This window comes from Hymenobacter aerophilus DSM 13606, assembly GCF_000382225.1.
GTDB classification, from domain to species: Bacteria; Bacteroidota; Bacteroidia; order Cytophagales; family Hymenobacteraceae; genus Hymenobacter; species Hymenobacter aerophilus.
Genome location: NZ_KB907802.1, coordinates 56020 through 113690 on the forward strand (window position 1 = coordinate 56020; position 57671 = coordinate 113690).

Genomic DNA, 57671 nt, shown 5'->3' on the forward strand with positions numbered 1-57671 from the left:
CGTAGCCGTGCCGGTTTTTCGTTTTTGGGGGTTTGCCAGCCTGTGGGGCGCTGCCCTGCTGAGCGGCTGCTCCGAGCCCGCCCCGGCCCGGCCCGATACCATGATCGACCTGCGCACCGTGGCCAGCGGCCCGCGCGTGCAGGCCGACGAACTCGATGGCGCCATTGCCCGCCAGCCGCGCAATGCCTCACTCTACGCCCGTCGGGCTGCGTTCCGCCTCGATGCCGGCCAGACCGACGCGGCCCTGCGCGACATCAACCAGGCCCTCTCGCTCGATGATGCGCCGGGCCAGTTCTACTTCACCAAGGCCCGCGCTTTGCGCGCCCAGGGGTTCATCAAAGCCGCCCTCGAAGCCACCGACCAGGCCGCCCGCCGTGGCTTCGCCTCGCCCGAGCTCAACCTGCTGGTAGGGGAGATGCACCTGGCCTCGCGCCGCTACCAGGACGCCCTCGACCAGCTCGACCGGGCCCTGCAGCAGGAACCCGACCTGGCGGCGGCCCTCTTCTACAAGGGTCTGGCCTTCGTGGGGCTGAATGATACGGTGCAGGCCCTCGACTACCTGCGCGCCAGCGTGGCCCGCGCCCCCCGCGAGCCCGAAATCCTGCATCAGCTGGCCTTTTTGTCGAATGCTTACCGCCGGCCCGACCAGGCGGCCGTGTACGCTGCCCGGGGCCTGAAGCTGGATTCGACTTACGCCCCGCTCTGGTACGATTACGGCCGCCAGTTCGAGCTGCAGAACCAGCCCGGGCCGGCGCTCAGCAGCTACGCCCGCGTCGTGCAGCTCGATTCTACCTTCTACCGGGCCGATTACCGGCTGGGGCTGGCCGCCTACAAGGCCCGCCGCTACGCGCAGGCCGTGCCGCACCTGCAGCGGGCTCTGCGCCGCGCGCCGCGCCTGCCCGATGCCCGCTCCATGCTGGCCGAAAGCTTCGAAAGCCAGGGCCGCTGGGCCGAAGCCGCCGACCAGTACCGCCTGCTGGTAGCCGAGAACCCGGGCAACCGCCGCTGGACCTATAAAGTCTGGAAAGTAGGCAACCGTGCCCGCGGCATCATTGTCGATGAAACTCCCCGCCCCGCACCCGTGGAAGCCATCGAACCGCTCGATTTATTCAAGCCGGGGCTGTGATTTGGCGATGTGGTGGGAAGCCTGTCATCCTGAGCGCAGCGAAGGACCTATACGGAAGGTATTACCGGCTGTTAGCTTCTGTATAGGTCCTTCGCTGCGCTCAGGATGACGACTAAAACCCCATCCACCCACCAAATCACCACGTCACCAAATCGCCAAATCACCTTAACTTGCGGCTTCACGGCTGTTTGTATAGCCATTACGCTCCCTTTTTTATGTTGAATATCACCCTCCCTGACGGCTCGGTGCGCCAGTTTGTAGATGGCGCCACGGGCTACGACGTGGCCGCCGCTATCAGCGAAGGCCTGGCCCGCAACGCTGTGGGCGTGCGCGTCGATGGCGAAGTGCGCGACCTGCACCGCCCCATTGAGCACGACGCCCAGGTGGCCATCCTGACCTGGAACGACGCTGATGGCAAGATGGCCTTCTGGCACTCCTCGGCCCACGTGCTGGCCGAAGCCCTCGAAGCGCTGTACCCCGGCGTGAAGCTGGGCATCGGGCCGGCCATTGAAAACGGCTTCTACTACGACATCGACCTGGGCGAAGGCCGGACAATTTCCAGCGAGGACTTCCCCGAAATCGAGAAGAAAATGCTGGAGCTGGCCCGCCAGAAAAGCAAGTTCGAGCGCCGCGCCGTGAGCAAAGCCGACGCCGTGGCCTACTTCACCGAGAAGGCCGACCCCTACAAGCTGGATTTGCTGGAGCGCCTCGACGACGGCTCCATCACGTTCTACCAGCAGGGCAACTTCGTGGACCTCTGCCGCGGCCCGCACCTGCCCGATACGGCCAACATCAAGGCCGTGAAGCTGCTGAACGTGGCCGGCGCCTACTGGCGCGGCGACGAGAAGAACAAGCAGCTCACGCGCATCTACGGCATCACCTTCCCCAAAGCCAAGGAGCTGACCGAATACCTCGAAAAGCTGGAGGAAGCCAAGCGCCGCGACCACCGCAAGCTGGGCAAGGAGCTGGAGTTGTTTGCCTTTTCGGAGAAAGTAGGCGCGGGGCTGCCGCTGTGGCTGCCCAAGGGCACTATGCTGCGCGAAAAGCTCGAGCAGTTTCTGCGCCGCGCCCAAATTAAGGCCGGCTACCAGCCCGTGGTGACGCCCCACATCGGTGCCAAGGAGCTGTACGTAACCAGCGGCCACTACGAGAAGTACGGGGCCGATTCGTTTCAGCCCATCAAGACGCCGAACCCGGGCGAGGAGTTCTTCCTCAAGCCCATGAACTGCCCCCACCACTGCGAAATCTACAAGACCAAGCCCCGCAGCTACCGCGACCTGCCGGTGCGCCTGGCCGAGTTCGGCACGGTGTACCGCTACGAGCAGAGCGGCGAGCTGCACGGCCTGACGCGGGTGCGCGGCTTCACCCAGGACGACGCCCACATCTTCTGCCGGCCCGATCAAGTAAAGGAAGAGTTCACTAAGGTTATCGACTTAGTACTCTACGTGTTCCGGGTACTGGGATTCGAGGACTTCACGGCTCAGATTTCGCTGCGCGACCCCGAGAACAAAGCCAAGTACATCGGCTCGGATGAGAACTGGGACAAGGCCGAGCAGGCCATCATCGAGTCGGCCGCCGAGAAGGGCCTGACGACGGTGACGGAGCTGGGCGAGGCCGCCTTCTACGGCCCCAAGCTCGACTTCATGGTGCGCGACGCGCTGGGCCGTAAGTGGCAGCTGGGCACGGTGCAGGTCGACTACAATTTGCCCGAGCGCTTCGACCTGGAGTACGTGGCCCCCGACAATTCCCGCCAGCGCCCCGTCATGATTCACCGCGCCCCGTTTGGCTCGCTGGAACGTTTCGTGGCCGTGCTCATTGAGCATTGCGCCGGCAACTTCCCGCTGTGGCTCTCGCCCGAGCAGTTTGCCGTGCTGCCCATCTCGGAGAAATACCACGACTACGCCCAGCAGGTATACGACCAGCTAAACGCGGCCGACCTGCGTGGCACCGTTGACCACCGCGACGAGAAAATCGGCCGCAAAATCCGCGACGCGGAAGTGTCGAAGGTGCCCTATATGCTGATTGTGGGCGAGAAGGAGCAGGAAAACGGCATCGTATCGGTGCGCAAGCACGGCGAGGGCGACGTGGGCTCGATGCCCATTGCCGCGTTCATCAAAAGCTTCGAAACGCAGGTAGCCGCCATGATGGACGGCGCGGCCGTATAGACTGTATAACCCGGGCCGGCCATTGGTCGGCCCCCGGTTGTATGCCCGGATTCCCCGCCTTCTGAGGCCTTTTTTTATATAGGTTTTAGTGAGGATTTGGAAAAAATGCCGGATATTTGCCCGCTAGCTGAACGCATCGGCCTTGGTTGATGTGGTATAAGCTCTAGTCAAAATCGACTTTCACCTTAAGGAGAAACCGCCATAGCTACCCCTAACCGCCGCTATATCCCTCGCGCCCAGGTCGAGGAGCCGTTTAAAATCAACCGCAAGATTACGGCCCGTGAAGTGCGCCTCGTTGGCGACAACGTGGAGCAAGGCATCTATTCCACCGACCAGGCCCTGCGCATGGCGCAGGACCAAAACCTGGACCTGGTAGAGATTTCGCCCACCGCCACGCCGCCCGTGTGCAGGGTTATCGACTACTCGAAATTCAAGTACGAGCAGAAGAAAAAGACCCGTGAGCTGAAGGCCAAGCAGACCAAGGTTGTCATCAAGGAAATCCGTTTCGGACCCAACACCGACGACCACGACTTCGCTTTCAAGCTCAAGCACGCCCAGGAATTCCTGAAGGAAGGCGCCAAAATCAAGGCATACGTCCACTTTGTGGGTCGGAGCATCGTTTTCAAAGAGCGGGGTGAAATCCTGCTGCTCAAGTTTGCCCAGGCCCTCGAGGATCTGGCCAAGGTAGAGCAGCTGCCCAAGCTCGAAGGCAAGCGCATGTTCCTGTACCTGGCTCCGAAAGTGGTAGCGCCGCCCAAAAAGGCCGCTGCTCCCAAGGAAGCCGGCAAAGAGGGCAAGCCCGCCGCCGACAAGGCCAAAGCTGCTAAACCCGCGGCCGAAGCTGCGGCAGAAACTGCTGAGAAGGCGCCGACCGAAACTCAGATTGCCGATCAGGGCGCCGAATAATGCTTTTACTCCGGGCTCGGCCCGTTTTCGCTGGCGCACCGGCCCTAGGCAGCCGACCGCCGCATCTTTCACCTTTTTCTACCACCACAATGCCGAAAATGAAGACCAAGTCCGGCGCCAAAAAGCGTTTTACGCTGACCGGCACGGGCAAAATCAAGCGTAAGCACGCCTTCAAAAGCCACATCTTGACCAAGAAAACCACCAAGCAGAAGCGTAACCTTACGCACGTAACGCTGGTTTCTTCGGCCGACATGAACCGCGTAAAGGACATGCTGAATATGTAATTAGTAATTAAGAATTAGTAATGGTCAGTTCTCAACTCAATTGAGCCCAACGATAATTCTTAATTACTAATTGTTAATTCTTAATTAAACCAAAACCAGGCGTCCGGTAGGAACCTAAGCTGCGGCAGTCAGTCCGCCGCCGGCCGCCAAAAACAACCCAGGTTATGCCAAGAAGTGTCAACCACGCGGCCTCGCGCCACCGTCGGAAAAAAGTAATGCGTTTGGCGAAAGGCTACTACGGCCGTCGCAAAAACGTGTGGACCGTTGCCAAAAACGCCGTCGAGAAAGGCCTGCTGTACGCCTACCGCGACCGGAAAGTGAAGAAGCGCGAGTTCCGCGCCCTCTGGATTCAGCGTATCAACGCCGGTGCCCGCGAGCACGGCCTGTCGTATTCGCAGTTCATGGGCGGCCTGAAGAAGGCCGGCATCGAGCTCAACCGCAAAGTGCTGGCTGACCTCGCCCTGAACCATCCCGAGGCCTTCAAAGGCATCGTAGAAAAAATGAAGTAGCCGTTCGCGGTTATTTCTCACAAAAAGCGGCTGCCCCGAAAGGAGCAGCCGCTTTTTTGTGGCCTTTGGTGAAAGCCGTTGCGGGCTGGTACCGCGCCGAGTCAATCGTTAGACTTTAGCGTTCTGGGCCTGCATCTCGCGCAGCCAGGCCACGGCATCGTCCAGCGTATCGAACAGCTGCAGCTGCAGGTGCGAGCCTACGCGCAGGTGCATATCCTCGACGGAGGCCTGCCCGAACACGCCGGGGGCCAGAATGTGGGCGTAGTAGACCATGCCGGCGGCCAGGGCCTGCGGAATCCAGACTTGCTCCAGCCAGTCGTTGGCGTGCTTCCAGGAGCCGAGCAGGTGGCGGTTGTCGGTGAGCAGGTAGGGGCAGTGGCTCTGCCTGATGATGTCGAGGATGCCGTAGGAACCCTGCTGGATGTAATCCATCGTCAGCAGCCCCTGCCAGTCATTGTAAATCCAGTTGTTTTGCTGGTCGAACTCAGTAGTCAGGAAGGGGGAACCCGTGGAGTTCAGGAATTGCTGCCGCATGGAGTCAAAAGAGGAAATTTCTCGCTCAAGCTCCTATTTATTTAGACTAACGGATTCAATCAGTCGACAAGTGGCGCTTTTGGCAAAGCCGGGGCTCGACTGTACCGACGAAGCGGGGTGAGGGCAAAGCGAAGTCAGCGGAAAGCAAAAAAACCGCGCCGGATAGTATCCGACGCGGTTTTTAGGTGTAGCGGGAACGAGAGTTGAACTCGTGACCTCAGGGTTATGAATCCTGTGCTCTAACCAACTGAGCTATCCCGCCCTGTTTTGGTGGTGCAAAGGTAGGCACAAGTTTTGAAGCGGCGCAAGAGGGGAAGGAAAAAAAACCCGCGTATATTGGCTGCCGTCGGCGAAGCCGCAGGGCGCTCCGGCCCTAATTTCTTTACACTGTTCTGCTTATGTCCCTTTCCGCTACTCGTCAGAAACACCGTTTTTCGGTGGAATTTCCCATTAATGCCTCGCCCAAGATTCTGTACCCGTATCTGGCCACGGCTTCGGGGCTCGAACAATGGTTTTGCCAGCGGGTGCAGGTCGAAGGCTCCCAGCACTTCAACTTTGTGTGGGACAACCAGCCCCACTACGCCGAAATGAGCTCGCACCGCACCAACCGCTCGGTGCGCTTCTGCTTCCTCGACGAACGCCGCCAGTCGGTGCCCGATGCCAACTACCTCGATTTTCAGGTGGAGGAGTCGCAGCTTACTCAAGAGGTGTACCTGCGGGTGGTGGACTACTCGGAGGAAACCGACGAGGAGGAGCTGGAGGAAATGTGGGCCGGCCTGATTCAGAAACTGCGCGAGCAGGTGGGCGGCTAAGCCCGCTTCCGGGCCCGGCAGGAGGGGAGCAGACGCGAAACGAGCCGTATCTTCGTTTCCCGTTTGCTCCCTTCGTTTTTGGTCTGCCGGGCCGAGAGCAGCCGGCTGTTTTCTATGAAAAAACTCGATAAGCTGATTTTACAGGCCTTTGCCGGGCCGTTTCTGCTCACGTTTGCCGTGGTGCAGTTCATCTTCCTGATGCAGTTCATGATGAAATACATGGACGATCTGGTGGGCAAAGACCTGGGCCTGGGCGTGATTCTGCAGCTGCTGTTCTTCTTCAGCGTGCTGATTGTGCCCATTTCGCTGCCGCTGGCCGTGCTGCTTTCCTCGCTGATGACCTTTGGCACGCTGGGCGAGCACCACGAGCTGACGGCCATCAAAACGGCCGGTATTTCGCTTACGCGCATTCTGCGGCCGGTGCTGCTGGTGAGCGTGCTGCTGGCCGGCGGCGCGTTCTGGTTCAACAACACCATTGTGCCCATGGCCAACCTGGAGGCGTTTAGTCTGCTTTGGGATGTGCGCCAGCAGAAACTGGCCCTCGACATCCGCGAAGGCGTGTTCTACAACGGCATTCCGGGCTTCACCATCAAGGTGGATGAAAAGCAGGGCGAAAACGGCGACATTCTGCGGGGCGTGATGATTTACGACCACACCGGCGGGCGCGGCGGCAGCACCGTGATTCTGGCCGACTCGGGCCGCATGTTTACGCGCTTCGGGGGGCAGTACCTGGGCCTGGAGCTGTTCCGGGGGCGCTCCTACACCGAGCAGCCCAACACCCAGAGCACGGCCGGCGCCAGCTTTATCCGCCAGAACTTCGACCAGAACCTGATTACGTTCTCGCTGAAGTCGTTCGGCCTCGACCGCACTCAGAAGGAGCTGTTCAACACCAACAAGATGATGCTCAACCTGGGCCAGCTCGGGCACTACACCGACTCGCTCCAGAACCGCCTTAACAAGGAGCGCCACCAGCTCGTGCGCCAGTTGACGCCCTACTACACTTACCTGCGCCTCGATACGCTGGGCCAGGCCGCCGACCGCCGGGTAGCGGGCTGGGAAGTGCCGGCCACCCGCCTCGCGCCTGTCACGCTGGCCACCGCCCAGCAGGCCACCAACCGCGCCCGCAACGTGCAGTCGTTTCTGATGACCACCGATGAGCGCCTGGCTAACCTGACCAAGGAAACGGCCAACTACCGCATCGAGGTTTTCCGCAAATACACGCAGTCGGCCGCCATTCTGCTCATGTTTCTGATTGGGGCGCCGCTGGGGGCCATCATCAAAAAGGGCGGGCTGGGAGTGCCGATTCTGGTGTCCATCGTGTTTTTCATCATCTACTACGTCTTCTCGATTATGGGCGAGAAATACGGCCGCGAGCAGGTGATGCCGGTGGCCGTGGGCATGTGGATGTCGGGCGCCATTTTGCTGCCCATCGGCCTGTTCTTTCTCTACCAGGCCCGCCACGACTCGGGTTTGCTCGATGTGAACTGGGGCCGGCTGGTGCCCCGCTGGCTGCGCTGGCCGTTGCGGGGCTATAAGAAAGCGGTGTAGGTTCCCCGCATTAAATGCTTACCTTTGCGCTCACTCCGAAGTGCGGGGTGAATTTTTTTCTTTTTTTTAATCCAAGACGGGGCAACCTATCTGCCGATGCAACTGACTACCGAAGCAAAACAGGCCATTTTCGAGAAGAATAGCCTGCAGAAATCCTCCAACGACACTGGCTCGGCCGAGTCGCAAATTGGGCTGTTCACGCACCGCATTGCGCACCTGACCGAGCACCTGAAGGTGAACAAGAAGGATTTCTCGACCCGTTTGGGTCTTCTCAAACTCGTAGGTAAGCGTCGTCGCATGTTGGACTACCTCATGCAGCGCGACATCAACCGCTACCGCGCGATTATCAAGGAACTGGGCCTGCGTAAGTAAGCCCGCTTTCCCGGAGCAGGGAGCCTTTCAATTCTGGAAGGTTCCCTGCTCTTTTTTTGTACTAAGCCGGCCGCATCATTCCGCCGGTTTTGTTGTTTACCCTCCGATTCTTCTTTTTCCAGAGCAAAGCCGGGCCATTGCCGGTCTGGTTTTTTTGGCTGCTCGCCCGCTGCACGCTTTCCCTTAAAGCACCCCGATGCCCAACTACCACGCCATTACCAAGCACATCACCCTGCCCGACGGTCGGCAGATTTCCCTCGAAACCGGCAAGCTGGCCAAATTCGCCGACGGCGCCGTAGTGGTGCGCCTCGGCGACGCCATGCTGCTGGCTACGGTCGTGTCGCAGCCCAGCTCGCGCGGCGAGGTGGACTTTTTGCCCCTTTCGGTTGATTACCAGGAGAAGTTCGGTGGCGCCGGCAACATCCCTGGCTCGTTCCAGCGCCGCGAAGGCCGCCTGTCCGACGCCGAAATCCTGGTTTGCCGCATCGTCGACCGGATTCTGCGCCCCATGTTCCCCAAGGATTATCACTACGAGGTGCAGGTGATGATTACGCTGATTTCGGCCGACAAAACCGTGCAGCCTGATGCGCTGGCCGCTTTGGCCGCCTCGGCCGCCCTCTCGATTTCCGATATCCCGTTCGCCGGCCCTATCTCGGAAGTTCGCGTGGCCCGCATCGATGGCAAGCTGCAAATCAACCCCCTCACCGCCGATATTGCCCGCGCCGACATCGACCTGATTGTGGGTGCCACGGCCGATTCGGTGGCCATGGTGGAAGGCGAGATGAACGAGGTGAGCGAGGAGGAAATGGTGGAAGCCATTGCCTACGCCCACGAGGCCATCAAGGAGCAGGTGCGCGTGCAGCAGGAGCTGGCTGCCGAAGTGGAGAAGTCGAAAGTAAAGCGCGACTACCCCAAGTACGTTGAGAACGAGGAGCTGAAAAAGCACATCAACGACGCCGTATACCAGGGCGCCTACGACGTGGCCAAGTCGGGCAACACCAGCAAGGCCGGCCGCAAAGACGCCTTTGCCGCCATCCGCAAGCCGCTGCTGGAGAAGATGCTCGAAGAAAACCCCGACCTCGACCAGAAGATGTTCGGCCGCTACTACAGCTCGGCCGAGAAAAAGGGCATCCGCGACATGATGATCAAGGAGCGCACCCGCCTCGATGGCCGCAAGCTCACCGAAATCCGTCCCATCTGGAGCGAAATCAACTACCTGCCCGGTGCGCACGGCTCGGCCTTGTTCACCCGCGGCGAAACCCAGTCGCTGACCACCGTGGCTCTCGGTACCAAGCTCGACGAGCAGATTATCGACACGGCCATGAGCTCGGGCTACAGCAAGTTTATGCTACACTACAACTTCCCGGCCTTCTCGACCGGCGAGGTGAAGCCCAACCGCGGCCCCGGCCGCCGCGAAATCGGCCACGGCAACCTGGCGCTGCGCTCGTTGAAGAAGGTGATGCCGTCGGATGACGAGAATCCCTACACCGTGCGCATTGTGTCGGACATTCTGGAGTCGAACGGCTCGTCGTCGATGGCCACGGTGTGCGCCGGTTCGATGGCACTGATGGACGCCGGTATTCCGGTTCGGGCGGCCGTTTCGGGCATTGCCATGGGCCTCGTACAAGACAAGGAAACCGGCGAGTACGCCGTGCTGAGCGACATTCTGGGCGATGAGGACCACCTCGGCGACATGGACTTCAAGGTAACCGGCACCGAGAAAGGCATCGTGGCCTGCCAGATGGACATCAAAATCCAGGGGCTGAGCGCCGAGATTATGACCGCCGCGCTGCACCAGGCCCGCGAAGGCCGCCTGCATATTCTGCGCGAAATGGCCAAGACCATCAGCCAGCCGGCCGCCGAACTGAAGCCGCATACGCCCCGCTCGCACAAGATGCTGATTGACAAGGAGTACATTGGCGCCGTAATCGGACCCGGTGGCAAGGTTATCCAGCAGATTCAGAAGGACACCAACGCCACGGTAATTATCGAGGAGAAGGACGAGAAGGGCCATGTGAGCATCTACGCTTCCAACCAGGAAGACATGCAGGCTGCCATCGACCGCATCAACGCCATTGCCGCCACGCCCGAGGTGGGCGAGACCTACAAGGGCAAGGTGCGCAGCATTCAGCCCTACGGCGCCTTCGTGGAAATCATGCCGGGCAAAGACGGGCTGTTGCACATTTCGGAGGTGTCGCACGAGCGGCTCGCTTCGCTGGAAGGTGTGCTGGAAGTGGGGCAGGAGATTGACGTGAAACTGCTTGACATCGACAAGAAAACCGGCAAATACCGCCTCTCGCGGAAGGTGCTCATGGCCAAGCCCGAGCGTGCGGCCGACTCGAACGGCGCGGCCTAATCCGGCCTTCGGCGAACTTTAGCGGGTACCGGGCCGTTGCATTAAACTGAGCCCGGTGCCCGTTGAACGGGCGGATTCGCCCGACGAATCAAAATCGACGTTAACAAGCACAAGCATTCATCATTTCATTCTCTCGCGCCCGCAATGAGACAGTTAAAAATCAGCAAGCAGATTACCAACCGCGAAAGCCAGTCGCTGGACAAATACCTCCAGGAGATTGGCAAAGTGGACCTGCTGACCCCCGACGAGGAGGTAACGCTGGCGCAACGCATCCGGGAAGGCGACCAGCTGGCGCTGGAAAAACTGACCAAAGCCAACCTGCGCTTCGTGGTGTCGGTGGCCAAGCAGTACCAGAACCAGGGCCTGAGCCTAGGCGACCTCATCAACGAGGGCAACCTCGGCCTGATTAAAGCCGCCAAGCGCTTCGACGAAACCCGGGGCTTCAAATTCATTTCCTACGCCGTTTGGTGGATTCGCCAGTCGATTCTGCAGGCTTTGGCCGAGCAGTCGCGCATCGTGCGCCTGCCCCTGAACCGGGTTGGCTCGCTGAACAAAATCAGCAAGTCGTTCTCGGAGCTGGAGCAGAAATTTGAGCGCGAGCCCTCACCCGAGGAAATTGCCGAAGTGCTCGAGCTGACCACCTCGGAAGTGGTGGACACGCTCAAGATTTCGGGCCGCCACGTGTCGGTAGATGCGCCGTTTGTGCAGGGCGAGGAAAACCGCCTGCTCGACGTACTCGAAAACGAGGACGAGGAGAGCCCCGACATGGGCCTGATGAACGACTCGCTCCGCAAGGAAGTGCAGCGCGCCCTGAGCACGCTCACCAAGCGCGAAGCCGACGTTATCACGCTCTACTTTGGCCTGAACGGGGAACACTCGCTCACGCTGGAGGAAATCGGCGAGAAGTTCAACCTGACCCGCGAGCGGGTGCGGCAAATCAAGGAGAAGGCCATCCGCCGTCTCCGCCACACCTCGCGTAGCAAAGCGCTGAAACCTTATCTGGGGTAGTTTTTCTACTCCTGCAGCAACGAACCCTGACCCGCTGGTTGGGGTTTTTTGTTGGTGAGCCCGCCTGTCATCCTGAGCTTGCGAAGGACCTTATCCCGCCAGAGCAAATGGTTACCAAGGCCGGCCTAGTGTTATAAGGTCCTTCGTCGCCGCTCAATTCGCGGAATGCTCAGGATGACAGGCGGGTTCAGGCCGCTTACTTTTCCAAACAACCCAACCGGCCGGGCTTGTTACCTTTGTAGTCCCAACTTCAACCCATTCCGGCGCGGGCCCGCCCTGCCGCCGCTACGCATTATATGGCTTCTACCACTGCTGAGCACATTCACTGCCTGATTATCGGCTCCGGTCCGGCCGGCTACACCGCCGCCATCTACGCCGCCCGTGCGGGCCTCAAACCCGTTATGTACCAGGGCCTGCAGCCCGGCGGCCAGCTCACCATCACCAACGACGTGGAGAACTTCCCCGGCTACCCCGACGGCGTGATGGGCCCCGAAATGATGGAGGATTTGAAAAAGCAGGCCGAGCGCTTCGGCACCGATATCCGCTACGGCATTGCCACGGCGGTCGACTTTGAGGCCCACCCGCGCCGCATCACCATCGACGAAAAGCTGGAACTGACCGCCGACACCGTCATTATTGCCACCGGCGCGTCGGCCAAGTGGCTGGGGCTGCCCTCCGAGCAGCGCCTGAACGGCTCGGGCGTATCGGCCTGCGCCGTGTGCGACGGGTTCTTCTACCGCGGTAAGGAGGTGGCTATTGTGGGCGCCGGCGACACGGCCGCCGAGGAGGCCACCTACCTGGCCAACCTATGCTCGAAAGTGTACATGATTGTGCGCAAGGGCGAGATGAAGGCCTCGAAAATCATGCAGAAGCGGGTGCTCGACAACCCCAAGATTGAGGTGCTCTGGAACACGGTAACCGACGAAATCCTGGGCGAGCACGCCGTGGAGGCCGTGCGGGTGAAGAACGTAGTGGAGGGCACGACCCGCGAGATTCCGATTCATGGTTTCTTTGTGGCTATCGGCCACGAGCCCAACTCCAAAATCTTCCAGCCCTACCTGCACCACGACGAGCAGGGCTACCTGAAAACGTTGCCCGGCACCAGCAAAACCAACATCGACGGCGTATTTGCCTGCGGCGACGTGCAGGACTTCACCTACCGCCAGGCCGTAACGGCCGCCGGCACCGGCTGCATGGCCGCCCTCGACGCCGAGCGCTACCTGGCCGCCCTGGGCGACTAAGCGGTGAGGTGGTGAAATGGTGAGATGGTGAGTTGATGTTCGCATTGACTTTGCCGCGCCGTTCGCGCCTTTAGGCCAATTGAACGTCAAACTCACCATTTCACCATTTCACTATTTCACCATCTCATTCCATTGCTCTTGCTGAATTTTGCGAAACATTGGCTGCTGCCGCTGCTACTGCTCGGGCTGTTTTTAGGCTTGCCCGGCCAGCTGCTGGCCCAGCGGCGCAAGCCGACTCCAGCCAAACCCAAAGCCGGCGAGTCCGGCAAGCGGAAGGACTTTTTCCGCATCAAAACGCCCACCATCCGCTACGTGCGGCCCGACACCACGGTGCTCATCCAGACCGAGGAGCTGCCCGACGATAACTCTGAAGCCGCCAAGTCCATCTTCTTCAACCCGGCCCGCAAGCTTTCCATCGTGAGCGAAGACACGACTTCGCTTAACGAGGGCGAGCAGCACATTGTGGAGGTGAAGGAGCAGGTGCAGATTGACTCCAGCTGGATTCAGGTGGCCGGCTACTACGCCATCTGGGACACCCAGAACATCAACCCTTACCGGGTCGATGGCCGCCGCATCAAGGACACGCTCAACCTGCGGCTCACCGAGCCCGAGAAGGAGCGCTACGCCAAAATGCCGCTTACCAAAACGCCCATCACCTCCGGCTTCGGCTTCCGGGGCTACCGCTGGCACTACGGCACCGACCTCGACCTGGAAACCGGCGACTCGGTGAAAACGGCCTTTGATGGCGTGGTGCGCCTGGTGAAGTGGGACGGCGGCGGCTACGGCAACTACATCCTAGTGCGCCACTACAACGGCATCGAAACGCTTTACGGCCACCTGCAGAAGGCGCTGGTTACGCCCGGTACCTTCGTAAAGGCCGGCGAGCTGATTGGCCGGGGGGGCAGCACGGGCCGCAGCAGCGGCTCGCACCTGCACTTCGAGGTGCGCTACGAGGGCAACCCCATCAACCCCATCGAGCTTTACGACTTCCCCGATTACAAGCTCATCAAGGACAACTTCCAGATTACGGCCGCCCTGTTCGACTACTACAGTAAGTCGCTCCGCTATCGGGGCGGCAGCGTGCCGGGCGCAGCCAGCCGTAGCAGTAGCAGCCACGGCCGGCCCACGCAGGCCCGCAAGGTGGTTACGCACAAAATCCGGAGCGGCGAAACCCTGTCGGGCATTGCCCAGAAGTATGGGGTTTCGCAGGCCCAGCTGCGCCGCCTCAACGGCAACGTTGGCACGCTGCGCATCGGCCGCATGCTGCGCATTAAGTAGGTTTTAGGGCTTAGTTGTTAGAGCTTAGAGAGGACGTCATTCAGAGCGCAGCGAAGAATCTCGCTCGGCTGACGGCAACGACTTTTGTTCAACGATAACACGCGAGATTCTTCGCTGCGCTTTGAATGACGTCCTCTCTAAGCTCTAACAACTAAACCCTAACAACTAAGCCCTAACCCCTGACCCCACCTAATGAAACTTGATGTACTGGCCCTTGGGGCGCACCCCGACGATGTGGAAATGTCGTGCTCCGGCACGTTGCTGGCGGCCGCGGCGGCGGGCAAAACGATTGGTATCGTCGATTTCACCCGCGGCGAACTGGGCACCCGCGGCACACCCCAAACGCGGGCCGAGGAGTCGGAGCGAGCCAACCTCATTCTGGGAATAGATGTGCGCGAGAATCTGGGCATGGCCGACGGCTTCTTCCGCAACGACCGGGAGCACCAGCTTATTCTGGTGGCCGCCCTGCGCCGCTACCAGCCCGATGTGGTGCTCTGCAACGCCATCCACGACCGGCACCCCGACCACGGCCGCGCCGCCCAACTGGCCACCGACGCCTGCTTCCTGAGTGGCCTGCGCATGATTGAAACGCTGGGCGAGGACGGCCAGCCCCAGGCCCCGTGGCGCCCGCGCGTGGTGTACCACTACATCCAGGACCGCCAGATTGCCCCCGATTTCGTGGTGGACATTACGGCCCACTGGCCCAAGAAGTGGGAATCTATCCAGGCCTACAAAACCCAGTTTCACGACCCCAACAGCCAGGAACCGGCTACTTACCTCTCCACGCCCGCCTTCAGCGACTTCATGGAAGCCCGGGCCCGCGAGTTCGGCCACCTGATTGGCGCCGAATACGGTGAAGGCTTCACCCGTGAGCGGCCAATCGGCGTGCGCGAAGTCACGGAGTTGATTTAGTCAGCCAATCAGTAGTATCACGGGGGAGGACCTATATGAGAGGCCTCCCCTTGTTAAACTGATTAGCTGATTTCGAAATCACGTACTGGCCCTTTCGTGGCTGGCTGGTACCGAAAGTTACTATAGTTTCGGAAAAGGTGGTAAAGATAAAGTTGGTGGGAACGTAGAGGAGAAATCAATTTAAAAACTTGACGGATACTTTTACTATAATGGGCTAATCGCATGAATAATATGCTGACTATGAAACCAGACCTAAGTATTTATGGCGACGCCAATACACAGCATAGAGCCGCATATTCCTTGATTATATTCGGTGCAGAAACGCTAAAAAGAGCAAATATTATAAAAGGAGTTGATAAGCTACGCACATACACGCAGATGATAAAATAAGGTTCACAATACAATAGAGGCGAACTTGTGTATGAATTTATTTTTGATTACGTGATTGATTGTGTTAGAATCTCAATGTTTTTTGAAGCATATATGAAGGCTGAACTTATAGTAGCAAACTTCTGCATTCATAATATTAATAGAGATGGCGCTAACGATGCTTTAAAGAAATTAGCGAATAAGCAGAGTAGAGCACCTGTCAGCCTGGATGATATCCAGGCTGCTGAACCATTTGTTATCAATGCAGAAAACAGCGATATAACCCATAAATATTTGAAAAATACAACACTTGGTTTCGGTATTCTAAATTCTTTACATTATCGAAAGTATTATCAGTTTGATAATTTTGTTGCAGAGGCTATCAATTAATTTAACCAAGAGAGAAATACGCTTCACTTTAAAGATAAAGCTATTTTTCAGCTTTCGGAAATTTTAGTTACTAAACTTGAGCGAATTAATGAATTTGTTGATTCTACAATAGAGAGGTGGAAACAGATGTTTCAGAGGTGAAAGATGAATACCATTCTTAGGTTTGCTAGTGAGTGTAGAAATAAAAAGGAGCGTGGCAATAGTTGGCCACGCTCCTTTTTATTTCTACACTCAAATACTACTACCGTACGCCCAGCCGGTTCCGCTTCCAGGCTGAACCGACTGCAGCCGGAGCTTCCGAAGATGTGGCAGCGGTAGCGCCCGGCTTCTTCTCCGTCAGCAGCATGGCGGCCAGCACGGCGGCTACCTGGGCAGAGGCTTCGTCGGGGGCGGCAGGCTGCAGGGCATCGGCCGGGAAATGGTCGCGGATGAAGTTGGTGTCGAAGTGGCCGCTCACGAAAGCGGGGTGCTGCAGCACGTAGGTTCCGAAGGCCAGCGTGGTTTCTATGCCGGTAATCTGGTACTCGGCAATGGCGCGCAGCATGCGGGCAATGGCCTCCTCCCGGGTGGCGCCGTGTACGACGAGCTTGGCAATCATGGGGTCGTAGTAAATCGGGATGTCCATGCCCTGCTCGAAACCGTCATCCACGCGCACGCCGGGGCCCTGGGGGCGCACGTAGGTGGTGAGCGTGCCGATATCGGGCAGGAAGTTGTTCTGCGGGTCTTCGGCGTACACGCGCAGCTCCAGCGAGTGGCCGGTAATCGTCAGATCTTCCTGCCGGAAGGGCAGGGGCTGGCCCTCGGCCACCCGAATCTGCTCCTTCACCAGATCGAGGCCGGTGATTTGCTCGGTTACGGGATGCTCCACCTGCAGGCGGGTGTTCATCTCCAGGAAGTAGAAGTTGTGCTTATCGTCGAGTAGAAACTCCACGGTGCCGGCCCCGGCGTAGTTGCAGGCGCGGGCCACGTCCACGGCGCAGCGGCCCATTTCGGCCCGCAGCTCGGGCGTGAGCACCGAGGAAGGGGCTTCCTCAATAACCTTCTGGTGGCGGCGCTGAATGCTGCACTCGCGCTCAAACAGGTGCACGATGTTGCCGTGCTCGTCGCCGAGCACCTGAATTTCAATGTGGCGCGGACCAGTCACAAACTTCTCGATGAACACCGCCCCGTCGCCGAAGGCTGATACGGCCTCGTTGATGGCCAGCTGCATCTGCTCCTCAAACTCCTCATCGGCGTGCACCAGGCGCATGCCCTTGCCGCCGCCGCCGGCCGAGGCTTTAATCAGCACCGGGTAGCCCACTTCGGAGGCAATGCGCCGGGCGGCGGGCACGTCGGAAATAGCCTCGGCGGTGCCGGGCACCAGCGGAATGTTGTAGGCCTGCACGGCCTGCTTGGCCGAAAGCTTGTCGCCCATGATGTTCATGGCTTCGGGCGAAGGGCCCACGAAAATCAGCCCCGCTTCCTTTACCTGGCGGGCGAATTCGGCGTTTTCGCTCAGGAAGCCGTAGCCCGGGTGAATGGCATCGACGCCCAGCTCGCGGCAGACTTCCAGGATTTTGTCGCCGCGCAGGTAGCTGTCTTTGCTGGCGGGCGGGCCCACGCACACGGCCTCGTCGGCGTAGCGCACGTGCAGGGCGTTGCGGTCGGCCTCCGAGAAGATGGCCACAGTCTGGATGCCCATTTCCTTGGCCGAGCGCAGCACGCGCAGCGCAATTTCGCCACGGTTGGCTACGAGAAGCTTCTTGATTTTCGTCATGGGGTGGGAGGGGTGGGAAGGCTGGAAATAGCTGTCATCCTGAGCGCAGCGAAGGCCCTTAGCACACTTGAATGATAAGGGTAGAATTCGCTCTTAACTGATAAGGTCCTTACTGATAAGGTCCTTCGCTGCGCTCAGAATGACAGGCTGTTTTTGGCAAAATGAGGCCGTTCTGATACCCAAAGAAACGACCTTCCGGCCGCACCAAAAAACGGCCGGGCCGAATTTGGCGGGCGTTGGATACGGGGCGGGGAAGGGTTACCTTTGCGGATTGCCATAACTTTGCACATATTCCGGCGGTTAAGGTCGCAATCATACCCGTCGTTTCCCTTTCACATTCAACCCGTTCCCTCGTGGATCTATTTGAAAAGATTGCCGCCAACCGCGGCCCGCTGGGCAGCCACTCGCACTACGCGCACGGCTATTTCGCATTCCCTAAGCTGGAAGGCGAAATCAAACCCCGCATGATTTTCCGCGGCAAGGAAGTACTTACCTGGAGCCTGAACAATTACCTGGGCCTGGCCAACCACCCCGAGGTGCGCCGCGCCGACGCCGAGGCCGCCGCCGAGTTCGGTATGGCCCTGCCCATGGGCGCGCGCATGATGAGCGGCAACTCCAACCTGCACGAGCAGCTGGAAAACGAGTTGGCCGAGTTCATCAAAAAGCCTGAGGTGATGCTGCTCAACTTCGGCTACCAGGGCGTGGTGTCGATTATCGACGCCATGGTGGGCCGCCACGACGTGATTGTGTACGATGCCGAGTCGCACGCCTGCATTATTGACGGGGTGCGCCTGCACGCCGGCAAGCGCTTCGTGTACATGCACAACGACATGGCCAGCCTCGAAAAGCAGCTTGAGCGCGCCCAGCGCATCACCGACGCCAGCGGCGGTGGCATTCTCGTGATTACCGAGGGCGTATTCGGCATGTCGGGCAATCAGGGCGACCTGCGCGGTGTTCTTAAGCTGAAGGAGAAATTCCAGTTCCGCCTGTTCGTCGATGATGCCCACGGCTTCGGCACTATGGGCGCTACCGGTGCCGGAACGGGCGAAGAACAGGGCGTGCAGGACGGCATCGACCTTTATTTTTCGACCTTCGCCAAGAGCATGGCCAGCATCGGCGCGTTCGTGGCGGGCCCCGAGAACGTAATTGAATATTTGCGCTACAACATGCGCAGCCAGATTTTCGCCAAAAGCCTGCCCATGCCGCTGGTAGTGGGTGCCCTGAAGCGTTTGGAGCTGCTGCGCACCAAGCCCGAGCTCAAGGAAAACCTCTGGACCATCGTGCGGGCCCTGCAGAGCGGTCTGCGCGAGAAAGGCTTCAACCTGGGCACGACGACTTCGCCCGTTACGCCGGTAATGCTGGCCGGCCAGATTGGCGACGCAGTGCAGATAACCTTCGATTTACGCGAGAATTACGGCATTTTCTGCTCTATCGTGGTGTATCCGGTGGTTCCCAAAGACGTGATTATGCTGCGCCTCATCCCGACGGCCGTGCACACGCTCGACGATGTGGAGCAGACCATCAAGGCCTTCGAAATTGTGCAGGATAAGCTGGCAAAAGGGCTTTATTCCAAAGCAGAAGTGCCTGCCGGGCTGGCAGACTAACTTCGCCCCGCCTAAATACAAAAGCCAGCTTCCATCTGCGGAGGCTGGCTTTTGTATTTAGCACTTTATTGAGATGCGCTTGCTGCCCTCTGCGGCCTGGCGGGCGGGCTGGAAGGGTAAAAAGGGCTTCGGGAGGCCGTGAGGAGGGTTTAAGAAAAAAACTTGAATAATTGCTTGTATTTGAAATCCCTGTATATTGGGGCCGAATCTTTTCATTTCCACATCCCATACCCCCTCCCAAAATGAGCAATTTTAGCAAACTGAAGGACCTCGTGATGTCGCTCGAAGGTGACTTCGAGAAGTTCTACGACAAGCAGAACTCGGCCGCTGGTACCCGCGTGCGTAAAGGCATGCAGGAGCTGAAGAACATGGCCCAGGAAATCCGCACCGAGGTGCAGAACAAGAAGAACGATGCCGCTCCGGCTGCTGGTGCTGCCGGCGCTGGTGCCAAGAAGGCCGCTCCGGCCGCTGGTGCTGCCAAGAAGGCTGCTCCTGCCAAGAAGAAGTAAGTAGCCCGGCCGCCCAGCGGCCACTACTACCAAAAAAGGGAGGCCCCGCCGATATTCGGCGGGGCCTCCCTTTTTTTGGCTTGGATATGAGAACTGAGAGGTGAGATATGAGAAGTGAGCTGTTAAATAGTTTTTCTCATATCTCACCTCTCAGTTCTCATATCTAAAAAACTACACCAGCTTCAGCAGGAAGTAGTTCTTCTTGCCCTTCTGAGCCACGAGGTACTGGCCAAGCAGCGGCGTTACGTCGGTGGCCAGGTGCTCGGGCGCGACTTTTTCGCGGTTCAGGCTCACGCCGCCGGCCTGCATCATCTTGCGGGCCTCGCCTTTGGAGGGGAAGATGGTGCCGCCGGTGGCCTCGCTCAGCAGGCTGACCACGTTCATCTCGGCCAGCTCAGCGCGGGGTACTTCCAGCCGCGGTACGCCGGCGAATACGTCGAGCAGCGTAGCCTCATCGAGCGAGGCCAGCTCGCCGCCCCCGAACAACACCTGCGAGGCCGCCAGGGCCGCTTCGTAGGCTTCCGCGCCATGTACGCGGGTGGTTACCTGCTCGGCCAGGGCCTTTTGCAGGATGCGCTTGTGCGGAGCCTCGGCGTGCTCGGCTTCCAGAGCCTCAATTTCAGGCTGAGTCAGCAGCGTGAAGACGCGGATGAGGCGGGGCACGTCGGCGTCGGCGGCGTTGAGGAAGAACTGGTAGAACTGGTAGGGGCTGGTCAGCGAAGCATCGAGCCAGACGGTGCCGGTTTCGCTCTTGCCGTATTTGGTGCCGTCGGCCTTGGTGATGAGCTGGCCGGTGAGGGCGTAGGCTTTGGCGGGCTTCTGCGCGCCTTCTTCCGGCTCGGCGGTGCCCATACGGCGGATAAGCTCGGTGCCGGTCGTGATGTTGCCCCACTGGTCGGAGGCGCCCATTTGCAGGGTGCAGCCGTAGGTGCGGAACAGGTGCACAAAATCGTAGCCCTGCAGCAGCTGGTAGCTGAACTCGGTGTAGCTCAGGCCCTCGGCGCCCGAGTTTTCGTCGCCGCTGATGCGGCGCTTCACCGAATCCTTGGCCATCATGTAGTTTACCGTCAGGTGCTTGCCCACTTCGCGCAGGAAACCCAGGAAGCCAAAGTCCTTGAACCAGTCGTAGTTGTTGACCACCAGCGCGCCGGTGGGCGAATCGTCGAAGACCAGAAACTTCTCCAGCTGGGCCCGGATGCCGGCCTGGTTGCGGCGCAGGGCCTCCTCATCGAGCAGGTTGCGCTCGGCGGATTTGCCCGAGGGGTCGCCAATCATGCCGGTGGCGCCGCCCACCAGGGCCAGGGGGCGGTGGCCGGCGCGCTGCAGATGCACCAGCAGCATAATGGTAGCCAGGTTGCCGATGTGCAGCGAGGGCGCGGTGGGGTCGAAGCCGATGTAGCCGCTGATGGGCGCATTCTGGCGCAGGTGCTCGTCGGTGCCGGGCATCATGTCGTGAAACATGCCGCGCCAGCGCAGTTCTTCAATCAGGTCCATGGAAAGAGTTGTCAGGGGGTAGTTGTCAGTTGTCGGGCAGGCAATACCGCTCCGGGGCGGGGTGCCCGCGGTGCGAAGTTCCGGCGCAGGGCACAAAGGTAGCGGCTCGGCGGTACCTTTGTTACGACTGGCGGGCGGGCTTTCGGAAGTGCACGCGGGAGCCTGACAACTGACAACGACCAACTGACAACTCATTATGCCTGTTTCCACGCCCGACGAAATCCTGGCCCAGCTCAAGCAGCGGCAGTTTGCGCCCGTGTACTTTCTGCAGGGCGAGGAGCCGTACTACATCGATCTGGTGGCCGATTTGCTCGAAAAGCACGTGCTGCCCGAGGCCGACAAGGGCTTCAACCAGGTAGTGCTGTATGGCAAGGACACCGACGTGGCCGGCATTCTGGGTCAGGCCAAGCGGTTTCCGATGATGGCCGAGCGCTCGGTGGTGATTGTGAAGGAGGCCCAGGCCGTGGCCGATCTGGAGAGCGAGAAAGCCTGGCCGTTTCTGGAAGCCTACCTGAAAAACCCACTGCAAAGCACCGTGCTGGTGTTCTGCTACAAGCACAAAACCCTCGACGCTCGCAAAAAGCTGGGCAAGCTGCTGGCCGGCGACAAGAAAACGCCCGCCCCCGCCGGCACCGTACTGCTGACCAGCAAGAAGCTCTACGACAACCAGGTGGCGCCCTGGCTCAGCCAGTACGTGCGCTCGAAAGGCCAGCAGATTACGCCCCAGGCCACCGCCATGCTGGCCGAATACATCGGCGGCGAGCTGAGCCGGCTCACCAACGAGGTGGACAAGATGCTGCTCAACCTGCTGCCCGGCCACAGCATCGACGAGGATTTGGTGCAGCGCATGGTGGGCATCAGCAAGGAGTACAACATCTTCGAGCTGCAGAGCGCGCTGGTGCGGCGCGACGTGCTCAAGGCCAACCGCATCCTGCTCTACTTCGAGGCCAACCCCAAAAACAACCCCATCATCCCCAACCTTACGCTGCTGTTCAACTTCTTCTCGCGGCTGCTGGCGTTGCACCAGCTGCCCAACCCCAGCGAGGCCGACTGGCTGAAAATGGGCCTGCGCTTCCCCATCCAGCGCCGCGACTACCAGACCGGCCTCAAGGTGTTCGACTTCGGCCGCTGCCGCGACATCGTGCACCTCATCCGCCGCGCCGACGCCCAGAGCAAGGGAATAGAATCGGGCTCGATGAGCGACGGCGAAATCCTGCGCGAGCTGGTGTGGCTGGTGCTGCACCCCGTGCCCCTACACGCCGTAACGGGGTAGGGCCGCCCGCCCAACGCCCCCGGGCTGAAGCCCCGGGCTACGGAGCGCAGCAGAACCAGAACTACCTGCTGACTAGCCCAGGGCTTCAGCCCGGGGGCTTGGGCTCGATACTAAGCAGGGTGCTACCTTGCCGCTCGTATCAACTTTCTCCCATGCAGGTTCTCGACATCATTGCCATTTCGCCCCAGGAAACCTTGCTGGTGGGCTACCCAACCGAAACCCTGCGGCCCGGCCCCTGGGAGCTGCGGCGCAACGGCGAGCTGGTGGCCACCGTGGAAGTAACCGGCCAGGCCGCCACCGAGGCCGACCAGAAAGGCAAGCTGGCCCCGCCCGGCGTGGTGATGTGCCGGGGCCGCATCGACCGGAAAGGGTTCGATTTCACCCGCGACGAGGTGACGCTGGTGCAGCCGGCGCAGTAGAATTGGGAGAAGTGCCGCTAAAGCACCCGCAGCTGCTCGATGCGCAAATCGGCCGTGAGGTCGTACACGCGGGCGCCGCCGGTCGGAATTTCCAGGTCCAGGACTTGCTGGGCGCTCAGGCCCTCCAGATACATGGCCAGGCCGCGGAGCGAGTTGCCGTGGGCTACCACCAGTACGTGCTGGTCGTGTGCGAGGTGGGGCCGAATGTGGGCCTCGTAGTAGGCTACGGCCCGCGTGCGGGTCTGGGCCAGGCTTTCGCCGCCGGGCGGCACCAGGTTGTAGCTGCGCCGCCACTGCTGCACCTGCCCGGCCCCGTACTGGCGGGCGGTTTCGGCCTTGTTGAGGCCCTGCAGCTGGCCGTAATTGCGCTCGTTGAGGGCCTTGTTGCGGTGGATGGACAGGGCGGTCTGGCCGAGGTCTTCCAGAATGATGCGCAGGGTTTCGTTGGCCCGCCTGAGCACCGAGGTAAAGGCCACATCGAAGCGGAAGCCCCGGAGCCTGGTGGCCGCGTCGTGGGCCTGCTGCTCGCCCAGCGGCGTCAGCTCCACGTCCAGCTCGCCAGTGAACAGGTTTAGGAGGTTGTACACGGACTGACCGTGGCGCACAAGCACGAGCTGAGCCATTGAAGCGGGAATGTGTGAGCTGAGACTGCCGGCAACCTACCACCCGGCAGATGGCGGCCGCATGAAGTAACGGCAACGTAGAGAAGCGTAGCGGGCAGTAGTCCAAAAAAATACCCCGACACAGCGTGCCGGGGTATTGGGGAGGGGGGCGTAGCCTGCAGTTGGCGCCGTTTACGCACCGAGGGTAGCGCGATGAGCCGCAATGCCGGCCAGCGCGGCCGTGAGCACATCTACCTGGCCCTGCACCTGGGCGGCGTCCACGGTTTTCAGGAAGCGGTCGGTGCCGGCGGTGCTGCGGTTGCTGCGCATGATTTTCTTGCGCTGGGCCTGGAGCAGCTCCAGGTTGTCGAGGGCATCCTGCTGCTGCTGGGGCGTGAGGCCGGGTAGGGCAGCCTGGCCCTGAGCGGTCAGAATCTCCCCGTCTTTTTTGGCCAGGGCGGCCGCGCCGCTGGCCTGGCTGCGGTCGGCGCGCTCGTCGGCCAGGTCGAGGCCGGTGTCGCGGTAGCTGTAGGTTTTCAGCTCGAAATTGACGTCGGCGGTGGCCGCGTCGCACTCGGCCCAGGTGGTGAGCAGGCTGTAATCGGGACTCATGGGCATAAGGGGGTAAAAGATTAATGAAAAGAAGGTTACTGCGCTAAATATAGGTGGCGGCTAATTCGTTTGCAAGTAGGCTGGCAGCAGCGCCGTGGCCAGGGCTTCGGCCTCGGCGAGCAGGCCGGCCGCCTGGGCCCGCAGGCGGTGGTAGCGCCCGACTTCGGCAGCGGAAAGGGGGGCGGCGCGATGCGCCAGCCAGGCCCGCAGCCAGCGGGCGTGGTCGAGGGCGCGGGCCGGGTCGGTGGGGTCGGCGGCCTGGGCCAGAGCCGCGGCCAGGGCCTGGGCGGCGGGCGTATCGGGGGCGGCGACCGGGGGCGCGGCGGGGTTGGGCGGCGGGAGCAGGGCGGGCAGGGCGGCGGCCCAGCGGGCGGCTACGTGGGCGCGGGCGGCCAGCGCGTCGGCCTCGGCTAGCAGCCCTTCGGCGCGGTGGCGGCACACCCGCTGCCGGAAGTCGAGGTCGGCCGCCTCGGGGGCGGGCGTGAGAGGCGGCAGGGCCGCGCCGGGGCCGGGGTGGGCGGGCACGGCGGGCGGGGGCAGCTGCAACAGCAACGGCAGCAGCACCGCCCGCACGGCCGCCGACAGGGGCCGCCGCCCGCTTTCCAGGTCGCGCACCAGCGGCGCACTGATGCCCAGGTACAGCGCCAGCTCGGCCTGCGTGAGGCCAAACCAGGCCCGTACGCGGGCTATTAGCGAATCGGGCGGGGGTAAACGGGACATGAGAAAGGGCAGTTGCGCTGTTTCTAGATCATTAAATAGAAAACAGCGCAATATAATCTACATATATTGCGCTGTTTTTGATAATAATAAGTAAAAAGCGCGCAAAGGCAATGCGTAGGGTGCGGGGCTTGCCCCCGCCCGCCGTTGCACGACTCAGACCCGAACCGTTGAACGGCGGGCGGGGGCAAGCCCCGCACCCTACACCGTGCTAGTGATGACACCCCGCTACCCCTGGGGCCAGACGGCGTACTCGGCCTCCGAAAGCCGTTGGGCCAGGCCCGGCTCCACTACCTGGGCCTCGGCGTAGCTCAGGCCATAGAGTAGGTACACGAGGTGGTCGAGGCGCTGGTCGAGGCGGCGGATGCGGGCTTGCAGCTGGCTTTGCGCCGTAGCCCCGGTGGCCGCCCGCAGCTGCGGGTGCAGCGCCAGCAGCTGCCCGACAAAGGCCACGACGGTATCGTGGTGCTGCTGGTCGGCGGGCTTTTTCAGATCGAGGGCGGGAATGGGGAGCTTTGCAAGCTGATTAGTCCGAAATTTTGTAAAGGCTCCCTCTGTCAACTCAAAAGCCGTCTTTTTAATAAAATAGGTCGAAATTCCAGAATTAAGGATTCCAAGAAGGAACGTATGTGAAAGGCTAGAATTATTATCTTTTAAATATATAGCATACAAAGAACTCAAAACGTAATGATGCTTAGTATCAAGAGTCGCGGTGATTCTTGAGCCAGTTTCACGTACTATTATTTTTTCAGTTTCATAAAAGGTTTTGTTAGCCCAATTTCTTGCTAGCCAAGGTCCATAATTCATATATAAGTTTGATTCAGCAGCTCCATATCTTTCAATTGAGCGACCTTTAAGAGTTGGTTTCCACGGGTCGCCAGGATTTGCGGTAAACTCCTTAACGTATTTTTTATCGTCACCAGTCTTTATACACTGCCTTAAAAAACATATCTCGCCAAGTAGCTTACTTCCTTTTTGCATGGTAGTGAAGATTCCGGCTGTTTCCTCATCACCAGTGAAGATGTCAATTGTAGACGCTGCCCCTTTTCCAAGGTTCGCTTGTATAGATGAGTAGTCAAAAGCAGCAGTCAAGGCATCCTTCGATATCACCCCCTTCTTGATGCCGACAAGATTTTTTTCATATTCATTCTTAAGCTTTTCCTTCGCTAGGATAAGAATACATGTGTGAACTGTCGGGTCTTCAAAAACAGGGAATTTAAAACTGATTATCTGTTTAATAGCTGTTTTATTAATTAGAAGCTGCCGCGCCTTAGATGAGTAAAGATTAGTAAGTATAGGTGCTGGGATAATGTATCCCATTTCACCTGTTGTACTAAGCATATTTACCCCTTTCTCTAAAAATAACTCATAAAGGTCAGTTCGTCCCTGAACTACAGTGAAATGCCCCTCAAAGTATTTTTTTAAAATATCATCCTGCACCAGAGCATACGGCGGGTTGCCAATCACGGCATCGAAGCCACCTTGCCGGAACACGTCGGCAAACTCGTCGCGCCAGCTGAAGGGCTTCACGGCGCGCTCGGTGCCGGGGGCGAAGTCCAGCTCGCCGTCGTAGAAATCGATATCGACCAGCGAGTTGCCTACCCGGATGTTCTGGTCGATGGTGGGCAGCACCCGCTCCAGGCCCAGGCTCTGCTGCATACTGGCCGATGTTTCGCCTTCGAGGCACTTGAGCAGCAGCGAGAGTTTGGTGACTTCGACGGCCTGCTCGTCGAGGTCGACGCCGTAGAGGTTGTTGAGCAGGATGGTTTTCTTGACGGCCGTAGTCAGGTGGCCGTCGGGGGTGAGGGCCTTGCCGCTGCCGGGGGGCCGGGCGGCCGTGCCGCCCTTTTTGGCCGGGCCGGCCGGGGCCAGCGTGGGCGGCAGGGCGGCTTTGGGGTGGGTCTGGTAGTAGTTGAGGTGCCAGTCGAGCAGGAACTGGTAGGCCCCGAGCAGGAACGAGCCCGAGCCGCAGGCCGGGTCGACGATGCGCAGCCTGGCTACCTGCTGGGGGCTGCTGCCCTCGCAGAGCTTGCCCACGGTTTGCTTCACGATGTACTCGACGATATAGGCGGGGGTGTAGAACACGCCGCCGGCCTTGCGCACCTCGGGCTTCTCCTCGATAACCACCGTGCCGTCGGCCTGCAGCTCGATGACCTTGCCCAGGAACCGCTCGTAGGCCGAGCCCAGGATGTCGGCCCCGATAACCGAGAATTCGTAGGGCGACTCGGGGTAGTAGAGGCCGTTGATGAGGGGCGTCAGCACGTCGTCGCCCAGCTGCACCCTGGCCGACAGCTCGTCTTTGCCCAGGTCGAAGAGGCCGGAGTTGTAGCGGTTCTGGGCCTCGCGGAAGCGGCCGAGCAGGGCTTTATAAATGCTGCCGTCTTTGCCCTTGGTTTTGAGCACGGCCTGCAAGTCGCCGTAGGCTTCCACGCCCCGGTCTTCGGTGATGCGCAGGAAAATGAGCCGGTCGAGCAGCATCTGCACCAGAAACCGGAGCTGCTCGGCATCGAGCTGGGGGTTGCGGGCGGCCAGGCCCCGGGCCAGGGCGGCGCGCATCTGCTCCAGCGTATCGAGAAAGGCCCTATCCACGGTTTCCTTGCCCCGGCGGTTGGAGCCGCTGGCCACGAACCGGTCGAGGTTGCCGCGCAGCACGCTTTCCTTGCTGAAGTTGTCCCAGAGGAAATCGAACTTGTCGGCGTACTCATCGAAGGTGAGGTAGTGCAGGCGGGCCTTGCGGGCCTTGTCTTTGGGGTCGGGCTGCACGGTGCAGTCGTAGACGGCCAGCTCCTCAAAATCGGTGAGCAGGCTCAGGGCCATTTTGGCGTTCCAGCCGTAGCGGCGCACCTGGTAGGCGGGCTGCACGTCGTCTTTGATGTCGACGCTGGGTTTTTTGGCTTCCAGGAAGAACAGGTTCTGGCCGCCGGGCAGCCGGAACAGGTAGTCGGGGGCCTTGGTGGCTTTGCCCACCCGCACTTTGGCTTCGTGCACCACCTCGCAGTAGGCCGAGGAGGCGCCGTTGTCGTTGTTGACGTCCCAGCCCAGGGCTTTAAAGAAGGGGTTGATGTAGTGAATCCGGACTTCGGTTTCGCTGTATCGGCCGCGCTTGTAGTCGGGCAGCTGGTGGGTAAAGTTCTCAACGAGCCGGGCAATTTCGAGCCGGGCCTGCTCTTTGGATAGCGGTTGAAACATGCAGTGAATAGGGTAGGAGCGCCGGGCGAAACTGCCGCGCCGGAGCCAAGCTAAGCATAGCCGCACTACGGGGCAAGCCGGGGCGGGTGATGAAAGGGGGATAAAAGGCTAAAACCAGCTCCCCCAGTACACCAAACCACCCGCCTGCCGCGTTAAAACCGCCAGTAATGCCCATTCCGGGGCAACCCCGGCCGAACTTTTCGCTACTTTTGGCTTCCGCCCATCGCCGCCAACCGGGCGCGGGCCCTTTCTTGCGCAACTCCTCCTTGATGAACCTATTCCCCCGTCTGGCGCTGGCTGCCACCCTTGGCGCCGCCGCCCCGCTGGCCGCCCTGGCCCAGCAAACGCAGGTATTTACGTCTGATGAACGCTTTTTTCAGGAAGGCCTGGAGCTGTTCGACAAGGGCAAGTACGGGGCCGCCCAGCAGGCCTTCCGGCAGTACCAGGGCCAGGTAGAGCGCCGCACCGGCCAGCTGGCCCCCGGCCGCCTCGCCGACGCCGAGTACTACGACGCCGTGGCCGGCCTGCAATTGCTGCACCCCGATGCCGAGGACCGCATCCTGTCGTTTGCCGCCAACAACCCCGCCCACCCCAAGGCCAGCCAGGCCTACTTCGAGCTGGGCCGCTTCTACTTCAATAAGAAGGACTACGTGCGCGCCATCGACTACCTGCAGAAGGTGGGGCCCGACAACCTGAGCGACGACCAGCGGGCCGAGTCGGAGTTCAAGCTGGGCTACAGCTACTTCGCCCAGAAAGAGTTCGACAAGGCCCGTTTGCAGTTCGACCGCAACAAGGCCGGCCAGCACCAGTACCGCTACGCCAGTTCGTATTACGCCGGCTACCTGGCCTACCGGGCCGGCGACTTCGAGGGCGCCCGGCGCGATTTGGCCGTAGCCGAGCAGAACGACGCCTACCGGCCCGTGGTGCCGGCCCTCATGGCCCAGATTCTGTACAAGGAAGGCGACTACGACGGCCTGATTGCCTACGCCCCCGAGGCCCTGCGCCAGACCCCGCCGCCCCAGAGCGCCGACGAGATTCAGCTGCTGCTGGCCGATGCCTACTACCAGAAGCAGGAGTTCAAGGAAGCGGCCGTGTACTTCGACAAATACGCCGCCGGCCGCAAGAAAATCGAGCCCGAGGTGCAGTACAAGGTGGGCTACGCCAACTTCCGGCAGGGTGATTTCAAGGGGGCCATTGGCAGCTTCAAGGGCGTGGCCGCCCGCCGCGACTCGCTGGGCCAGAACGCCGCTTACCACCTGGGGTTGAGCTACCTGAAAACCAACCAGAAGCAGCTGGCCCTGAATTCGTTCGGGGCTGCCCGCCAGCTTACCTTCGACAAGAACATCACCGAAAACGCCACGCTCAAGTACGCCCAGGTCAACTACGAGCTGGGCAACTCGGCCGAAACGGTGGCCGCGCTGCGCGACTTCCAGAAACGGTTTCCGCGCTCCAAAAACCAGCCCGCCGTGGATGAGCTGCTGAGCGAGAGTTTCCTGAACTCCTCGGACTACGCCCAGGCCCTCAACTACCTCGACAAGCTCGACGACCGCAGCGCCAAGCTGAATGCCACCTACCAGCGCGTGGCCTTTTTGCAGGCCGCCACGCTCTTCAACGACAACCGCTACCAGGAGGCGCTGCCGCTGCTCGACAAAAGCCTGCGCTACCCCGAAGACGACGCGCTGCGCGCCGGCGCCCAGGTGCTCAAGGGCGACATCTACTCGTATGGCCAGCAGTACCCGGCCGCCATTACGGCCTACCAGGCGGCGGCCCGCACCAGCCGGCGCCGGGGCGCGGCCGATACCGACTACGACCAGCAGGCCCGCTACGGGCTGGGCTACGCCTACTACAACACCAAGGACTACGCCCAGGCCCGCCAGCAGTTCCAGGCCTGGCTGCGCGACCCGGTGGCCAAGCCCACCGATGCCAACTACTACGACGTAACCCTGCGCGTGGGCGATTTGGCCTACCTGGCCAAGCAGTACCCCCAGGCCCTGGAGCAGTACGAGAAGGTGATAAAAGCCAACGCCGCCGACAAGGACTACGCCTACTACCAGAAAAGCGTGGTACTGGGCCTGATGGGCCGCCGCGACGAAGCCGCCGCCAGCCTCAGCACCCTGCTCAAAACCAACCCCGGCTCGCGCTACGCCGACGACGCGGTATACCAGCAGGCCCAGCTCGACTACGAGGCCGGCGAGTTCCAGGCCGCCGTCGATGGCTTCTCGCGGCTGGTGGCCAACCGCCCCAACTCGCCGCTGATTCCGCAGGCGTTGCAGAAGCGTGGCATTGCCTACCAGAACCTGAGCCAGCACGACAAGGCGGCCGATGATTTCAAGCGGGTGCTACGCGAGTTTCCGCGCACCAAGTCGGCCCAGAGCGCTATTTACAGCCTCCAGGAAAGCCTGAGCGCCCAGGGCAAAACGGAGGAGTTCGACCAGTACCTGGCCCAGTTCCGCCAGCAGAACCCCGACAGCAAGGCCGCCGAGAGCGTGGAGTTTGAGGCCGCCAAGTCGCTGTACCTGGCCGAGAAGTACGCCCAGGCCATTCCGCGCCTCGAAGGTTACCTGAAGCAGTACCCCAGCACCGTGCTGGCCGCCGACGGCCGCTACTTCCTGGCCGACTCGTATTTGCGTACCGACCGCAAGGCCGAGGCTTTGCCGCGCCTGAAGGCCGTGGTGGAGGAAAACAAGAGCGAGTTCGTGAACCGCGCCGTGGGCCGGATTGCCGATTTGGAGTTCGAAAACAAGAACTACGCGGAGGCCGCCAAGTACTACGCCCGCCTCCGCGAGGTGTCGCAGAACAAGCGCGAGGTGGCCAACGCCGGCATCGGCCTGCTGAAAAGCAGCTACGAAGCCGGCGACCTGGAGACCACCCGCCGCGTGGCCACGGAGCTGCAGGCCCAGGGCGGCGCGGCGCTCAACGCCACCAACCTGGCGCTGCTGTATCTGGGCAAGGCCAGCCTGAAAGCCGGCAACCTCGACCAGGCCGCCACCGAGCTGACTACGGCCGCCGCCACGGCCAAGGACGAGAGTGGGGCCGAAGCCCAGTACCTGCTGGCCCAGACGCTGTTTCAGCAGCAGAAGTACCCCGAAGCCCTCGACGCCGCCTACAAGAGTAACGCCGACTTCGCCGCCTACGACCTGTGGCTGGGCCGCGCCTTTCTGCTGATTGCCGACATCTACAAGGAGCAGAACGAAATCTTCCAGGCCCGCGCCACGCTCAACTCCATCATCGACAACAAGTTCCCGGTGGCCGAAGTGGTAGCCGGCGCCAAGGAGCGCCTCGCCGCCCTGCCCGCCGACACCACCCCCGCGGCCCCCGCCACGCCCGCACCCACCGGCAAAGCCCCCGCCAAAACTCCCAAGCCCAAAACGCCTCCCCGCAACTCCCTCACGGCCCCCGCCGACACCACGGCCACGCCCCGTTGAACAGTGTAGAGACGCGTATTCGCGTCTCGTCGTTGAACGGTTTGCCGTTGAACGACCGGCGCAACGAGCTAGGCGGCCCTGGCAAAACGGCCAGCGGGCCGTTCAACGACGAGACGCGAATACGCGTCTCTACACCGCTGGTTTAGACAACCCTGCGCATCAATCTAATAATCAGCTTTAAAGTAGGAGAGGAGTGTAAGGAAACCAGGCTATCAGAAACGATACCCTAAGCCCTAAGCCCTAAGCCCTAAGCCCTAAACATGACCCATAAACTCCTGGCCGCCGCCGCCCTGCTGACCGTTGCCGCCCCGGCCTTTGAGGCCCGGGCCCAGAAAACGCGCGGCAAGATTGAGGACGCCGAAATCGAGATTGTGAAGGAGCGGGTGAACGAGCTGCCCCCGGCCGCCCGCAACTTCGAGAAGGTGAAGATTGAGGCCCCGGCCAAAACCACCACGGCCCCCGCTTACACCTACCCCGACTTCCGGCTGCCGTCCGACAAGCTCAACCCCACGGTGCGCGTGCTCACCATCCGGCAGGAGCAGCTGCCCGAGCTGAGCGGCAACTACCTCAAGGCCGCCATCGGCAACTACGGCACCGCCTACGGCCGCGCCTATTTGCACAACAACCGCTCGGAAACCCTCAATTACGGCCTCGATTTCAAGCACCTCTCGTCGAGCCGCGGGCCGATTGACCGCGAGAATTCGCGCCAGAGCCAGACCAGTCTGGGCCTGAACGGCGAGACCTACAGCGGCCCGCTGGTGCTGGGCGCCAAGGTGAACCTGGGTCGTGAGCGGTACAACTTCTACGGCTACAACCGCAACGTCATCGACCTGCCCAAGTCCGACAGCCTCAAGCAGGTGTTCAAGCGGGCCGGCGTGCTGGTGTACGCCCGCAACCGCGCCCGCGACGCCGCTTTCCAGTACGATTTGGGCCTGGGTTACAACTATTGGAGTGATGCGTTCAAGGCCAGTGAGAGCAACGTGTACGCCACGCTGCGCTCGGCCTACAAGCTCACCGAAACCAGCCAGGTGAAGGTAGATGGCGACCTGTCGTTCATCTCCCACAAGGATGCCGTGACCGAAAGCCGGCCGTTTTTCCAGGTGGCGCCGGCCTTCGAAACGACCCTCAACCGCCTCAACCTGCGGGTGGGCGCCACGCTGGGCTACACCGGCGACACGATTACCAACGCCCGCCAGTTCAACGTGTTTCCGGCCCTGCGGGCGGCCTACACGGTTACCGAAGACAAGTTTGTGGTGTACGCCGGGCTGGGCGGGGGCATCGAGCGCGTCACGCTGTATGATTTGAGCACCGAGAATCCCTGGCTGGCCCCCAACGTGCGGGTGGCCGACACCCGCCGCGGCCCCACGCTCTACTTCGGCTTCGACGCCGCGCCCGCCCGCGCCCTGGAGGTGAAGGCCCGCGTGACGCTCTCCAACGACCGGAACCTGTACTTCTACAACAACTCGGCCCGCGACACCACCAAGTTCGATTTGGTGTACGACCAGAAATCAACCCAGCTTTTCAACCTGCACGGCGAGGTGATTTACAACGCTGCCGAGCAGCTGCGCCTGGGCCTGAAGGCCGATTACAACGGCTACAACGTGAAAACGCTGGCCCAGCCCTTCCACCGCCCCAAGTTCCAGTCCACGCTGTTCGGCTCGTACAACTTCTACGACAAGCTGCGGGTGGGCGCCGAGCTCTACACGCTCAGCTCCAGCTACGGCGCCGGCTACACCGGTGGCAGCTTCGAGCCGGCCTACATTCCCGGCACCCAGGTAGTGCGCCCCACCGACACCGTTATCGACCTGAACCTGCGCGGCGACTACCAGCTGACGGAGCAGTTCTCCATCTTCCTGCTGGGCAACAACCTGCTGGGCCGCAGCAACATGCAGTACCTCAACTACCCCGTGAAAGGCATCAACGTGCTGGGCGGCGTGAGCTACCAGTTTTGAGTTTAGAGCCTAGAGCTTAGAAGGAAGAACTTAGATTTCAAAAGGCGAGGTGCCGTTTGATTCTTCCTGCTTCTAAGCTCTAAGTTCTCCCTTCTAAACTCTCCTAACCGTATCATTGCGTACATTTCGGCTTCCATTGCCCGTTCTGCCCGACTCTCAAGCCTATGCTCGCCGACCATATCCGCGCCCTGCTCCAGCACCACGACTGCGTAATCATCCCCGATTTTGGGGGCCTGATTGCTGATTACGCGCCGGCTCGCATCCATCCGGTACGCCATACGCTGGCCCCGCCGGCCAAGCGCGTGGCCTTCAACCAGAGCCTGACCCGCAACGATGGGCTGCTGGTGGATGCGCTGAGCCAGAAGCTGAGCGTGAGCCCGGCCCAGGCCCGCGAGCTGGTGCAGCAGGCCGTGCACAATATGCAGCAGGAGCTGGCCGCCGGAAACCGCACCGAATTAAGCGGCGTCGGTACCTTTAAACAGGCGCCCGGCCGCGGGCTGGAATTCGAGTACACCGGCTCCGAGAACCTGCTCGGCGCCAGCTTCGGGCTGCCCGAGCTGGTGTCGCGCCCGGTACGGGCCACCGATGCGCTGCTGGCCCGCGAGCGGCCCGCCGCGGCGCCGCAGCTGCGCACCCGCCGCCTGGGCTGGGTGTGGCGCTCAGTGGGCGTAGCGGCCATTGCCGGCCTCGTACTGTCGGCCAACTATATGTTTGCTGACTTGGCCGGCTACCTGCCCGACGAACTGCGCGGGCTGCCCCAGGCCCGGCCTACGGCGTCCGTACCCGTCCGCCAGCAGGCCAGCCTGAGCACCGCCGCCACCCACCTCACCGAAACCCCGGCCGCCGCCGCCTCATCCGATGATTGGGATGCCGTAGCCACCGAAACCGGCCTGACGGAGCCGGCGGCTGCCCCGGCCACCGTGCCCGCGAAACCCGCCGCCACCGTGCCCGCCACAGCCATCCGGCCGGCCCTGACGGTGGCCGGCACGCCCGACCAGGGCACCAAGCCGGCCGCCCCCAAAGCCGCCGCTGCGAAGCCCGCCGCGGCCCCGGCCAAGGCCCCGGGCTGGGAGAAAGCCGCCGCTACCAATGCAACCGCTGGGGCTTCGGCCGCGACTGTTAGCAAGCGCACGGGCCGTTTCTACGTCATTGCCGGTTCCTACACCACCCTGGCCAACGCCGAGAAGGGCCGGCAGGCGCTGGTACGGCTGGGCCACCCGGCCCGCGTGCTGCTGCCCGCGCCCGGTAGCCGGCAGTTCATGCTTTCGGCCGCCGATTTCCCCGACCGCACCTCCGCCGACCGTCAGGCCATCATCCTGCGCAAGCGCATGGGCGACCTTTGGATCAAACAATATTAAGATTAGTGCTTAGTTGATAGTGCGTAGAAATTGGTCATCCTGACGAAGCCAGCATGTTTGCCGGCTGCCACTTGTCGTTTCGATGGGGGCGGCCGGCAAACATACCGGCTTCATCAGGATGACGTTCTTTTATTGCCCGTCTTTCCGCTAAGCCTTTCCGCCAGTAGCCTAAGCACCCCAACCCAGCCCTACGCCCCTAAAAAGAATGACGCTTCTGTCTCTGTTTCTGCAACTTCTGGTAGGCGACCCGACCGCCATTCCCGCCGGCTCGCCGGCCGCCGCCGACTCGGCCGTTACGGCCGCCAACCAGGCCGTTGCCGAGGCCTCGGGCCTCTCGCTGATTGATTTGGTAATTGCCGGCGGCTGGATTATGGTGCCGCTGTTTCTGCTGCTCTTCCTCACGATTTACATCATGCTGGAGCGCTACCTCACCATCCGCAAGGCCGGCGCCGTGCCCGAGTCGTTCATGCCTGGCATCGGCAACCTGATGGTGAAGGGCGACTTGCAGGGCGCCAAAATGCTGTGCGCCCAGAACCCTACGCCGCTGGCCCGCATGATTGAGAAGGGCATCCGCCGGGTGGGTTTGCCGCTGAACGAAATCGAGGCCAGCGTGGAAAACGTGGGTAAAATCGAAATTGCCCGCCTCGAAAAGAACATCAACGTGCTGGGCATCGTGGCCGGCATTGCGCCCATGCTGGGCTTCGTGGGCACGATTATCGGCGTTATCAAGATTTTCTACGCCATCAGCTCGACCGGCGACTTCGGCATTGCCCAGATTTCGGGCGGTCTGTACACCAAAATGGTGACCTCGGCGGCCGGCCTCATCATCGGCATCATCGCCCACATCGGCTACCACTGGCTCAGCATCATGGTCGAGCGCATGGTTTTCCGCATGGAAAACTCCGCCATCGAGTTCATGGACATCCTGCAGGACAACTAAAGGTGAGATGGTGAGTTGGTGAAATGGTGAGTTGACGTTCTGTTTGCGCTACTTGCTCAACGCACGCCATTCGCACCGCTAAAACACCAACTCACCATTTCACCAACTCACCATCTCACCGCATGAATCTCAGCCGGCGCCGTAAGCTTTCTTCGCACGTCGAGACCAGCTCGATGAACGACATCATGTTCTTCCTGATGCTGTTCTTCCTGATTGTGTCGACGATGGTGAACCCGAACGTCATCAAGCTCATGCTGCCCAATGCCCGCTCGGGCAAGCAGGCCATGAAGCAGCCCATCACCGTCTCGGTCGATGCGGCCGGCACCTACTTCATCGACCGGCGGCCCATTACGCCCGCCGAGCTGGAGCCCGAGCTGGCCCGCCGCATCGAGGGCCTGGAAAGTCCCACCGCCGTGCTGCGCGTCGATGCCTCGCTCAACGTGCAAAAGCTGGTCGACATCCTCGAAATCGGCAACCGCCTCAAAATTAAAATGGTCATGGCCACCCAGGCCCAGCAAGGGAAATGAGTTTGGTTGGTTTTTGGTGATTGGTTTTTTGTTATTGGCTGTTATTCAAAAGGAGTCAAGCAAGCAAACCAACAAGAGCGAAGCCAAAAACCAATCACCAAAAACCAAAAACTAACCATGGAATACCGCGAAGAGCATCGGCGCGAAGCCTTTATCGGGACCGTGATTTTTCACGTGGCCCTGGCCGTGCTGTTCTTTTTCGCCGTGTTTAAGGGGCCCGACCCGCCGCTGGAAACGCTCGGTGGTGATGGCGTGGAGCTGAACTACGGGGTGGATGAGGTCGGCTCGGGTGACATCCAGAGCCAGGCCCCGGCCAACGAATCGAAGAACCGCGAGGACAGCCGCCCGCCCGCCGCCCAGCCCGACCCTACGCCGCCCCAGCCCACGGCCCAGCCCGAGCGCACGCCGCCCACCGAGCAGCGCGTGGTAACCAGTGAGGCCGAGGAAAGCCCCGTAACGGTGCCGCCCACGCCCAAACCCGCGCCGCCCCGCGAGGAGGTGAAGCCCACGCCCGAGCCCGTGCGCCCCAAAGTAGACCAGCGGGCCGTGTTCACGCCCCGCGCCAACCGCGCCGACGGCGGGGGCAACGGCGTAAATGGCACCAGCAACGCGCCCACCGGCAACAACAACGGCGACAACCCCGGCACCGTAGGCGACAAGGGTGACCCGCGCGGCACCTACGACGGCAAAGCCTACTCGGGCGAGCCCGGTAGCGGCGGCCGTGGCACCAGCCCCGGCAGCGGCGGCCTCGACATGGCCGGCTGGGCCTTCGTGAACCGCCCCACCGCCCCGGCCATCGACAACACCTCGGGCTTCATCCGCTTCAGCATCAAAGTGAATGCCGACGGCGAAGTGGAGGCCGTGCGCAAAGTGTCGGGCAACGTGTCGCCGGCCCAGGAAAAAGCCTGCCGCGACGCGCTGGAAAGCGCCGAGTTCCGCCGCACCAACTCGGCCAACGGCGGCGCCACCGGCTTCTACACATTCCGGTTCACGGTACGATAGGCGCTTGGCGTTGCGAACGGCTGTAGCGCGAAGCTTCCGCTTCGCGTATCGTCGACCGATAGTAGGCGGGAGTCAGCAACGATGCGCAAAGCGGAAGCTTCGCGCTACAGCCGTTCAACAGGACGAAAACTACCAGCTACTAGCCCTCAGCTAACAGCTCCAAAACAATGACCTACCAGCAGACCCTGGATTACCTGTACGCCCGGCTGCCCATGTTTCAGCGGGTGGGGGCGGCGGGCTACAAGCCGGGCCTGCAGCGCACCGAGGCGCTGGCGGCGGCTACCGGCCACCCCGAGCGGCAGTTTCGGAGCGTGCACGTGGCTGGTACCAACGGTAAGGGCAGCTCCAGCCACTTGGTGGCGGCGGTGCTGCAGGCGGCCGGCTACCGGGTGGGGTTGTACACTTCGCCCCACCTCAAGGAGTTCACCGAACGAATCCGCCTCAACGGGCGGCCGCTGGCCCCGGCGTTTCTGGTGGAGTGGGTAGCGCGCTGGCGGGCTACGTTTGAGCGGGCGGAAGCCTCGTTTTTCGAGGTGTGCGTGGCGCTGGCTTTCGATTACTTCGCCCGGCAGAATGTAGATGTGGCCGTGGTGGAAGTGGGCCTGGGCGGCCGGCTCGACTCGACCAACATCCTGCGGCCGCTCGTGTCGCTCATCACTAACATCAGCCCCGACCACCAGGCCCTGCTCGGCGATACGCTGCCGCTGATTGCGGCCGAAAAAGCCGGCATCATCAAGCCCGAAACGCCCGCCATCATCAGCCAGACCCAGCCCGAGGTGGCGGCCGTGTTCGAGCAGAAGGCCCGGCAGGAGGGCGCCCCGCTGCTGTTTGCCGACCAGCATTACCGCGCCGAGCTGCTGCGCGAGCCGGCCGCCGATGAAGCCGTGCAACACCTGCGCGTCTGGCACGATGAGCAAGTGCTGCTGGACGAGGTGGCGCTGGGCCTGGTGGGCGACTACCAGCGCCTGAACCTGCCCGGCGTGCTGGCCACAGTGGCCGAGCTGCGCCGCCAGGGTTTTATCATCACAGATGAACACCTGCGCGAAGGCCTGCGCGACGTGATGCGCCTGACTGGCCTGCGGGGCCGCTGGACCATCCTGGGCCGCCGCCCGCTGGTTGTCTGCGACACGGGCCACAACGAGGCCGGCATCCGCTTCATCGTGGAGCAGCTGGCGCGGCTGCCGAAGCGGCGACTGCACTTCGTGCTAGGCGTGATGCAGGACAAGGATATCAGCAAGATGCTGGCTTTGCTGCCCCGCGAGGCTACCTACTACTTCTGCCAGGCCACCATCCCGCGCGCCCTGCCGGTGGCCGAGCTGGCCGCCCAAGCCGCCGCCCTGGGCCTGCGTGGCACCACCTACGCCACCGTGCCGGCCGCCGTAGCCGCCGCCCGCGCCGCCGCCGAAGCCGATGACGTGGTCTTCATTGGCGGCAGTACCTTTGTGGTGGCCGAAATCGAGGAACTCTGAGGCCACCGCCCTAGTGTCATCCTGAGCTTGCGAAGGACCTATATAGAAGGTATATCCATTGATTAGCTTCTGTATAGGTCCTTCGCAAGCTCAGGATGACACTAGGGCGTCAAACTCACCATTTCAATATCTCACCATCTCACCTTGAGCAGAAGTAAACTCCGGCGCTTTGCCGCCAACGCCGAGCGCGAAACCATTGTGGAGCCGGGCAAAGAAACCTACGAGCAGCTGGCCGGGCGCTGGCACGCCGACTTTTTCGGCAACGACCACCCGATTACCCTCGAAGTGGGCTGCGGCAAGGGCGAGTACACCGTGGGCCTGGCCGCCCGCTACCCCGAGCGCAACTTCCTGGGCCTCGACATCAAGGGCGACCGAATCTGGAAGGGCAGCACCCGGGCTCTGGAGCAGAACCTGACCAACGTGGGCTGGCTGCGCACCCGCGCCCACGAGCTGGCCGCGCACTTCGCCCCCGGCGAGCTGCACGAAATTTGGATTACGTTTCCCGACCCGCGCCCCCGCGACCGGGACATCAAGCGCCGCCTCACGTATCCGCGCTTCCTCGACCTGTACCAGCGCATCCTGCGCCCTGGCGGCCGCCTGCACCTCAAAACCGACAACGAAGGCCTGTTCGACTACACCCTCGAAACCCTGCAGCAGCGCCCCGGCGCCACCATCATCGCCCAAACCCGCGACCTGTACGCCACGCCTGAGCTGCTGCCCCACGCCGAGGACATCCAGACCACCTTCGAGCGCAAATACCGCGAGCTGTGCGTGCCCATCAAGTACGTGCAGTTCGAGTTGGGCAACGGTGAGGTGAAGGGATAGAGTAGAACGTCATTCAGAGCGAAGCGAAGAATCCCGCGGGCCACAGTAATCCTAACGACAGGGCTACTACTGCTCGCGAGATTCTTCGCTTCGCTCTGAATGACGTTCTGCTTTGGCTATTCTTCCAGTGCCTCGAACAGGGCTTCCAGCTCGTCGAAGTCGCGGATGCCGGGCTTGATTTCGTCGCCGCCCTGCAGGATGAGGCCGGCGGGCTGCTGCCGCTCGATTAGTTCTGCCACCTGGTTGGGAGCGGGGTTGCCGCTCAGCCACAATGATTGCCGCCCGGCGCTGGCCGGTAGTGCTGTTTCATCCAAGCGGGTGATAAGCTCGAAGCCGGCGGTTAGCGCTGTGCGCAGTTGCTGCAGAGAGTCGGCTCCGGCGGGTTGCGGCAGCTCGACCAGGGCCGGAACGGCCACGGGCCCATTGGGGACCAAGCCGGCGGCTGGCAGGTTGAGGACAATCCGGCTCAGGCTGCATTCCTCCACCAGCCGGTTGATTTCTGAAACGGGCATTTCGCCGCCAAACTCGCCGATGATTTCTACGCCGGCTACCCAGCCGGCCAGTTCCTTTACCGTGGCCGCGTCCACTGCCCCCGGCAGGCTGGGGTCGAGGGTGAAGATGAGGCCGTCGGCGCCCATGCCGGCGCAGTAGCGGGCATCGGAGAGGTTGTTGATGCCGCGGACGAGGACGGGGAGAAGCAGGGACATGCGGGAAGGAGTGAGTCAGTGAATGAGGAAGCAAATATACTGTCATCCTGAGCGGAGCGAAGGACCTTTTTCTGATAGCACTCTTCGTTGTGGCGTCTGTGCTACCGGAAGAAGGTCCTTCGCGCCGCTCAGGATGACAGTACTTCACCCCATCACCCAAAACCGTATCTTTGCTTATTCGGCCGGAACCTTTCACGCTCCGGGCGCAATTCAACAAATATGAACACAACGAAAGGACGGGTGCTGGTAGCCATGAGCGGCGGCATCGACAGCTCGGTAGCGGCCGTGATGCTGCACGAGCAGGGGTACGAGGTGGTTGGCATGACCATGAAAACCTGGGATTACGCTTCGGCGGGCGGCTCGAAAAAGGAAACCGGCTGCTGCTCGCTCGATTCCATCAACGACGCCCGCCAGATTGCCGTCGAGCTGGGCTTTCCGCACTACATCATCGACATCCGCGACGAGTTCGGCGAGGCCGTCATCAACAACTTTACCGATGAGTACCTGGCCGGGCGCACGCCCAACCCCTGCGTGCTCTGCAACACCCACATCAAGTGGGACGCGCTGTTGCGCCGCGCCGACCAGCTCGGCTGCGAGTTCATCGCCACCGGCCACTACGCCCAGGTGCGCGAGGAAAACGGCCGCTACGTTGTCAGCAAGGGCATTGATGAGAACAAGGACCAGAGCTACGCCATCTGGGGCGTGAGCCAGGAAAGCCTTTCGCGCACGCGCTTCCCGCTGGGCGAGCTGCGCAAATCGGCCATCTACGACTTCGCCCGCGAGCGGGGTTTTACGGAGCTCGTCAACAAGCCCGAGAGCTACGAAATCTGCTTTATCCCCGACAACGACTACCGTGGCTTTCTGCGGCGGCGCGTGCCGGGCCTGGAGGCGCGCGTGGCCGGCGGCGAGTTTGTACTGCGCGACGGCACGGTGGTGGGCACCCACGAGGGCTACCCGTTCTACACCATCGGCCAGCGCAAGGGCCTGGGCATTGCCCTGGGCTTCCCGGCCTACGTAACGGCCATCGACCCCGAAACCAACCGCGTAGTGCTGGGCAACTTCGAGGAGCTGGCCAGCACGCGCACGCTGGTCGGGCAGCTGAACATGGGCAAGTTCGCCTCGCTCGAAGGCCGCGGTCTGGTGCCGGCCACGGTCAAAATTCGCTACAACCACGACGGCTCGCCGGCGTTCCTGGAGCAGCGGGGCGACAAAATCTACGTGTACTTCGAGGAGCCCGTGCACGCCGTAACGCCCGGCCAGGCCGCCGTATTCTACGAGGGCGACGACGTGCTGGGCGGCGGCTGGATTGAGCGCCACACCATCGGCGAGCTGCCCGAGCCGCTGGCCGAGCTGCGCGCGTAGGCTTCAGGGCTGAGCGCTTGGCTGGCAGGGTTCAGGAAAAAATACTTTCAGTAGCTACCTTCGGATTATCAAGTACTGCCTGATGAACAAGAACTATCTGCGCCACGGGAAAGTGGTGGGTTTGCTGAGCGCCTCGGCCACGGCGGCGCTGCTGTTGGCCGGCTGCGGCGACAACAACGCCGAGGAGCCCGCACCGCTGCCCGACTACTACCCGCTGAGCGTGGGCAGTACCCGCATCTACGATGTGGCCGACACGGTGTGGCGCAACGGCGTGCCCACGGCCAGCCGCTTCCAGTTCCGCGAGCAGGTGCTGAGCGAGCCGGTGCCCGATGCCATCGGCCAGCCGGTGTATGAGGTGGTTCGCTCGCGCCGCAACTCGGCGGCCGAGGCCTGGCAGCCCGATTCGGTGCTGGCCGTGACGGTGGCCCCGCGCAACGTAACGGTGCAGTTCAACAACCGCCGCACCGTGGCGCTGGTGCTGCCCGCGGTAGAGGGCAAAAGCTGGAACTTCAACGCCTTTAACTCCCTCGATACCGTGGTGGCCGTTACGCGCTTCTACGAGCAGGTAGGGCAGCCCTTCAGCATCGTGCGCGACGGCAAAACCTACGACTACGCCAACACCGTTACGACCACCAACGACCTGAGTACCGGCGACAATAACAACGCCACCAAGCTGGTGGTGCAGCGCAGCACCTTCGCGCCGGGCGTGGGGCCGGTGTACCGCGTCAGCCGCAGCTACAAAAACGACTGCTCGGGCGCCGAAGGTTGCCGGGTGCCGTTTGTGCGCTACCTGGGCCAGTCGCGCAACGAGGTGCTGATTGAGTCCTCAAATCCGCGTAATTAACGCTTAACCAGAAAGCCTTACCCTGCCGGATACGCCGCGCGGCAGGGAGGCGCCGATTAGCCCGACGGGAGCTGTTATATTGTGAACAGCTTCCCGCCGGGCTTTTTATCTGTCCGGGATTCGAAGCTTCCCCCACCACACCTGCTCATTCTCCGCCCATGTTCCGACTTTTACTGCCGATGGCCCTGCTGGCCGGCCTGCACCTGCCGGCCGCTGCCCAGTCCACCGCCACCCCGCTGGCCCCCCAGCCAACCGGGAAGCAGATGGCCAGGCCCGCCGAAACCAAAGGAACCGTACGCCGGCATCTGGTGTACTTCCGCGACAAAGCCGGCACGCCCTTCAGCGTGAGCCGGCCCGAGGAGTTTTTGTCGGGGCGGGCGTTGCAGCGGCGGCAGCGCCAGCAGATTGCCGTGCTGCCCCGCGACCTGCCGGTGAGCCCCGCCTACGTGCAGCAGGTGAAGGCCGTGCCCGGCGTGCAGCTCTGGTACACTTCGCGCTGGTTTAACGCCGCCGTGCTGGCCTGCGACTCGGCCGCGCTGGCGCAGGTGCAGGCGCTGCCTTTTGTGCAGCAGGCCCGCACGCTCAACCGCGGGCCGGTGGCCGGTGGCGCGCAGCCCAAAACAACGCCCACCACCTCAGGCGCCGACCAAACCACGGCCGACCGCAGCTTCTATGGCAAGGCCTATGCCCAGGTGAGGCAGGTAGGAGCGGAGCGCATGCACACGGCCGGTTTCCGGGGCGAGAACATGCAGATTGCCGTGTTTGACGGAGGCTTTCCCGGGGTGAATACCGCGTCGATTTTCACCTCGCTGAACCAGGAAAACCGGCTTGCCGGCACCTTCAACGTAGTGGATAAAACCCCCAATGTTTTCCAGAGCATTGCCCACGGCACCAACTGCCTGAGCATTATCGCGGGCGACGAGCCGGGGCGCTACGTGGGCCTGGCGCCCAAAGCCACGTTCCGGCTGTTTATCACCGAAGACGCAGCTTCGGAGCATCCGCTGGAAGAAGCTAACTGGCTGGTAGCGGCCGAGTACGCCGATTCGGCCGGGGTGGACATTATCAGCTCCTCGCTGGGCTACAACACCTTCGATGCGCCCTCTACTGACTACACCTACGCCGATATGAACGGGCGCACGGCCATTTCGAGCCGCGCGGCGGCGGCGGCGGCCCGCGTGGGCATGCTGGTCGTCAGCTCGGCCGGCAACGAGGGCAACAAAGCCTGGCGCTACATCACGGCCCCGGCCGACGCCGACTCGGTGCTGACGGTGGGCGCGGCCGATTCGCTGGGCGCGGTGGCCGGCTTCAGCTCGCGCGGCCCCACGGCCGACGGCCGCCTCAAGCCCAACGTATCAGCCATGGGCGTGGCCACGGCCTTTATCACTGCCGACGGTAAGATTGCGCGGGACAATGGCACTTCGTATTCGGCCCCGGTGGTGGCCGGGCTGGCGGCGGGTTTCTGGCAGGCCAACCCGCGCCTCACGGCCCAGCAGGTTATCGGGCTGCTGCAGCGCGCCGGTTCGCAGGCCACCGCCCCCGACAACAGCCTGGGCTACGGCATCCCCGATTTCGTGCGGGCCTACAACCTGGCCAACCCCGGTACGCCGCTGGCCACTGCCCCGGCCCGCGCCGTGGCTGGCCTCTACGCTTACCCCAATCCGGTAGGCCCCAACGAGCCGCTGTACCTGCAGCTGCCCGCCGGGCCGGGCCGGGTTGCGCCATTGGAAATCAGTATTTACGATGCCCGCGGGGCGCTGGTAGCCCGGCAGCGGGTGGCGCCGGCCGCTACCGGCGTGGTCCGGCTCGAAACGGCCGGGCTGCGGCCGGGCATCTTCACCTGCCTGATCGGGCAGGGGCCGCAGCAACTGGCAGTGCGCTTTGTGAAGCAGTAATTTGCGGGGAATAAGTAGGGTGTAAAACGCCTGTCATCCTGAGTGCAGCGAAGGACCTTATCCAGACTTACATCAAGCAATAGCTTCTGGATAGGTCCTTCGCTGCGCTCAGGATGACAGGTGGGTTCGTACCTGCACTACTCAGGGTGTTGTTAAACAAATAGGGTAAAACCTCCGAGTCCGTGGCCAAATGGCCCTGTCGCTCGTGATAAGGTGCAAAATCGGCGTAAGCGCATCGGAAACCCGATAGTATTACACGCACCTTAACGCAATCAAAAGTGGCTAGCGAAAACGAACGTTAAGGCTATCATTCCGGCCACATGCCAGATAACATATTGTCCAACAGGTCGCTAATTAGGAAATCCAGGCAGTGGTATGCCCGAGTCGGAGGTTTTACCCTATTTGTTTAACAACACCCTACTCACCATCTCACCTTACCAGAACCGATTAGTGCAGACTACCTGGGCCTTCTTCTTCAGCCGCAGGCCCACCAGAATTTCGTGGCTGCCGCCGTGGTAGCCCGTCAGGCGCGACGTGCCGGTGTCGTAGGAGTAGCCCACCGAAAGCTGCTCGTAGTTGAAGCCGACCATGGCCACGGCCGCATCGTTGAGGCGGTATGATACGCCGGCCCACAGCAAATCCTGGTACTTGAGCTTGGCGTTGATATCGGCGGAAAGTGGCGCCGGGCTGACGGCCTTCACGAGCACCGAGGGCACCACCGACCAGTCGTCGGTGAGCGGCAGCCGCACCCCGCCCGTAAAGTAGTAGTGGCGCCGCAGCGAGTTGCCCGCGCCGGCCTCCAGCCCGTTGAGGCCGTAGGAAAAATCGAGCTTATTGGCCAGCAGCTGGGTACTCGACACACCGACGAAAACGCTTGGACTGTACACCCACAGGCCCACCGAGCCGTCGAGCACCCGCGAGGCGTCGCTGGGGGCCACAGTGGTCGGGTCGAAGAACTGCAGCTTGGAGCCATCGACGGCGAACTGCTGCACCCCCACCGACATGCCCAGCGCGGCCCGGATTTTGGGCGTCAGCACCACGTTGTAGGCATACGAAACATAGGCGCTGGTGCGGCTGATGGGCCCGGTTTCGTCGCGGTACACGTAGCCGCCGATGGCGTGGAACGGCCGCCGCAAATCGTGGCGGGTGCGTTTATCAGTAGTCAGCCACTTGCCCAGCGAGGAGTTGACGCTGGCGTAGTACGTGCGGGGCGCTCCTTCCAGCCCCACCCACTGCGTGCGGTAGCTGAACTTGACGTCGATGTAGTCCTCGGCCCCCGTCGCGCCGGGGTTGAGCAGGTAATTGTTGTTCATGTACTGGCTGTACTGCGCCTCCTGTTGGGCCAGGGCCGGCGCGGCGGCCAGCAGCAGGGGCAGCAGTAGCAGCGGGAGAGAAGCTCTTTTCATAACGGCAAGCGTGTTAGCATCTGTCTGAGGAAAGGGGGGCAGTGGTTAGTTGTTGATTTTTAGTTGTTGGTTTTTAGTTGTTGGTAAAAGAACTGTCATTCTGAGCGAAGCGAAGAACCTCGCGTGCCAAAGCAAATTCTGACGACACGGTTACCATTACCTGCGAGATTCTTCGCTTCGCTCAGAATGACAGTTCTTTTACCAACAACTAAAAACCAACAACTCATCAGTAAAGCACCGTGAGCGAGCCGCTGTACGACTTGCCCAGTGGGCCCTTGGTAACCACCACGTAGTAGTAGGTGCCCACCGGCGCGGGCTTGCCGTTGATGTCGCCGCGCCACTCGTTGGCCCGGCTGTAGTTTTGGGCCGAGAAAACCTGGTTGCCCCAGCGGTTGAACACGGTCACGGTATTTTCGGGGAACTGCTCGATGAACTCAATCTGCCAGGTGTCGTCGCGGCCGTCGCCGTTGGGCGTGAAGGCGTTGGGAATCCGGATGGCATCGCGCACGGTTACCGTCACCTGGTCGGTGGCCGCGCAGCCGCCCGTTCCGGCCGAGAGCGTGTAGGTGGTGGTTTCGGTGGGGGAAGCACGGGGCCGCAGCGGGTCGTTGCCCGAGAAGTCGAGGCTGCCGTCCGGCGTCCAGGTTACCGCGCCCGTGCCGTCAGAAGTGCCTTCCAGCACCACCGAGCTGCCCCGCATAATCTCCTTGTCGGGACCGGCGCTAAGCTTCACCGGGGGCAGAATGCGCACCACCACGCCGTTTGAAACGCTCGTCAGCTGCTGGCCGCAGCTGTTGGTGGTGCTCAGGCGCAGCGTCACGGTCTGGCCGTCGCGCAGGGCGGTGCTGGTAAACACCGGGCCCGTTGCGCCGGCCACGTTGGTGCCGTCCACCTGCCACTGGTACACCGGGTTCGGCCCGGCATTGGTAACGGCCGTCGCGCGGAAGGTCAGCGGCTCGCCCGGACAAACCGGGGCGTCGGGCTGCAGGGCAATGGCGAGGGTAGGCGCCGGCGTGGGAGTGCGCGTGACGGTAACCGTGGCCGTGGCCGGGCCGGTGCTGCACAGGCCCGCCGTGGCCGTCACTTCCACCCGCACTTTGTCGCCGGTAACCAGCGTGCTGCTGGTAAACTTCGGCCCGCTGGCCACCGGAATGTCGTTTACAAACCAGCGGAAAGTGGGCGCCGCGCCTGCCTCAGTGAACACGGCCGTAAAGGTGAGCGGCGTGCCGGGGCAGAGCGTGGGCGGCGTGGCCAGCGTGACGGTGGGCGTTACGGGAGCCTGCACCTGCACCGTCACCACGTTCGAAACCTGGGTGGCACAGGTGCCGGTGCCCGAGCTGACGCGGCGGCGGAAGTACGTGGTCGTCGTGAGCGGGCCGGGCGCATACGTTGGGCCAGTCGCGCCGCCGATGGCCGTCCAGGTCGTGTTGTTGACTGATGATTCCCACTGGTAAGCAAACGTGCCCGTGCCGCCGCTGGCCGGGCCGGCGCTGGTCAGCGGCGCGGGCGTGGTGCCGGTGCAAATCGACTGGTCGGCGGCAATAGAACCGGCCGTTAGCGTCGGCAGCACCGAAATCGTGACGACGTTGGATGGTACCATCAGGCAGGGGCCGGAGCTGACCTGCCTGCGGAAATAGGTGGTGACTGTAACCGGTCCGGGCGCGTAGGTGGCATTCGTAGCCCCGGCTACGGGCGCCCAGGTAGTCTGGTCCAGCGACGATTCCCACTGATAGGTGAATTGGCCGGTGCCGCCGGTCGGGGCGGCCGTGCTCGTGAGCGGGGCCACCGGGCTGCCGGCGCACACGGCCTGGTCGGCGGCAATGGTGCCGGCCGTCAGGGCTGGCAGAACGGTAATGGTGAGGACGTTGGATGTTACGCCGGTGCAGGAGCCGGAGCTTACCTGGCGGCGGAAATACGTGGTAACGCTCAGCGCGCCCGGCGCGTAGGTTTCGGCCGTGGCGCCCGGAATGGCCGTCCAGTTGGTGTTGTTTGGCGACGATTCCCACTGGAAGGTAAACTGGCCGGTGCCGCCCGTCGGGGCAGCGGTGCTGGTAAACGGCGCGGGGGCAGTGCCGGCGCACACCGTTTGGTCGGCGGCAATGGTGCCGGCCGTCAGCGCCGGCGTTACCGTGATGGTTACCACATTCGAGGCTTCAGGCCCGCAGGTTCCCGAACTCGCCTGGCGGCGGAAATAGGTGGTGACACTCAGCGGGCCGGGCGCGTAGGTGGCGCCGGTCGCGCTGCTGATGACCGTCCAGGTAGTGTTATCCAGCGACGATTCCCACTGATAGGTGAAGCTACCGGTGCCGCCGGTTGCGGCGGCCGTGCTCGTGAGCGGGGCGGGCGCGGTGCCGGCGCACACGGTCTGGTCGGCGGCAATGGTGCCCGGCACTACTTTCGGCGTCACCGTAATCTTCACCGAAGCCGTGGGCGTACGCGGGGCGCAGAAGCCGGAGGTAACCAGCCGCCGGAAATACGTGGTAGTGTTCAGCAGGCCCGGCGCGTAGGTTTCGGCCGTGGCCCCGGCAATGTCGGTCCAGGTGCTGTTGTCGGTCGACTGCTGCCACTGGTAGTCGAACTGCCCGGTGCCTTCACCGGCCGGGGCCGTGCTGGTGAGCACGGCCGCACTGTCGCCGGCACAGATGGTCTGGCTGGCGGCAATGGTGCCCGGTGTCGGCGGACCCGGCACCGTAATCAGGCTGGTAGCCTCGCGGCAGAAACAGTTGGTTGTGACGCGCAGCGTCACGGTGTAGTCGCCGGGCGCGGGGTAAGTGTGCGGGGGCGGGTTCTGGGCCGTTGATTTCGTGCCGTCGCCAAAATCCCAGGCGTAAGTTGGGTTTTCAAAATCTACCTGGGGCGCCTTAAACGTGAATTCAAGACAGCCCGTCGACTCGCCCTGGAAGCCAAATTGCAGCAAGGAGCTCTGGTTGAAGTTGACCAGTCCGAGCCCGCTCAGGCGGCCTTCCAACTGCAGGCTGTCGTCGGCGTAGGCAATGGCGGCGCCCAGCGAGTCGGGGTAGGGGATGAAGCCCAGGGCCGGCTGGTTTTCGCGGGCTACGTAAATCTTGCCGTCGGGCGCGGCCTGCATCGAGCCCAGGTTAACCGGCGTTTTCTGCTTGAGCGGAATCACCTCGCGGCCTACCGGTCCGGTGCCGCTGCCAATGTTGCTGATGTCGAACTGCAGCAGCTGGGGCAGCCGCGGGGCCGCGCCCAGCACGGTGGCGTACAGCCGGCTGCGGCCCGGCGAAAACTCCACGCCGTAGTAGCCGCCCTCTTTGCTGTCGATAATTTTAGGGTTGCCTACTTGGCCGGTTCCCGTGTCGAAGCTGAACAGTTCTACGCTACTGGTGCTGTCGCCGGCCACGGCGCTGTAGCGGGCCAGGGCCAGCTGCTGGCCGTCGGGCGTTACCTTCATCTGGCCCCGGTAGCCCTCCGGCGACACACTCGGCGCGTGCAGGGAGCCCACTACGGAAATTACCGGTGGGTCGATAACTGTCCGGCCCATGGCGTCAGCCGGCTTCACGCGGTAGGCCAGGAAGGCGTCGCCGCGGTTGGCGTTGCCCGACTTGGCATCACCCCAGCCGTGCACAATGATCCAGATGTCGCAGCCATTCTTATGGAACACGCCCGTCATCTTCTCGGCTGTGCCCTGAACGAGCAATCGGTTTTTAGTGGAGTCGACCACCATACCTGGCCCGCCGCCGGCCGGAATAATGATTTCGGAGTAGCGCAGGCCATTGGTTCCACCTTTGGCATCCTGCGTGAATAGCAGGTAGCGCGTTTCGCCGCCCGGCATGGTGGGCGGCGGGCTGCCCGGCATCCGGATGGGCAGGGGGCCATCGGTAACCAGCCGGCTGCCCAAAAGGCCCGTTCCGTTCGTCATCACGGTGCCGTCGCCGTTCCAGACGGTTTCGCCGTTGCTGTAGAAGAGAATCTTGCCACTGCCATCCGACATGACGCCCGCGCCGGCCGGAGCTTCCATGGCGCCGTCGGTGAGCACCTTGGGCGGAATCGTGTCAAAGGCCGCGTTGAAGTCGAGCCCCGCTTTAAAGCCGAAATACCAGGTGTTGCCGAACTTCTCATCCTGGCTGCACTCGGGCGGACCGCCCGAACCCGTTTGGGCGCGGGCGGCGCCGCCACTGAGCAGCAGTAGCAGCGCAAAAAACCAGCCCAGGGCCGGCATAATAGTACGGGGGGGAGCTACCGGAGCAGCGGGGAGGAGCTTTTCGGGCATAGGAGCGCGGCAAATAGGCAGGAGCAGCAAGAGCAGGCGGCCGGCTAGTGCGGAAGCAGTGCTTCGTTATTGTTGCCAGCTTGCCTTGCTTGCTAGATAAGACAATTACTCTTAAAAAAAGTCCCAATCATGTTCAGTAAATCTACGCACTGCCGCTCAGGTTTGCGCTATGCGCTTTTTGGATAGCACTAGACTTTGTTGGGCAGTTGGTATGAGGTAGGTTTAAGCGAAGTGTCTGGGCATTTTGGAGTGCCTTGGATAGGATTTGGCGAGAGGCTAAGATTGTGCTAATGCTATTGGTTTTGACAATGCGAAAATAATTAGTAATTTGGCATTGATTTCCGGCTGGCGTAGGTTGCCGCCCGAACTCCGCCCCGGGCAGTTGCGCACGGGTTGTTCTTTTATAACTCAGTTTTTTTGTTTCGCCATGCTGCAAATGATGGTTTCCAAGCGCCTCGGGCGCCGCCAGTTTCACTTCACCGTTCAGGGAGCCACTTTCCACGACACGGTAGCCGAGTACGACCGGCTCAGCTTCCCCGACGTGGCCAAGTGCGGCCTCTGCGGCTCCGACAACCTCGACCTGACGGCCCGCGAGGCCCAGGGCAAGTTCAAGTACACCAGCCTGCGCTGCCTCGACTGCCGCGGCGACGTCACCTTCGGCAAGCGCCAGGACGACGACCAGACCGTATTCCTGCGCAAAACCGAAGACGGCAAGCTCGACTGGCGCGCCTACGAAAAGCCGGCGTAGTGTATGGGGGATGAGGTATTGGGGTGATGGGTTAGGCAGCGAGGCGGTTGTCATTTAGAACGCAGCGAAGAATCTCGCGGGCATTGGTAATCCAGACGACAGGGTTAGCATAGCACGCGAGATTCTTCGCTGCGCTCAGAATGACAAATGGCTCATTTCCTTACTCCATCACCCTCTCACCGCTAATCACTACTTTCGTGGCATGAACCCGACGCATCACCGGGCCCCGCTGCTGGCCCCTTCGCTTCTCTCCGCCGACTTCGGCAACCTGCAGGCCGAAACCGAGCGGCTGGCCGATTCGGCCGCCGACTGGCTGCACTTCGATGTGATGGACGGCCGCTTCGTGCCCAACATCTCGTTCGGCATGCCGGTGCTCGAAGCCGTGCACCGCTACGCCAAGCAGCCCATCGATGTGCACCTGATGATTGCCGAGCCTCAGCACTACTTAAGTGCCTTCCGCGACGCGGGTGCCTCCATCATCACGGTGCATTATGAGGCCTGCACCCACCTGCACCGGGTGGTGCAGCAGATAAAGCAGCTGGGTTGCCGGGCCGGCGTGGCCCTCAACCCGCACTCGCCCGTGAGTTTGCTCGAAGACATTGCCGCCGACCTCGACGTAGTGCTGGTGATGTCGGTCAACCCTGGTTTTGGCGGCCAGGCTTTCATTCCGAACACGCTGCGCAAGGTGGCCCAGCTGAAAGAGCTGCTGGTTGATTGCGGCTCCTCGGCGCTGATTGAGGTGGATGGCGGCGTGACGCTCGACAACGCGCCCGCGCTGGTAGCGGCCGGCGCCGATGTGCTGGTGGCCGGCTCGTTTGTGTTCAAGGATGGCGACCCGGTGGGCACGCTGGCCCGGATGCGGGCCGAGCTGGCCCCCGAAGCCCTCGAACCCAACGACTAAGCCGCCGCGGATGCTGCCTGACTTTCGCGCTTCCTTCGGCCTTGCCATCCGCTGCCTGCCTGCCCGTTGGTGGCTGCAGCTGGCGGTGCCCGTGGTCCGGCCCGGCGCCGCGGCGCTGCTGCTGTTGGCGGGCTTAGCGCCGGCAACGGCCCTGGCGCAGGCCAGCCGCGTAACGGTGGCGGGCACAGTGCGCGACGGCAGCGGCCGGCCCCTGGAAGACGTAACAGTCGGCGTGGAAGGCCAACCCGGCGGCACCAACACCGATGAGCGCGGCCGCTTCGTGCTGAGCGTGCTGCGGTCCGCGGCCGGCGCCGCGGCCCCGATGCTGGTGGTGCGCCGCCTCGGCTACCGCCCCGAGCGCCTGACGCTCGACCTGAGCCAGAACCCCGAGCTGCGCCTGGTGCTGGCCGAAGACGGCCGGGCCCTCGATAACGTAACCGTGCGCGGCCGGCAGGACGTGACCGATACCCGCGAGCAGGTCAGCATTATGAAGCTGGAGCCGCGGGCGGCCAAGGAAATTCCCTCGCCCTTCGGCGACTTCTCGGCCATCCTCAAAACGCTGCCCGGCGTTACGAGCACCAACGAATTGACCAGCACCTACTCGGTGCGGGGCGGTAACTACGAGGAAAACCTGATCTACGTCAACGGTTTCGAGGTGTACCGGCCGTTTCTGGTGACTACCGCCCAGCAGGAGGGCCTGAGCTTCGTGAACCCCGATCTGGTGAACACCATCGAGTTTTCGAGCGGGGGCTGGCAGCCCAAATTCGGCGACAAGCTCTCGTCGGTGCTCAACATTGAATACAAGCGGCCGCTGAAGTTCGGGGCTTCGGCCACGGCCAGCCTGGTGGGCGGCACGGCCCACGTGGAGGCCGCCTCGCCCAACCGCCGCATCAGCTACCTGGCCGGGGTGCGCTACAAGAACGCAACGTACGTGTTCAACTCGCTGAAGCAGGCGCAGGGCGGCTACAACCCCACCTTCTACGACGGCCAGAGCCTGATTACGCTGGCGTTGGGCCCCAAGGACAACCTCGACCGCACCACGCTGGCGCTGCTGAATACGTTTGCCCACAACGATTTTCGCTTCAACCCCGAAAGCGGTGAGAGCAGCTTTAGCACCGGCGTCAACCAGTTCAAGCGCCTGATTATAGGCTACGAAGGGCAGGAGCGGATGCAGTACGACACTTACCAGGGCGGACTGAGCCTGAGCCACCAGCTGCGGTCCAACCTGCGCCTGGAGCTGCTCGGTGGCCTGCTCTACTCGCGCGAGTTCGAGTACCGCGACGTGGAAGCCGCCTACTCCATCGCCGAAATCAACCGCGACCCGAAGTCGCCTGACTTTGGCGGCGACGTGAACCGGCGGGGCGCCGGCACGCTGTTCAAGCACTCACGCAACACGCTGGAGGCCCGCGTGGCCAGCCTCGAAACCCGTGGCACCTGGACGCCCGGCCTGCGCCACACGGTGCGCTGGGGCCTGAAAACGGGCCGCGAGCAAATCAACGACGTGCTCAACGAGTATAGCTTCGTCGATTCGGCCGACTACGTGCCCGATTACCGCCGCACCCGCCTGCGCTCCGACCTCGACCTGCGCAGCACCCGCACCCAGGGCTACGTGCAGCACACGCTGCGCTTCGATTCGCTGCGCACGCTCACCTACGGGGCGCGCCTCAACTATTGGACCGTGAACGGGCAGACCACGCTGAGCCCGCGGGTGCAGTACGCTTTCCGCAGCGCCCGCAACCCGCGCCTGGCCTGGAAAGCGGCCGTGGGCGTGTACGTGCAGCCGCCCTTCTACCGCGAGCTGCGCTACCAGACCGGGGCGCCGCAAACTCAGCAGGGCGCGCTCAACCTCGATTTGCGGGCCCAGAAGTCGCTGCACCTGATTGTGGGCAACGAGCTGCGCTTCCGCAGCTGGGGCCGGCCGTTCCGCTTCACCGGCGAGGCCTACTACAAGTACCTCACCGATGTGGTGCCCTACGATATCGACAACGTGCGCCTGCGCTACCAGGCCAACAACAACGCCAAAGCCTACGCCGCCGGCCTCGATGCGCGGGTGGCCGGCGAGTTCATCCCCGGTACCGAGTCGTGGTTTAGCCTGGGGCTGCTCACGACCCGCGAAAACCTGGTGGGCGACTCGCTCAACGTCTTCGACCCCGAAACCGGCCAGATAACCGGCCGCGAGCCCAAAGGCTACATCCGCCGCCCCTCCGACCAGCGCCTGAACCTGGGCATTTTCCTGCAGGACAATCTGCCGAACGACCCCTCGGTGAAAGGCTACGTGAACTTCGTGTTCGGCTCGGGCCTGCCCTTCAGCCCGCCCGACGCGCCCGATCTGCGGGGCACCAGCAAGCTCACGCGCTCCTATAAGCGGGTTGATCTGGGCTTTACCAAAGTGCTGGGCCTGCGCACCGCCACCGAGCTGGCCGCCCGCGGCCGCACCGTGCAGCTGCAAACTCTGTGGCTAAGCCTGGAAGTACTCAATGTGCTCGGCGCCAGCAACCTGGCCGGCTACAACTACGTGCAGGACCTGAACGGCCTCACCTACGGCGTACCCAACTTCCTCTCCAACCGTCTGGTCAACCTGCGCGTCATTGCGCGGTTTTAGAGGCAAACCGGTAAGTAGCGGAACATCATTCTTCGCTGCGCTCTGAATGACGTTTCTTCTCACCAAGTTACAAAATCACCAAATCACCTCTCTTCCGCGTGCACATCTTTGAAGCGGAGCATGTCGGTTAGCTTTTCTTCCTTTTCGGGGTCGAAGCCGCAGGTGGCCTCGAAGGTAGCGGGGTTGCGATAGGTGCCGAAGAGGTAGTCCCAAACCACCAGGTCGCCGTAGTTGTGGCTGTGCTGCTGGTACTGGTGATGGACGCGGTGCATTTCGGGGCGCTGGAACACGTAACCCACCCAGCGCGGTGTGCGCACGTTGGTGTGGTAGAAAAACTCGCCCAGCGCTGTGCAGAGCGTGTACACGGCTCCGGCCGCCGGGCTCAGGCCCAGCAGGGTGTACACCAGCAGCCCGCCCAGCAGCGAGTTGACAGTCATTTCGAGCGGGTGCTTGTAGAAGGAGGTGATGACTTCGAGCCGGCGGGGGCTGTGGTGAATCTGGTGGAAGTGCAACCACAAAAAGTCGTGGGTGTGCCGCCAGCGGTGCCACCAGTAGAAAATGAACGTGGCTGCCACGTAGGCCAGCAACCCGCCCGCCACCGGCCCCAGGTGCCGCGACACGTGCAGCAGCGAGTAGGCCGAAAACCACTTTTCCCAGCTCAGGCCCGCCACTACCACGACCAGCAGCTGGGCCCCGTTGATGAGCAGCACCCGCAGCGGCCAGGTGGCCACCCGCGGCAACTTCCAGCCCGGCACCACGCGCTCTAGCACAAAGCAGAACGCGAAGGCCGCAAAAATAATGATCAGCATGGGCGGCGCGTCGCGCCAGGTGGGCACGCTGAAAGAAAATTCGCAGCTTAGCAGCAGCGTCGGAAACAACGGATTCATAGGAGCCGGTTTAGGGGTAAAACCATGCTCCAAAGGTGCGGGCCGCGCTGCCCGCATCCCTTGACATTTGTCAAGAACGGCGGGCGCGCAGGCGGCTCAGGGTTTCGGGGGTAATGCCCAGGTGCGAGGCCAGCATGTGCAGCGGCACTTGCTGGATCAGGCCAGGAAAGTCGTGCAGCAGGCGGGCGTAGCGCTCGGCGGCGGGCAGCATGCGCAGGTCGAGGGCGCGCTGCTCGCTGAGCACGTAGTAGCGCTCGGTGAGTACCCGGCCGATGAAGTTGAACTCGGGAAACTGCCGGTACAGGGCCTGCACCTGCTCGTAGGTTAGCGACCAGACCCGGCACTCGGCCAGCGTCTGCAGGTACTCGTGCGAGGACTGGCGCGAAAAGAAGCTCAGAATCGAAATCACGAAGTGGCCCGCCGGCATAAACCACGACGTTACTTCCTTGCCTTCCTTCAGATAAAAGCCCCGCACCAAACCCGCTTCCAGAAAATACAGCCGCTGCGCCACGCTGCCGGGTTCGAGCAGCGCCGTGCGGGCCGGTACGGTTTCGGGCCGCGCCAACTGGTGTAGCGCCGCCTCCAGGCCCTCGGAAAGCGGATGAATAGCGCGGCAGACGGCCAGAAGTGCTTCCATGAGCGCCAAGATAAACCACAAAAAAACAGCCGCTGCAAACTGCAACGGCTGTTCCTGAAATACATATATCCCTAATCCCTAATCCCTAATCCCTAATCCCTAATCCCTAATCCCTAATCCCTAATCCCTAATCCCTAATCCCTAATACGCCCGCGCCTGCCACTCGGTGAGGGAAAGGCGCATGTTGGGCAGGCGCGATTTAAAGGCCTCATCGTCTTTGTCGCCCATTTTGATGGCTTTGCGGGCGTACACGATGGCCGTGCCGTAATCCTGCTGCTGGGCCAGCAGGCGGGCTTTAATCCAGTTGTTGCTCACCTCGCTTTGCAGCCGGATCGACTCGTTGATCCAAGCCAGGGCGCGCTCGGGCTGCAGGTTGTTCTGCACGAGGTAGTCGGCGGCCTGAGCCAGCAGCTGCCAGTCGTTGGGCTGCTGCTGCAGCGCCTGCTCGACGCCGGCCAGCACCTGCTTGTGCACTTCCACTTCGAACAGCAGCACCACGGTGCGCTTCTCCCAGGTCAGGTTGAGGTGGGCGCCGTTGGGCCGCACGTTGGAAAACCAGTACAGCAGGCTTTCCTGAAACTGGGCCGGCTCGGTCTGCACCGGCACCCGGATAACGTCCTGCTGCGGATTGTAGCCGTCGGTTCCCCAGTGGGTGGTCACGCGGTTGAGCGCCACTTCCCAGTCGCGGTCCTGGTGCGGAATCACGTAGTAGGAGTACTGGCCGGCGGGCACGCTTTGGCCCTGCAGCAGCACCGGCGTCGAGAACTTGATCAGGGTGTTTTCGTTGGCCCCGGCGCGCCACACCTGCTCGTAGGGCACCAGCCCGCCCCACACCGTGCGGCCGCGCACCGAGGGCGAGTGGTATTCCACCGTTACGTCGGTCAGGCCCACGGTTTGGGCCACCACGGCGCGGGGGCTGGCCTGGGGCAGCAGCAGCTCGATGCCGGTAGGCACGCCGGTGGTGGGGGGCGGCAGCGGCGCGGGGGCAGCCTCGCCGGCCAGCGGCGGCGGCGTAGCGGCCGATGCGGGCGCCGGCGCCGGTACGGCCGACGGGGTAGTCTGGGCGCGTACCGCGAGCGAGCTGCCGGTGGTCAGGGCAAGCAGAAGTCCGAAGCGAAGGGCAAGCGAGCGGGCAGTGGTAGGCATAATTTTAAAACAAAGCACGACGGTAAACGGTACCATAGCCGGCAGAGCAGCCACCCCGCCGGTTACGCACAACCCTATGCAGTAACAATGGTGCCAAAAGTGGGTTGGTCTGGTACGGGAAACGCGAAGTTCCCGGTTTTTTGATAATTTTTTTGGGGAAAAGTTTTCATCCTATCTGTCGGCTCGTACATTTGCCCCGCTACTCAGCCCTTATGCTTTTCTCCGCGCCTCTTATTTCTGCCCTGAGCCACCCGGCCGCCCCCGTAGCGGGCCGCCCGGCCGGGGTGGGCGCGTCTGAGTCTGCCTGCTGGCATCAGCATCACGGCCACCATTCCTCTTTCTAGAGGAATGAACGCATCATATTGACCCGTTGGGTGAGCCGCATCAGGCTCCCCGGCCCCCGGAAAAGTGGGGGTCCGGCCGGCCTCTGGCCACTGCTCAACCATCGCAGGGTCCTCAAGCGCTTTCTTCAAAACAGCTAATGCCGTCGGGCTGGTCGTGCTGACCGCTTGGCAACCTCTACTAATCAGTCAGCCCGGAGCCCAAACGGCTACTTCTTACCTGCTGATTTTCCACTCCCATACCCACCCAACATGCTCCGTCTGGCCATCCAGAAATCGGGCCGCTTAAGCGAAGATTCCCTGAACCTGATTCGGGAATGCGGCATCAGCTTCCTCGCAGCTTCCAATAAGCTCAAAACCGAAGCCACCAACTTCCCGCTCGAAATCCTGTACCTGCGCGACGACGATATTCCCGGCTACGTGCAGGACGGCGTGGCCGATCTGGGCATTGTGGGCCAGAACGTGCTGGTAGAAGCCGGCT

General features: G+C 62.1%; 44 protein-coding genes, 1 tRNA gene and 2 pseudogenes (1 of these 47 running past the window's edge). 33 read left to right on the forward strand and 14 right to left on the reverse strand.

Going from position 1 to position 57671, the window contains the following annotated elements:
- Positions 1–7: 7 nt before the first annotated feature.
- The 5 genes and pseudogenes from H145_RS0102990 to rplT all read left to right on the forward strand — a co-directional run bounded on the left by H145_RS0102990 (position 8) and on the right by rplT (position 4990).
- Complete coding sequence (locus H145_RS0102990) at positions 8–1126, forward strand: tetratricopeptide repeat protein (RefSeq protein WP_019946655.1); 1119 nt, start codon at positions 8–10, stop codon at positions 1124–1126.
- Positions 1127–1341: 215 nt separating this feature from the next.
- Positions 1342–3291 (forward strand): threonine--tRNA ligase, encoded by a 1950-nt coding sequence (gene thrS / locus H145_RS0103000; protein WP_019946657.1) that lies wholly within the window; start codon positions 1342–1344, stop codon positions 3289–3291.
- Positions 3292–3492: 201 nt separating this feature from the next.
- Positions 3493–4050 (forward strand): annotated as a pseudogene (infC, locus tag H145_RS19695) (translation initiation factor IF-3); the annotation flags it as partial.
- Positions 4051–4286: 236 nt separating this feature from the next.
- Entirely contained in the window at positions 4287–4481 is a 195-nt protein-coding gene (gene rpmI, locus H145_RS0103010; protein ID WP_019946659.1) for a 50S ribosomal protein L35, read from the forward strand.
- Positions 4482–4645: 164 nt separating this feature from the next.
- Entirely contained in the window at positions 4646–4990 is a 345-nt protein-coding gene (gene rplT, locus H145_RS0103015; protein WP_033425819.1) for a 50S ribosomal protein L20, read from the forward strand.
- 108 nt (positions 4991–5098) lie between these two features.
- Here the strand turns inward: rplT and H145_RS0103020 are convergent, their stop codons facing one another.
- Both H145_RS0103020 and H145_RS0103025 read right to left on the reverse strand, forming a co-directional pair.
- Positions 5099–5524, reverse strand: coding sequence for a hypothetical protein (locus H145_RS0103020; protein ID WP_019946661.1), 426 nt, complete (start codon positions 5522–5524; stop codon positions 5099–5101).
- A gap of 188 nt (positions 5525–5712) precedes the next feature.
- Positions 5713–5786: transfer RNA gene (locus H145_RS0103025), tRNA-Met, on the reverse strand.
- A gap of 136 nt (positions 5787–5922) precedes the next feature.
- Between H145_RS0103025 and H145_RS0103030 the strand changes: the two genes are divergently transcribed.
- The 9 genes from H145_RS0103030 (at position 5923) to H145_RS23905 (ending at position 15810) form a co-directional block, all read left to right on the forward strand.
- Complete coding sequence (locus H145_RS0103030) at positions 5923–6336, forward strand: START-like domain-containing protein (protein WP_033425820.1); 414 nt, start codon at positions 5923–5925, stop codon at positions 6334–6336.
- 114 nt (positions 6337–6450) lie between these two features.
- A complete protein-coding gene (locus H145_RS0103035) occupies positions 6451–7884 on the forward strand; it encodes an LptF/LptG family permease (protein WP_019946663.1) in 1434 nt (477 codons plus the stop codon).
- Positions 7885–7980: 96 nt separating this feature from the next.
- Positions 7981–8256, forward strand: coding sequence for a 30S ribosomal protein S15 (rpsO, locus tag H145_RS0103040; RefSeq protein ID WP_019946664.1), 276 nt, complete (start codon positions 7981–7983; stop codon positions 8254–8256).
- Between the two features lie 196 nt (positions 8257–8452).
- Positions 8453–10612: a polyribonucleotide nucleotidyltransferase gene (pnp, locus tag H145_RS0103045; RefSeq protein WP_019946665.1), complete on the forward strand. Its 2160-nt coding sequence runs from the start codon at positions 8453–8455 to the stop codon at positions 10610–10612.
- Between the two features lie 144 nt (positions 10613–10756).
- The gene (locus H145_RS0103050; RefSeq protein WP_019946666.1) at positions 10757–11620 is read left to right on the forward strand and encodes a sigma-70 family RNA polymerase sigma factor; all 864 of its coding nucleotides are present in this window, start codon (positions 10757–10759) and stop codon (positions 11618–11620) included.
- A 296-nt stretch (positions 11621–11916) separates the two neighbouring features.
- The gene (trxB, locus tag H145_RS0103055) at positions 11917–12861 is read left to right on the forward strand and encodes a thioredoxin-disulfide reductase (protein ID WP_019946667.1); all 945 of its coding nucleotides are present in this window, start codon (positions 11917–11919) and stop codon (positions 12859–12861) included.
- 138 nt (positions 12862–12999) lie between these two features.
- A complete protein-coding gene (locus H145_RS0103060) occupies positions 13000–14139 on the forward strand; it encodes a M23 family metallopeptidase (RefSeq protein WP_019946668.1) in 1140 nt (379 codons plus the stop codon).
- A 192-nt stretch (positions 14140–14331) separates the two neighbouring features.
- Positions 14332–15051, forward strand: a complete 720-nt coding sequence (gene bshB1, locus H145_RS0103065) for a bacillithiol biosynthesis deacetylase BshB1 (RefSeq protein ID WP_019946669.1) — start codon at positions 14332–14334, stop codon at positions 15049–15051.
- Positions 15052–15534: 483 nt separating this feature from the next.
- Entirely contained in the window at positions 15535–15810 is a 276-nt protein-coding gene (locus H145_RS23905; RefSeq protein WP_157541065.1) for a hypothetical protein, read from the forward strand.
- 241 nt (positions 15811–16051) lie between these two features.
- Here H145_RS23905 and accC read toward each other — a convergent pair whose 3' ends face one another.
- On the reverse strand, positions 16052–17566 hold the full coding sequence (gene accC / locus H145_RS0103075) for an acetyl-CoA carboxylase biotin carboxylase subunit (protein WP_019946670.1): 1515 nt from the start codon (positions 17564–17566) through the stop codon (positions 16052–16054).
- Between the two features lie 353 nt (positions 17567–17919).
- Between accC and H145_RS0103080 the strand changes: the two genes are divergently transcribed.
- A complete protein-coding gene (locus tag H145_RS0103080; protein WP_019946671.1) occupies positions 17920–19170 on the forward strand; it encodes an aminotransferase class I/II-fold pyridoxal phosphate-dependent enzyme in 1251 nt (416 codons plus the stop codon).
- 242 nt (positions 19171–19412) lie between these two features.
- Positions 19413–19580 (forward strand): annotated as a pseudogene (locus H145_RS24925) (histone H1); the annotation flags it as partial.
- Positions 19581–19850: 270 nt separating this feature from the next.
- Here the strand turns inward: H145_RS24925 and tyrS are convergent.
- On the reverse strand, positions 19851–21173 hold the full coding sequence (tyrS, locus tag H145_RS0103090) for a tyrosine--tRNA ligase (RefSeq protein ID WP_019946673.1): 1323 nt from the start codon (positions 21171–21173) through the stop codon (positions 19851–19853).
- A gap of 196 nt (positions 21174–21369) precedes the next feature.
- Here tyrS and holA point away from each other — a divergent pair, with 196 nt between their 5' ends.
- Together holA and H145_RS0103100 are read left to right on the forward strand one after the other, a co-directional pair.
- Positions 21370–22446 (forward strand): DNA polymerase III subunit delta, encoded by a 1077-nt coding sequence (holA, locus tag H145_RS0103095; RefSeq protein WP_019946674.1) that lies wholly within the window; start codon positions 21370–21372, stop codon positions 22444–22446.
- A gap of 152 nt (positions 22447–22598) precedes the next feature.
- A complete protein-coding gene (locus H145_RS0103100; protein ID WP_019946675.1) occupies positions 22599–22865 on the forward strand; it encodes a hypothetical protein in 267 nt (88 codons plus the stop codon).
- A 17-nt stretch (positions 22866–22882) separates the two neighbouring features.
- Here the strand turns inward: H145_RS0103100 and H145_RS0103105 are convergent, their stop codons facing one another.
- From H145_RS0103105 to H145_RS19705, 4 genes are all read right to left on the reverse strand, one after another.
- Positions 22883–23488, reverse strand: coding sequence for a 2,3-bisphosphoglycerate-dependent phosphoglycerate mutase (locus H145_RS0103105; protein ID WP_019946676.1), 606 nt, complete (start codon positions 23486–23488; stop codon positions 22883–22885).
- A 171-nt stretch (positions 23489–23659) separates the two neighbouring features.
- Positions 23660–24079, reverse strand: coding sequence for a hypothetical protein (locus H145_RS0103110; protein WP_143069747.1), 420 nt, complete (start codon positions 24077–24079; stop codon positions 23660–23662).
- 60 nt (positions 24080–24139) lie between these two features.
- The gene (locus H145_RS0103115; RefSeq protein ID WP_019946678.1) at positions 24140–24799 is read right to left on the reverse strand and encodes a helix-turn-helix domain-containing protein; all 660 of its coding nucleotides are present in this window, start codon (positions 24797–24799) and stop codon (positions 24140–24142) included.
- 225 nt (positions 24800–25024) lie between these two features.
- Entirely contained in the window at positions 25025–27985 is a 2961-nt protein-coding gene (locus tag H145_RS19705; protein ID WP_019946679.1) for an Eco57I restriction-modification methylase domain-containing protein, read from the reverse strand.
- Positions 27986–28254: 269 nt separating this feature from the next.
- Between H145_RS19705 and H145_RS0103125 the strand changes: the two genes are divergently transcribed.
- The 8 genes from H145_RS0103125 to trmB all read left to right on the forward strand — a co-directional run bounded on the left by H145_RS0103125 (position 28255) and on the right by trmB (position 39483).
- Positions 28255–31410 carry a tetratricopeptide repeat protein gene (locus tag H145_RS0103125; RefSeq protein ID WP_019946680.1) on the forward strand — a complete coding sequence of 1052 codons (3156 nt, stop codon included), beginning with the start codon at positions 28255–28257 and terminating at the stop codon, positions 31408–31410.
- A 260-nt stretch (positions 31411–31670) separates the two neighbouring features.
- Entirely contained in the window at positions 31671–33362 is a 1692-nt protein-coding gene (locus H145_RS0103130; protein ID WP_019946681.1) for a porin family protein, read from the forward strand.
- Positions 33363–33526: 164 nt separating this feature from the next.
- A complete protein-coding gene (locus H145_RS0103135; RefSeq protein ID WP_019946682.1) occupies positions 33527–34720 on the forward strand; it encodes an HU domain-containing protein in 1194 nt (397 codons plus the stop codon).
- A 205-nt stretch (positions 34721–34925) separates the two neighbouring features.
- Positions 34926–35660, forward strand: a complete 735-nt coding sequence (locus H145_RS0103140; RefSeq protein ID WP_019946683.1) for a MotA/TolQ/ExbB proton channel family protein — start codon at positions 34926–34928, stop codon at positions 35658–35660.
- A gap of 122 nt (positions 35661–35782) precedes the next feature.
- Positions 35783–36187 carry an ExbD/TolR family protein gene (locus H145_RS0103145; RefSeq protein WP_026351224.1) on the forward strand — a complete coding sequence of 135 codons (405 nt, stop codon included), beginning with the start codon at positions 35783–35785 and terminating at the stop codon, positions 36185–36187.
- 117 nt (positions 36188–36304) lie between these two features.
- Positions 36305–37189, forward strand: coding sequence for a hypothetical protein (locus H145_RS0103150; protein ID WP_019946685.1), 885 nt, complete (start codon positions 36305–36307; stop codon positions 37187–37189).
- Between the two features lie 167 nt (positions 37190–37356).
- A complete protein-coding gene (locus H145_RS0103155; RefSeq protein ID WP_019946686.1) occupies positions 37357–38658 on the forward strand; it encodes a bifunctional folylpolyglutamate synthase/dihydrofolate synthase in 1302 nt (433 codons plus the stop codon).
- A 144-nt stretch (positions 38659–38802) separates the two neighbouring features.
- A complete protein-coding gene (trmB, locus tag H145_RS0103160) occupies positions 38803–39483 on the forward strand; it encodes a tRNA (guanosine(46)-N7)-methyltransferase TrmB (RefSeq protein WP_019946687.1) in 681 nt (226 codons plus the stop codon).
- A 116-nt stretch (positions 39484–39599) separates the two neighbouring features.
- Here the strand turns inward: trmB and H145_RS0103165 are convergent, their stop codons facing one another.
- On the reverse strand, positions 39600–40190 hold the full coding sequence (locus tag H145_RS0103165; RefSeq protein ID WP_019946688.1) for a beta/alpha barrel domain-containing protein: 591 nt from the start codon (positions 40188–40190) through the stop codon (positions 39600–39602).
- Positions 40191–40409: 219 nt separating this feature from the next.
- On the opposite strand from H145_RS0103165, the gene mnmA reads away from it, so the two are divergent.
- From mnmA to H145_RS19725, 3 genes are all read left to right on the forward strand, one after another.
- Positions 40410–41552: a tRNA 2-thiouridine(34) synthase MnmA gene (mnmA, locus tag H145_RS19715; RefSeq protein WP_071595110.1), complete on the forward strand. Its 1143-nt coding sequence runs from the start codon at positions 40410–40412 to the stop codon at positions 41550–41552.
- An 82-nt stretch (positions 41553–41634) separates the two neighbouring features.
- On the forward strand, positions 41635–42396 hold the full coding sequence (locus tag H145_RS22450; protein WP_019946690.1) for a hypothetical protein: 762 nt from the start codon (positions 41635–41637) through the stop codon (positions 42394–42396).
- A gap of 158 nt (positions 42397–42554) precedes the next feature.
- Positions 42555–44288, forward strand: coding sequence for a S8 family peptidase (locus H145_RS19725; RefSeq protein WP_083937647.1), 1734 nt, complete (start codon positions 42555–42557; stop codon positions 44286–44288).
- Positions 44289–44722: 434 nt separating this feature from the next.
- On the opposite strand, the gene H145_RS0103185 is transcribed toward H145_RS19725, so the two are convergent.
- Both H145_RS0103185 and H145_RS0103190 read right to left on the reverse strand, forming a co-directional pair.
- A complete protein-coding gene (locus H145_RS0103185; protein WP_019946692.1) occupies positions 44723–45694 on the reverse strand; it encodes a PorP/SprF family type IX secretion system membrane protein in 972 nt (323 codons plus the stop codon).
- Between the two features lie 226 nt (positions 45695–45920).
- Positions 45921–49928 (reverse strand): T9SS type B sorting domain-containing protein, encoded by a 4008-nt coding sequence (locus H145_RS0103190; RefSeq protein WP_083937648.1) that lies wholly within the window; start codon positions 49926–49928, stop codon positions 45921–45923.
- Between the two features lie 427 nt (positions 49929–50355).
- On the opposite strand from H145_RS0103190, the gene H145_RS0103195 reads away from it, so the two are divergent.
- From H145_RS0103195 to H145_RS0103205, 3 genes are all read left to right on the forward strand, one after another.
- Complete coding sequence (locus H145_RS0103195; protein WP_019946693.1) at positions 50356–50676, forward strand: hypothetical protein; 321 nt, start codon at positions 50356–50358, stop codon at positions 50674–50676.
- A gap of 202 nt (positions 50677–50878) precedes the next feature.
- Positions 50879–51577 (forward strand): ribulose-phosphate 3-epimerase, encoded by a 699-nt coding sequence (gene rpe, locus H145_RS0103200; RefSeq protein WP_019946694.1) that lies wholly within the window; start codon positions 50879–50881, stop codon positions 51575–51577.
- A gap of 10 nt (positions 51578–51587) precedes the next feature.
- A complete protein-coding gene (locus H145_RS0103205) occupies positions 51588–54179 on the forward strand; it encodes a TonB-dependent receptor (protein WP_019946695.1) in 2592 nt (863 codons plus the stop codon).
- A gap of 83 nt (positions 54180–54262) precedes the next feature.
- On the opposite strand, the gene H145_RS0103210 is transcribed toward H145_RS0103205, so the two are convergent.
- From H145_RS0103210 to H145_RS19730, 3 genes are all read right to left on the reverse strand, one after another.
- On the reverse strand, positions 54263–55066 hold the full coding sequence (locus tag H145_RS0103210) for a sterol desaturase family protein (protein WP_019946696.1): 804 nt from the start codon (positions 55064–55066) through the stop codon (positions 54263–54265).
- A 70-nt stretch (positions 55067–55136) separates the two neighbouring features.
- The gene (locus tag H145_RS0103215) at positions 55137–55703 is read right to left on the reverse strand and encodes a Crp/Fnr family transcriptional regulator (protein WP_019946697.1); all 567 of its coding nucleotides are present in this window, start codon (positions 55701–55703) and stop codon (positions 55137–55139) included.
- Between the two features lie 141 nt (positions 55704–55844).
- Entirely contained in the window at positions 55845–56849 is a 1005-nt protein-coding gene (locus tag H145_RS19730; RefSeq protein ID WP_019946698.1) for a DUF2911 domain-containing protein, read from the reverse strand.
- Positions 56850–57442: 593 nt separating this feature from the next.
- Here H145_RS19730 and hisG point away from each other — a divergent pair.
- A protein-coding gene (gene hisG, locus H145_RS0103225; RefSeq protein WP_019946699.1) for an ATP phosphoribosyltransferase crosses the window boundary here: on the forward strand, positions 57443–57671 show its start. The gene runs 623 nt beyond the window's last position; the window shows 229 of its 852 coding nt (coding positions 1–229); its start codon is at positions 57443–57445; its stop codon lies beyond the right edge, outside the window.

What these genes read in the sequence shown, in the direction of transcription:
- thrS (WP_019946657.1), top strand. Translation starts at nt 1,342, where the DNA reads ATGTTGAATATCACCCTCCCTGACGGCTCGGTGCGCCAGTTTGTAGAT.
- rpmI (WP_019946659.1), top strand. Translation starts at nt 4,287, where the DNA reads ATGCCGAAAATGAAGACCAAGTCCGGCGCCAAAAAGCGTTTTACGCTG.
- rplT (WP_033425819.1), top strand. Translation starts at nt 4,646, where the DNA reads ATGCCAAGAAGTGTCAACCACGCGGCCTCGCGCCACCGTCGGAAAAAA.
- H145_RS0103020 (WP_019946661.1), bottom strand. Translation starts at nt 5,524, where the DNA reads ATGCGGCAGCAATTCCTGAACTCCACGGGTTCCCCCTTCCTGACTACT.
- H145_RS0103030 (WP_033425820.1), top strand. Translation starts at nt 5,923, where the DNA reads ATGTCCCTTTCCGCTACTCGTCAGAAACACCGTTTTTCGGTGGAATTT.
- H145_RS0103035 (WP_019946663.1), top strand. Translation starts at nt 6,451, where the DNA reads ATGAAAAAACTCGATAAGCTGATTTTACAGGCCTTTGCCGGGCCGTTT.
- rpsO (WP_019946664.1), top strand. Translation starts at nt 7,981, where the DNA reads ATGCAACTGACTACCGAAGCAAAACAGGCCATTTTCGAGAAGAATAGC.
- pnp (WP_019946665.1), top strand. Translation starts at nt 8,453, where the DNA reads ATGCCCAACTACCACGCCATTACCAAGCACATCACCCTGCCCGACGGT.
- H145_RS0103050 (WP_019946666.1), top strand. Translation starts at nt 10,757, where the DNA reads ATGAGACAGTTAAAAATCAGCAAGCAGATTACCAACCGCGAAAGCCAG.
- trxB (WP_019946667.1), top strand. Translation starts at nt 11,917, where the DNA reads ATGGCTTCTACCACTGCTGAGCACATTCACTGCCTGATTATCGGCTCC.
- bshB1 (WP_019946669.1), top strand. Translation starts at nt 14,332, where the DNA reads ATGAAACTTGATGTACTGGCCCTTGGGGCGCACCCCGACGATGTGGAA.
- H145_RS23905 (WP_157541065.1), top strand. Translation starts at nt 15,535, where the DNA reads ATGAAGGCTGAACTTATAGTAGCAAACTTCTGCATTCATAATATTAAT.
- accC (WP_019946670.1), bottom strand. Translation starts at nt 17,566, where the DNA reads ATGACGAAAATCAAGAAGCTTCTCGTAGCCAACCGTGGCGAAATTGCG.
- tyrS (WP_019946673.1), bottom strand. Translation starts at nt 21,173, where the DNA reads ATGGACCTGATTGAAGAACTGCGCTGGCGCGGCATGTTTCACGACATG.
- holA (WP_019946674.1), top strand. Translation starts at nt 21,370, where the DNA reads ATGCCTGTTTCCACGCCCGACGAAATCCTGGCCCAGCTCAAGCAGCGG.
- H145_RS0103100 (WP_019946675.1), top strand. Translation starts at nt 22,599, where the DNA reads ATGCAGGTTCTCGACATCATTGCCATTTCGCCCCAGGAAACCTTGCTG.
- H145_RS0103105 (WP_019946676.1), bottom strand. Translation starts at nt 23,488, where the DNA reads ATGGCTCAGCTCGTGCTTGTGCGCCACGGTCAGTCCGTGTACAACCTC.
- H145_RS0103110 (WP_143069747.1), bottom strand. Translation starts at nt 24,079, where the DNA reads ATGAGTCCCGATTACAGCCTGCTCACCACCTGGGCCGAGTGCGACGCG.
- H145_RS0103115 (WP_019946678.1), bottom strand. Translation starts at nt 24,799, where the DNA reads ATGTCCCGTTTACCCCCGCCCGATTCGCTAATAGCCCGCGTACGGGCC.
- H145_RS19705 (WP_019946679.1), bottom strand. Translation starts at nt 27,985, where the DNA reads ATGTTTCAACCGCTATCCAAAGAGCAGGCCCGGCTCGAAATTGCCCGG.
- H145_RS0103125 (WP_019946680.1), top strand. Translation starts at nt 28,255, where the DNA reads ATGAACCTATTCCCCCGTCTGGCGCTGGCTGCCACCCTTGGCGCCGCC.
- H145_RS0103130 (WP_019946681.1), top strand. Translation starts at nt 31,671, where the DNA reads ATGACCCATAAACTCCTGGCCGCCGCCGCCCTGCTGACCGTTGCCGCC.
- H145_RS0103135 (WP_019946682.1), top strand. Translation starts at nt 33,527, where the DNA reads ATGCTCGCCGACCATATCCGCGCCCTGCTCCAGCACCACGACTGCGTA.
- H145_RS0103140 (WP_019946683.1), top strand. Translation starts at nt 34,926, where the DNA reads ATGACGCTTCTGTCTCTGTTTCTGCAACTTCTGGTAGGCGACCCGACC.
- H145_RS0103145 (WP_026351224.1), top strand. Translation starts at nt 35,783, where the DNA reads ATGAATCTCAGCCGGCGCCGTAAGCTTTCTTCGCACGTCGAGACCAGC.
- H145_RS0103150 (WP_019946685.1), top strand. Translation starts at nt 36,305, where the DNA reads ATGGAATACCGCGAAGAGCATCGGCGCGAAGCCTTTATCGGGACCGTG.
- H145_RS0103155 (WP_019946686.1), top strand. Translation starts at nt 37,357, where the DNA reads ATGACCTACCAGCAGACCCTGGATTACCTGTACGCCCGGCTGCCCATG.
- H145_RS0103165 (WP_019946688.1), bottom strand. Translation starts at nt 40,190, where the DNA reads ATGTCCCTGCTTCTCCCCGTCCTCGTCCGCGGCATCAACAACCTCTCC.
- mnmA (WP_071595110.1), top strand. Translation starts at nt 40,410, where the DNA reads ATGAACACAACGAAAGGACGGGTGCTGGTAGCCATGAGCGGCGGCATC.
- H145_RS22450 (WP_019946690.1), top strand. Translation starts at nt 41,635, where the DNA reads ATGAACAAGAACTATCTGCGCCACGGGAAAGTGGTGGGTTTGCTGAGC.
- H145_RS19725 (WP_083937647.1), top strand. Translation starts at nt 42,555, where the DNA reads ATGTTCCGACTTTTACTGCCGATGGCCCTGCTGGCCGGCCTGCACCTG.
- H145_RS0103185 (WP_019946692.1), bottom strand. Translation starts at nt 45,694, where the DNA reads ATGAAAAGAGCTTCTCTCCCGCTGCTACTGCTGCCCCTGCTGCTGGCC.
- H145_RS0103190 (WP_083937648.1), bottom strand. Translation starts at nt 49,928, where the DNA reads ATGCCCGAAAAGCTCCTCCCCGCTGCTCCGGTAGCTCCCCCCCGTACT.
- H145_RS0103195 (WP_019946693.1), top strand. Translation starts at nt 50,356, where the DNA reads ATGCTGCAAATGATGGTTTCCAAGCGCCTCGGGCGCCGCCAGTTTCAC.
- rpe (WP_019946694.1), top strand. Translation starts at nt 50,879, where the DNA reads ATGAACCCGACGCATCACCGGGCCCCGCTGCTGGCCCCTTCGCTTCTC.
- H145_RS0103205 (WP_019946695.1), top strand. Translation starts at nt 51,588, where the DNA reads ATGCTGCCTGACTTTCGCGCTTCCTTCGGCCTTGCCATCCGCTGCCTG.
- H145_RS0103210 (WP_019946696.1), bottom strand. Translation starts at nt 55,066, where the DNA reads ATGAATCCGTTGTTTCCGACGCTGCTGCTAAGCTGCGAATTTTCTTTC.
- H145_RS0103215 (WP_019946697.1), bottom strand. Translation starts at nt 55,703, where the DNA reads ATGGAAGCACTTCTGGCCGTCTGCCGCGCTATTCATCCGCTTTCCGAG.
- H145_RS19730 (WP_019946698.1), bottom strand. Translation starts at nt 56,849, where the DNA reads ATGCCTACCACTGCCCGCTCGCTTGCCCTTCGCTTCGGACTTCTGCTT.